Consider the following 55285-nt stretch of genomic DNA (forward strand, 5'->3'; position numbering starts at 1 on the left):
GGACGTGCTCGGGAGGCGGCTGCCGCCGCTCAAGGAGCGGCTGTACCCGGCGATGCCGCGGGACTTCGACGGCGGCTGGATCGCGACGCTGGCGATCACGCTGATGGCCGGCATCCTGCGGTTCTGGCACCTCAGCACGCCGGTGAAGTTCGTCTTCGACGAGACGTACTACGCCAAGGACGCGTTCAGCCTGCTCAAGTTCGGCTACGCGCGGCAGTTCATCGACCAGCCCGACGGGGCCGCCGACAAGGCGATCCTGAGCGGCAACCTGGACGTGTTCAAGCCGACCCCGAGCCTGACCGTGCACCCCGAGGTCGGCAAGTGGATGATCGCCGCCGGTGAGCAGCTGTTCGGGATGAACACGTTCGGCTGGCGGTTCATGCCGGCCCTGTTCGGCACGCTGACCGTGCTGCTGCTGATCCGGACGGTACGCCGGATGACCCGGTCGACCCTGATCGGCTCGATCGCCGGCATCCTGCTCGCGGTCGACGGGCTGAGCTTCGTGATGTCCCGGGTCGCGCTGCTGGACATCTTCCTGACGTTCTGGCTGGTGGCCGCGGTCTCCTGCCTGGTCGCGGACCGGGACTGGACCCGCCGCCGGCACGCCGACTCCCTCGACCAGCCGACCGCCGACGGCGAGCGTCGTACCATCGGCCGCTGGCTCCTGGTCCGGCCGTGGCGGATCGCCGCCGGCGTCTGCTTCGGTCTGGCCTGCGGCACCAAGTGGTCAGCGATCTGGACGCTCGCCGCGTTCGGCGTGCTCGCGTTCGCCTGGGACTTCGGTGCCCGCCGTGCGCTCGGCGTACGGTTCGCGTTCGTGAAGTCGGCGCTGGTCGACGGCATCCCGGCGTTCGTCAGCATCGTGCTGGTCGCGGGCGTCACGTACCTGGCGACCTGGACCGGCTGGCTGCTGCACGACAACGCCTACGACCACAACTGGGCGGCGAGCAATCCGGCACACGGCGTGATGAAGGTCGTCCCGGACGACTTCAGATCGCTGCTCGAGTACCACAAGGAAGTGCTCGCGTTCCACACCGGCGACTACATCAAGCACGCCACCCATCCGTACCAGTCGAACCCGGCCGGCTGGCCGATCATCGCCCGCCCGATCGGGTTCGACGCGGTCAACGACATCAAGCCGGGTACGCCGGGCTGCAACGTGCCGGCCGGGACCGACTGCCTGCAGGTGATCTCTGCCCTCGGTACGCCGCTGCTGTGGTGGGGTGGTGCGCTCGCGCTGATCGCGGCACTGGTGTTCTGGATAGGCAGTCGCGATTGGCGGTACGGCGTACCGATCGTCGGCTTCGTCACCTGCTGGGTGCCGTGGTTCGCGTTCGACGACAGACCGATCTTCTTCTTCTACGCCGTGACGATGATCCCGTTCACGGTGATGGCGCTGGCGCTGGTCCTCGGCAGGATCCTCGGCCCGGCGCGGGCCAAACTGGGTACGGCGACACCGCGCCGGCTGATCGGCAGCGCGGTGGTCGGCGCGTTCGTCGTACTCGTGGTGCTGAACTTCGCCTACATCTGGCCGATCCTGACCGACAAGGTCATGCCGCACGCCGACTGGCTCAGCCGAATGTGGTTCAAGTCCTGGATCTGACCGCGTAGTCGACATTCGTGAAGGGCCAGTCCGTGGCTAGCCAGCTGGAGACAGCCTCGTAGAGAGGAACGTCCAGCTCCGCGTGGTCGGCCGACACCCACGACCGAACGTCGGTGACGCCCTCGTTCTTGCGCGACGGATAGATGTACAGACAGCCGATCACGTCACCGTCGGTCTCGAGCACCGTGAAGGTGAAGCCGCGGCGCTGGACGAAGTCGTCCGCGTGACGCTTCAGGTCGCCGAGATTGGCCTCCAGCGACATCCCGTCGACCGGCGGCCAGCTGCCACCGAAGCCCGGCGTACTGCGGATGTGATCGATGCTGCTGGTCCACGCGGCGTGGTCCGGGACGTTGTGCTCAGGGCCGAGCGGCTCCAGCCGGAATCGTGGCGTGACGAGCTCGCGGGGTACGTCGAAGTCAGCTGGGACGAAGTCGCTCATGACCGCAGGCTATGAGGCCGCGCCCCAGACCGCACCCGCATTACCTCAGTGCAGCTCGTGGTGGCCCTTGCCCTTGTTCTTCTTGCCGTGGCGCTTGGCCGAGGACTGGCCGCCGACGCCGCCGAACAGCGCGAGGCCCTTCACCACGACGGTCGGCGCGTTCGGGTCCGGGTCGTCGCTGCCGCGGGCGCCGAAGCCGCCGAAGATCCCGACACCCTCGTTGCGAACCGTCACGCCCTCGGGGACGGTGATGTCGATGCCGCCGAACACGGCGAACGCCCAGATCGTCACCTCGCGGCCCTCGAAGACCGCGTCGGTCATGTCCAGGTCGTGTCCGCCGAACACCGCGAACGCGTTGGTACGCCGCTTGACCCGCCAGCGCCCCCTCCGCTCACCGCCACCGAAGATCGCGACCATCGTGTCGAAGCTCTGCTCCGGGTCGGCCGGCTCCTCGATCGGGACCAGGCTGCTGGACCCGGTCGGTTGTGCGACCGGCAGCGACGCCGGCGCAGCCTGACCCGGCACGACGAGGTCGCGGGTGATCGGCTCGAGCTCGCCGAGAGTCCTGGCCTGCAACGTCTGCTCGAGGCGGTCGGAGTGCTCGTCCTGCGTCAACCGGCCCGACATCAGGGCCTCCCGCAGTACGTCGACCACCTGGTCACGATCGGTGTCGGACGCCCGCAGGTGCGCGTGCGGGTGCGGGTTGTCGGGCAGATTCTCCATAAGACGCAACGATATATCGAGACAGGCTCGCTGAGGACTCCGGTAACACCCCGATCCTGACCCTTAGCGAAGCCCTGGTGCGATCAGGATTCTGAGGGCACAGAGGAGCGCGATGAGGGTGAGTGCGGCGAACGTGAGCGCCGTACCGGGGTAGCCGCCGAGGCCGAGGCCCAGGCCGCCGATCGCGGCGCCGAGGAACGTGCCGAGGCTCATGCCGGCCGCGTTGACACTGAGCGCCGAGCCGCGGAGGTCGCCGCTGCGGCGGACCAGGAGGGTCGTGACGCAGGCCGCGACGGTTGCGTGGCTGGCAGCCATCAGTGCAGTGAAGACCAGGGTGAGCGGCAGGGTCGGCGAGAAGTAGAAGGCAGCGACCGCGACCACGGCGACCGCGATGCCGGCCAGGAGCATCCTCTCTGGGTTGATCCGCCCGGCGGCGAGGTAGCGGCCGGCCAGGAGGTTGCCGAGGAAGAACCACGCGCCGCTCAGGGACCAGACCAGCGCGAACCAGCCCGGCGCAAGGTCGAACTTGTCGTCGTAGAAGGCGGCAAGGTAGGCGAGGTACCCCATGAAGGCTGCGGTCCGGAGCATGGCGATTGCGAGCAGTGGCAGGGCGCCGGGGACGCGGGCCAGTTCGCGGTACGTCGCGACGTAGCTCATCCGCTCTCGCTGACCAGGGGCCTTCCGTCCACGAGCCCGCCAGAAGAAGGCAGCGGACAGGGCGAGTGAGATCGCCGAGGCCGCGAGCAGATTGCCCCGCCAACCCCAGATCAGACCGGGCAAGGCCAGCACCGGCGCCGCCAACATCGCCATCGCGGACGTGGTCGCCGATACCAGAGTCGCCGCCCGTCCCGCGGCCGCCGGCGATCGGAACCTGTCAGCCGCGGCGGCCCCGATCGACGGTGCCAGGATCGAGGTCGATGCCCCGATCAACAAGCAGAACACGGCCAGCGCGAACACGTTGCCCACAGCACCCAATGCCGCCGAGATCCCCAGCAACGCAAGCCCACCCGCGGCCACCAGTTCGCGAGCGACCCGATCGATCAGGGGCGCCAACGAAACTCCGACCGCCAGCGCCGCGAGCCCACCCAGCCCTCGCAGCCCACCGATCTCCGCCACACTCCCGCCCGCGGCATCCGAAATCGGCACCAGATACATCCCGAACACGGTGAACGGGATCAACCCAACCGCCGAAGCCACGAGAAACGGCCACAGCCGCCGAGCCATCCGAAAGTCCCCGGGCACTTCCAGAGTTGTGCTCATCTCTCCGTCCGGTAGCGATAAAGGCTGCTCGGGCGGGAGCTGAATTGGGAGAAGGGAAAGGGTTCGGCAGACAGCGCCGTGACGCCGGAGCCGAGGAACGCGCGGGCCACAGCACTCCCGGTCTGAGCGTAGATCGCCAGCGGCTTCGCTTGCTCCCGGCAACGACTGAGCAGTATGTCGAAGGATCCGTTGGACAGCGTCATGCCGGTGGCGACGACAGCGTCCGCGGCGTCGACCACCTCGTTCATGTCACGCGATACCGGGAGCCCCGAGGCGGTCTCGCGGAGGTTGAAGTCGCACGGCAGGCAGATCCCGCCGCGTGCCGTGATCGCTTCCACCAGTGGGTTTACGACCCCGATCAACGCGACTTTGGTGCCGTCGGCAACATCCAGGAGACCCGCGACGGCCGCATCCCGAGCCCGGGCGCGAACATCCGGCGTACCGGCCGGAAGGACGACCTCCTCGGCTTTGGGCGAGATGTGGTGCGGCTCGACGGACGCGAGGTAGGCGTCGAGGGTGGCGATCCGCACCGGCAGCGGATCGTCGGACGAGAGTACGTCGGCCAGCGAACGGCCGGACGTGTCCGCGCAGTACGACGCATCCAGCTCGCCCGCCTCGAACGAGCACGCGCCGAAGACCTCGCCGACCCGGAGCAACACGTAGTAGTTCCGGTACGTGACGTCCGCACCAGGCAGCCGGGTCGTGTGATGAAGCCAGAAAGCGCTGGTGACGTTGAGATCCGCCGGCGACGGACCCCGTTCGCCGGCCAGAACGGATGCGGTGAGCTCAGCCACGGAATCGGTCACGATCTCACCTTAATGCGACGGGGTCGCAGATGGAAACTCCGCACGCCGAGTTTCGGCCGACTCCCGCCGGTCCCACGACATCGCCGACCACGGCACCGCGAGCTCGGCCAGCGAGTCGATCTCGCGCGGCCGCATCGACGCCATCGGCCGCGCCTCGGCATACCGGGCAAAAGCGGACTCGACGTACCGCGTCCCGGTGTCGGCCGCCAGGAACACGTGCTTGCGACCGCGGTCGCAGCTGTGCTCCCACAACGCGGACAGGTACGCCGCTCCCGCCGACAGCCCGGCGAACACCCCAGACGTCCGGAGCAGATCCACCGCCGCCGACATCGCGTAGTCGAACGAGACCCAGTGCAACCGGTCGTACAACTCGTGCCGCACGTTGCGGAACTCGATCGAGCTCCCGATCCCGGCAATGATCATGTCCGGATCCTGCGTGTGCCCGGCCCCGAACGTGACACTCCCGAACGGCTGCACCCCGACCAGATTCACGTCCCGCCCGCGTTCCCGCAGGTACGCCGCGATCGCGCCGGTCGACGCGCCTGTCCCCACCCCACCGACCAGGCAGAGCGGTCCGTCCGGCACCACCTCCGCCACGAGGTCCGCGACGGCGCGATACCCGAGGTAGTGGATGTCGTCGTGATACTGCTGCATCCAGTGGTACGTCGGGTTGTCGCGCAGGATCTCGCCGATCCGCCGTACCCGGAGGTTCTGGTCGAGCTGCAGGTTGTTCGACGACGGCACCTGCTCGACGGTCGCGCCGAGGATCTCGAGCTGGATCTTCAGGGTCCGGTCGACGGTGGTCGAACCAACGATGTGGCACTTCATCCCGTACCGGTGGCAGGCGAGCGCCAGCGCGTGCGCGTAGATCCCGCTCGAGCTGTCGATCAGCGTGTCGCCGCGCTCGACCCGCCCGGTCTCGAGCAGGTGGCGTACGGCGCCGAGAGCGGAGTACACCTTCATCGTTTCGAACCGCAGGCAGATCAGATCGTCCCCCACCCGGATCGGGTCGGGGTCCTTGATGGCCTCCGCCAGGTGGTCGTGCAGTCGCGTCATCGGCGCGGTTCGCTCCTTGGGTCAATGGTTAGCACGGGCGGAGATTCGGGGTTGCCGATTCGGGCGGCGGTGACGAGTCGGCGGGTCAGGTCGTGGTGCGGTTCGGTCGTGAGGGTCGCGGGCGGGCCTTGCTCGACCACGCGGCCGGCGTCGAGGACCATGACCTCGTCCGCGACGGCCGCGACCAGGCCGAGATCATGACCGATCCAGATCAGCGCCGTACCGCGGTTCTTCAGCTCGGTCAGGAGGTCCAGGACGAGCGCCGTACCGTGGTCGTCGAGGGCGGTGGTGATCTCGTCGCAGATGAGTACGTCGGGGTTGGCGAGGGCGGCTCGGGCCAGGGCAGCGCGTTGGAGTTCGCCGCCGGAGAGCCGGCTCGGCGGGCGGGCGGCGGTGATCGCGGCGACGCCTAGGCGGGCCAGGGTGGCGACGGCCTCGGCGTGAGCCTGGTCGGAGGTGAGTCCGCGGAGGCGTTGCGCCGTACGGGCGACTTGACGGTCGACGGAACGGCGTTCGTCGAAGGAGCCGCGGGCCTCCTGCCAGACGTACTGGACGCGGCGGGTCTGCTCGCTGGTGCGGTTGCGGAGTACTGGGAGTGGTTCGTTGTCGAGAAGGATGCGGCCGGTGTGGCGCTCGTGCAGGCCGGCGAGGCAGCGGGCCAGGGTGGTCTTGCCGCTGCCGGAGCGGCCGACGACTCCGAGGCAGGCGCCGGCGCGAACGGCGAGGACGACGTCGCGCAGGACGACGTCGCGCCCCCGCGGCCGCAGCGAGGCTGACAGGCTCATTGCCTCTAGCAACGGTTGCCCGGCCGCGGAGGTTCCCGTGCTGGGTAGGTCGGGCGACGACGGGAGTACGTCGATACCGCCGGAGTCGATCACGCGACCGGCGTCGAGTACGACGACTCGGGTTGCGAGGGCTCGGACCAGGTCGAGATCGTGACTGAGCAACAAGATTCCCAGGCCGGCTGCGGTCAGGTCGCGTAGCTCGTTCATCAACTGCCAGCGGGTGATCGAGTCCAGGCCAGTGCTCGGTTCGTCCAGGACCAGAACCTTCGGGCGGCAGGTCAGCGCCTGGGCCAACGCGACGCGTTGCCGTTGGCCGCCGGAGAACTGATGCGGGAACCTCTTCAGGGTCGCGCCGGGTAGCTGCGCGGCTCGGATGGCTTCGTCGACCACACCGCCGTGCAGCTTTGCGAGCTCGCGCAGGGTCGTTCCGATCCGGCGCGCGGGGTTGAGCGCGCTGCCCGGATGCTGCGGCATGTAGGCCACTACACGCCCCCGCACCGCGGCGGCCTCTCCAGTCACTCCGTTGCTATCAACAACTACCCGACTGTCGACCTCGACCCGTCCCCCGAGCCGCACGCCGTCGCCGTGCTCGCCCAACAACGCCAGCGCCGACGTCGTCTTCCCGGATCCCGACGCTCCGACGAGCGCGGTCACCTCCCCTTCGACGACCTCGAAGGACACTCCGTCCACGAGAATCGATGACCCGGCGGTTGCCGCCAGCTTGTCCACCCGCACCAAGGTCATGCGACCACCAGCGACCTGTGAACCAGACGGTCGGCGAGGAGGTTGAATCCGAGCGTGAACGAGACGAGGAGGATCGCCGGCGCCAGCACGGACCACGGCTGAAGCAGCAACCCTTCGCGATTGCGAGAGACGGAGACCGCCCAGTCCGGTGCGGTCGGGCTCAGCCCCAGCCCGAGGAAGTTCACTGACGCGACGAGAAACACCGCCAGCGTGATCCGGGTCCCGAGATCCGCCGCGACCGGTCCGAGCACAGACCGTCCGATGTAACCGACCTGGATCGTGAACCACGACTCTCGCTGCATCCGCAACGCCTCGACCACCGGCCCGCTCGCCGCATCGAGCGCCGCCGCTCGCACCAGCCGGGCGACAGTCGGCACGTTCACCATCGCTACGGCGACCGTGATCGCGACCGCCGACGCCTGCCATCCGACGGCGACCACGCTGATCACGAGCAAGGACGGCAACGGCAGCAGTACGTCGAGGGGCCGCATCAGCCCCTCGTCCAACCACCGATGCCGCGTCGACGCCGCCACCAGTCCGATCAACCCACCCACGACGTACGCCAACACCACCGCCCCGAACGCCATCCCCAACGCGGTCCGCCCACCAACCAGCAGCAGCCCGAACACGTCCCGCCCCAACCCATCCGTCCCCAACGAACCCTCCGGCGAGTACGGCAGCCCTGGACGCGCGTCGTACGGCACCAGCGGCCCGAGAACCGCGAGAAGCAACGGCGCCACAACCAACACCACGGACACGCCCACTGCGATCCGTCCACCAACTGCAGAACGGCGAAGGAGGCGAGGGCGAAGCCCCGACCAGCGGGCGGGACAACCCTCGTCGTCGCAGGTCATCGGAGGAGGGCCGTTCGCGGGACAAGCCGGTTGCAGACGAGGTCCGCGGCCAGGTTGATCAGCAGCGCGGCAACCGCGAGGACGAGGGTCAGGCCTTGTACTGCAGTGATATCGCGGGTCTCTACTCCGTCGACGAGAGCTGTTGCGAAGCCGGGGATGGCGAAGATGGCTTCTACTACGAGGACTCCGCCGAGGAGCGTGTCGCCCGTGCGGGCCAGCTCCTGGACTCCTGGTACGGCGGCGTTCGGGAGGACGTGACGGAGGAGAAGCTGTCTTCGAGGGATCCCGAGCCGGCGCGCCTGGACGACGTACTCCGCATGAAGAGCGTTGATGGTGCCGGCTCGGACCTGGCGGGACAGCAGGCAGACCGTCCGCCCGAACAGGACAGCAACCGGCAGGACCAACAACGCCGGGCTGGCCAGAAGGTTGCCGCCGACCCAGGTCGCGGGCAGCCAACCGAGCCGCAGCGAGAAGATCGCGACCAGCACGACCGCGATCACGAAGTCCGGGATCGCTGACAACGCCAGCGTGATCGACGTGATCACGCGATCGATCCGGCCGTTCTCACGAGTGCCCATCACGATGCCCAGGGCAACGGCCAGCGGCACCACCACAGCGAGCGTCGCCACAGTGAGCACCAACGTCGCGCCGATCGAGTTCCGCACGATGTCGACCACCGGTCCCCCGCTGATCAGCGACGTACCCAGGTCGCCCCTCAGCACGTTCCCCAGCCAGTGCACGAATCGCTCCGGCGCCGGCTGATCCAGCCCGAGCTCACCCCGCAACCGCGCGACCTGATCCGGCGTCAGCGTCTCGGTGAACCGCAACTCGGCCGCATCACCCGGCAGCAACGACGTCAGCACGAATACGAGCACTGAGAGCACAGCCAGCTGGACGACCGCGAGCAGCGCCCGCTGGACGGCGTACGACCGCATTCAGGCCAGCCACACCTTGTCGAACCGGCCCTGGTCCAACGTGTTCGGCGGCACCGCCTGCACCCCCTGCACCTTGGCCGACACCGCGACCAGGTAGTCGGGCAGTCCCCAGGCAAGGATCCCGCCCTCGTCCCGCAACGTCTTCTGCAGTACGCCGTACCGCTCGGATCGCTCGCTCTCGGACGTCACCGCCCGCGCCGCCGCGAACCCCGCGTCGAACGCCGGCCGCCGCCAATGCGTCACGTTGAACGGCGACTGCGACAGCAACCGATCGGTGATGTACTGCGGGATCGGCATCGCGCCGGACCGATGGTTGCCAATAGCACCCTTCGTCAGCAGGTCCTTCGCGTACGTCTGCGGACTCCCGGTCGTCACCTTCAACCGCACCCCCGCCTCCCCGACCTGCTCCGCGAACAACGTCGCCGCCTCGACGAACCCAGCCGACGCGTCCGCGGTGAAGATCTCGACCTCCCTTCCCACCAGCCCGGCCTTGGTCAGCAACGACTTCGCCCGATCGACATCTCGCTCACGAGCCGGCAGGTCGGTCGGATAGTACTGATATCCCTTACCAAAAAGGTCGTTCCCGACCTCACCACGTCCCGCGAGTACGACGTCCACCAACCGCTGCCGGTCTGCGAGCAGCTTGAACGCGAGCCGCACGTCGGGGTTGTCGAACGGCGCCTGATCGACCTTCATCACGAACGCCTGCATCGTGCTGGCCTTCGCCGCGACCACCCGAACACTCTGCCCGGCCGTCCGTGCAAACGTCGCGGTCATGTCATTGGCGTACTCCGCTTGCCCACCCTGTACTGCGTTCGCCCGAGCCTCGGACTCGGCCGACAGGATCTGCAACTCCTCGATCCGAGCAGGCTCATCCCAATAGTCGTCGTACCGCGACGCCACCATCGAGCGACCCGCCTCGAAGGAGACGGACCGAAACGCACCGGTGCCAACGGGTTTGTCCGGATCCTTGAACCCATTCCGGACGATCTGCGTGCCGATTCCGGCGAGCAGCGCGGGGAACTCCGCGTTCGGCGCGGTCAGCACCAGCTCGACCGTGGTCGCGTTGATCGCCCTGCTCCGCTTGAGATCCAGCGTCGCGAGCGACGACTGCGCGACCCGCTCCGGTACGGCGGGATCCACGATCCGGGCGAGGCTGAACAGCACGTCCTCCGGGACCAGCCGGGCGCCGTCATGAAAGGTTGCGTCCCGCAACGAGAACCGCCAGGTCGTCGCCGTACCGTCGTGCTCCCACTTCGACGCCAGCCGCGGCACCGGCTTCAGATCCGGCCCGAGCTCAACGAGCTTCTCGTAGATCGCCTTGTGCCGCGCGATATCCACGAACAGGCTCTGCACGTGCGGGTCGATCACTTCCTTCGCCCCACCACCGGCGTACACGGCCCGCAACCGCCCACCCTGCTTGGGCTGCGCGGCCACACCCCCATCCGTCCCACACCCAGTCGCCACGGCCAGCCCGACAGCGCCGGCCACCCCTAGGAACCCACGCCTACCCAACGCCTCGACCACGCGCCACATCCTCACCTTAGTGAAAACGATTGTCAAATCCAGCGCGCATCCGAACAAGACGCCATCATTCTTTCCGGCGTACCTGCCTATCGCTCTCCGTGACGGCGTGTCACCGCATCTAGTCGTCGCAGTCTGGGGTGGCGCAGGTGTCGGGGAGGTCTGCGGCGATGCGGTCCAAGAGGGTGGTCAGCTGAGCCTGCTCGTCAGGAGACAGGCGGTTGAAGAAGTAGGTGCGGACCGCGTCGACGTGGTCGGGGGCGGCGGATTCGATGGCTTTGCGACCGAGGGGGGTCAGGCGGACCATCGAGCCGCGGGCGTCGTCGGTGCATTCTTCGCGGCAGACCAGGCCGCGTTTCTCCATCCGGCTGACCTGGTGGGACAGGCGGCTGCGTTCCCAGCCGACGGAGCGGCCGAGATCGCGGGTGCGGAGTACGCCGTCCTCCGCCTCGGACAGCGGGTGCAGGAGGGAGTAGTCGGCGCCGGAAAGGCCCGAATTGCTGATCATTCGCGCCTCGAGCGCGCGCATCAGCTCCAGGTGCGTGTCGCGGTACGACTGCCAGAGTCGCGCCTCACGCTCGTCGAGCCACCGCGGATCCGTCATCTATCTAGTGTACGGACATCTGATGACATGTCATCGAGTCCGTCAGGGTGTGCGCGACAGGGCAACCGCGAGGCCGATCGTGCCGGCCATCACCAGCAGTTCGAGTACGGCGAGTTGCCGGAACGCGACCGGATCGCCGGTCGCCAGCCGTGGAAGCGTGCTCTGACGGTGCTGCCGGCCGATGAAGACCAAGGTCGCGAACGCCAGCGTCTTCCCGAGCACCAGAGCGCCGTACCCGGTTGTCACCCATTGCGTGATCAGACCCCAGCCGCCGTCGCGGCCGTCGAGGTGGATCTCGGCGGTGAGCAGTCCGGTGATCCCCATCGTCGCCGCGCAGACCAGGGCGAGCATGCTGAACAGTTCGACGGACTGACGCGACCGCGCATACCGCAGTACGGCGCCAAGACCGCCCACCCAAACCGTCGCCGCGACGACATGCACGACCAGTGACGTAGTCGCGAGGACGGACCAGAGATTCGTGCGATCGATGGCGCCATGACCGGTCAACAGCGGTCCGATCAGGGCAGCGATCGTGAGTACGCCTGCCACGCGGGCTCCGCGCCGAGTCTTGACCCCGCTGAGCACAACGGCGAGTACTGCGCTCAGCACGACCGCCGCCGCAAGTGCACGCACCTGGGTGAGCTGGCCGGCCGGCGTCGCGTGCTCGGCCAGGTGTGAGAGCGGGATGCCGAGGATGACGGTCGCGGTCGCGATCAGTCCGCCGATACTCGCCACCGCCCAGATCCCCGCGGCCATCGCCGCATCCTGACAGGCCCGCAGAGCCGTGGCACCGAGCTTGCCCTCAGGCGCCGGAAGGAACAGTACGACGGCGAGCACCGCCCCACCCGTCACGACTGCGGCCCCGTCGGCGACGATCCGCAGTACCGGAACCGCCCAGGACACACCGAGCCCGGCGCCGAGCAGTCCGGCCGGCGCCCGCTTCGGAGCCCCGCCGCCGGCGAACAGCGCCAGCACCATCACAACGATGCCGGCGGCAACCATTCCCGGGATGATCCAACGGGTACGAGTCATGAGGCCGGACGGCGGCGGACGATGACGATCGCGAGCGCCACCACCACCAGCATCACCAGGCACATCGCCACGATCGTGACGACGTTGGAGTTGCTGTCCTGCGCCGCCGCCGGGGTGCCGGCCGGACCGGTCGCGGGGTGGCCGGCATGGGTGACCGTGAAGGACCCGGTGATCGTGATCGGGTGACCGTCGGCCGAGACGACCCGAGCCTCGATCGTGTACTTCCCGGCCTCGATCATCGCGCCGACCGGCTGGGTGACCGTGTTGTCGACGACCTGGACGTCACCGTTCGCGACGTTCGTACCGCTCGGCGCCTTCACCTGCACCTGGGTGCCGTTGGACCCGATCGGCTCGTTGAAGGTCAGGATCACCTTCGTCGGGGGCGCGGCCATCGACGAACCGTCCACCGGCGTCATCGACTCGAGTTTGGCGTGCGCCGCCGCCACGCCGGTGGAAACCACCAGCGTGAACAGCGACGCCACCAAAATTGCGATCAATCTCCGCACGACTACTTATTCTCCACGGGAGCCATAGCGGTGCGACGCGGCCGCAGCCCGAAGGCCAGACCGATCAGGCCGACCAGCAGACCGCCACCGCCGAGCCACCGCGCCAGCGAGTCGGTGGTCCCCTCGGACGTCGTGGCCGCGACCGGTGTGATCGCGGCAGCCAGCTTCAGCGTCGGCGCCGGGTGTTCGGGCTCGGCCGCGCCGTCCTTGGCGACGTCGGCCCACTTCACCACCTCGCCGTCGCTGTACGTCTGGACCGCCGGGAAGCTCAACGAATCCACGTTGTCCGGCAGCCTGCCGACCGACAACGAGAACTCGTCGAAGTCGTTCGGTGGAATGCCGCCCGCGGTCGCGGTCCAGGTGACCGTGGTGATCGCCTTGGTCAGCGTGACGTCGCCGACCTTGACCGTCGCCGGCAGCTTCTCCTCCTTCTTCTCCAGCTTCCAACCGTCCTTCGGCTGCGCAGCTACCGACGCGAACGGGTGGTCCGTGGGCAGCGAGACGACCAGCTTGGTGGTGCTGGTGTTGTCGGACTCGGTCGGCACGCGGAACACCAGCTTGGCGTACCCGCCGGGCTTGGCGTCCGGCGACGACACCGTGACGTGGGCCGACGCCGAGCTCGCGGCGCCGATCACCACCAGCGCGGACGCCGCGACGATCGCGGCGGCGCGCAGTATGAATCTCCTGGGCATGAGAGAACCTTTCAAGGCATACGAGTAATCCGGCGCCGTGGGCGCCGGTTCAGACAGCTGGGATCACTCGTACGCCGGGAGGTCCACGGCGCGACACGTTCGAGTCGAGCCACGACCGGACCAGCCGCGGCGGGGACGACGGCGCCGGTACGACGGAGGTCCGCACCGGGACAGGACGCAGTACCGGCAGCTGGGGAAGCAGCCGGGCGAACACCTTCTGGACCCGATAGACCCACCGATGCGCGCGACTGACCGCGAGGACACCTGCCAGCAACACGCTCAGGTGCGCGGCGGTCATCATCAGGCTGCCGCCGATGCCCGGCGACATCGCCATACCGTCATGCATGCTGGCGGAGTCCAACGTCACGTGCACGAACAACTGCACCGCCGCCAGCACGAGTGCCGTCAGCAACCGCTCGCCGGCCAGGTACTCCCCCAGTAGCCAGCAGACCCCGGCCAACGCCGCCAGCGGAGGTACGACGCCAAGCGGAACGGACCCGCCCCCGACGAGCGCATGACCGACTACCGCCACCGCGACGCTCAGCGCCGCGACCACGGACGTCGTCCTGCTCTCCGTCGGCATGCCAGTCCCCTCGCTCCAGTCACTCTACGGACAAGACCGCAGACTGGTTCCCTCCGTGGTGCAACCTGTGGACGTTCCCACCACGTTTGACTCGGCATGACTGGGGAGTGCATCGGGTGAGACCTGAGACCGAGCAGGACTACGTCGAGTTCGTCACGCACCAGGCCAACGCTCTGTGCCGGACCGCTTACTTACTGTGCGGAGACTGGCGCCGAGCCGAGGACGCGACCCAGGAAGCCCTGATCCGGATGTACCGGATCTGGAGCCGGATCCAGCGCAAGGGCGCGATCGGCGCCTACGCACGGAAGGTCGTGGTCTCGACCACGCTGGACGCACTCCGCCGGAAGTCCAGCCAGGAGGTCGTCGGTGGCGACGAGTACTTCGCCAACGAGACCGACCGCTCCGACCCACTCGCCCTGCTCGAGGACCGGATCGTGATCATCAAGGCGCTCGCCACCTTGCCACCCCGGCAGCGGGCCTGCGTCGTACTGCGGTACTTCGACGAGCTGTCCGTCGAGGAGACCGCGATCGCCCTCGACTGCCGGCCCGGGACGGTGAAGAGCCAGACGCTGCGTGCTCTGGAGAAGCTACGAACTCATCCCGCCCTCGCCGAGCTGTCCGATCTGGTTGTGAGGGGCTGAGATGACTACTGAACTAAAGACCCTGATGGACCAGGCCGTCGAGCGCCCGACCACGTTCACGCCCGACGCGGCGGCACTGGTTGCCACCGGACGACACCGGACGCGGGTCCGCCGAGCCGTGATGTCCGCCGCGACTGCGGCAACTGCGGTGGTCGCGGTCCTGCTGATAGGCCACCTCAGTCCCACCCGGACCGCGCCGCAGCCGGCGACAGTCCCTCGGCCGGCCGCGATCACCGATCTGTGCGCGAAGTCCGATGACTTCTTCCGGACCGCGAACGACGACGCGTGGCGCCGGCAGGTGGTCGGTAGCTGGACCGACAAGGTCGTCGAGGTGACCGACCCCGATGGCTCGATGACGGTACGGCGCTCGCCGGACGGATCGCAGTACGCGTACTGCGTGGCCGGCGTACCGATCCGGGGCCAGGCCCTGGGTGGATTCGGTGCGACGCTGATCAACGTCGGCATCGTCACGCGCCCGTACCAGATCCAGCGGTACTGGAGCATGGCGTACGGCGACACTCCGGTCGACCGGAACTCCCAGACCGGCGGCTACGGCGTCCGGTACAGCTACGCGGGCCGGGTGCCGGAGGGAGTCACCCGGATCGCGTTCTCGGGGCTCGGCCAACACGCGGACGCCACGATCAAGGACGGCTTCTGGGTGCACCGCGTGTACACCGCCAACATCCTGACCGGGAACACCGACCCGATCTACATCACCATGTACGACGCTGCCGGGAAGCAGGTGTTCAAGGAGCGGTACTGACGTGCTGCGATGATGTGCGGATGGACGTAGCGGTGCTGGAGATCGGGGGGAGTCACGTCACGGCGGCCGTGGTGGCTCCCGGCAGTTGGGACGTGACCGAGGTGGACCGGGCGAAACTCGAGTCCCAGGAGCCGGCCGCGGCGGTGGTCGAGCAGCTCGCGGACGCGGCCCGGAAGTTGCCGCTGGCAAGCGGTCTGGCGATAGCGCTGCCCGGGCCGTTCGACTTCGCCACCGGCGTGGCCTGGTACCGCGGGCAGGGCAAGTTCGACCAGCTGTACGGCTTCAACCTCGGCGCCGCGTTGGGTGCCGAGCTCGGGATCGACCGGCTCCTGTTCATGAACGACGCGGAGGCGTTCACGGTCGGAGAGTGGACGGCGGGCGAGGTCCGCGGGGTCGAGCGCTGCGTCGGCGTCACGATCGGCACCGGCATCGGTACGGCGTTCCTCGCCGACGGACGGGTGGTCCGCGAGGGCGACACCGTGCCGCCGGGCGGTGAGCTCTACAAGACGTCGTACGCCGGGAAGCCGTTGGAGGACTCGATCTCCGCGCGGGCGATCCTCCGCCGGTACGCCGAGCAGACCGGGACTGAAGCGCCCGGAGTGAAGGAGATCGCGGACCAGGCCCGGGCCGGCGACACGGCTGCGCAGGAGGTCCTGACGGCGTCGTTCACCGACCTGGCCGCGGCCCTCGAGCCTTGGTTGGACCGCTTCGGCGTAACGAAAACAGTCCTCGGCGGCTCTATCTCCGGCGCGTTCGACCTGGTCACCACGGTCTTCGACATCCCCGTCGCCGCCACCAAGGACACCGAGCACTCCGCCCTGATCGGCGCCGCCGCCCACTACCTCCGCTCCCACTGACCTGTCGGCGGCTGCCGATACCGTGCAGCTCATGAAGATCGCCGTACCGCGTCTGCGCGCCCAGCTCGAGTCTGCGTCGCCGTCGGTGGATGACATCGACGACGAGGAGCGGTTGCTCGATCTCGCGCTGGAGGACGTGGATCTGAGCGATCTGGAGGCCGAGCACCTCGAGATCAGCGGGTGCCGGCTGACCCGGTGCAAGCTGGCCGGCTCCGATCTGGAGAAGCTGATCCTGGTCGACACCGAGCTGGCCCAGTGCGATCTCGCGAACGCCCGCTGGTCCGACGCGGCGCTGACCCGGGTCGCGATCACGGCGTCCCGGATGATCGGGTTCGCCGCCTCGGGGGCGAGTTTCCAGCACGCGACGATCCGGGACACCGTGCTCGACTTCGGATCGTTCCGGTTCGCGAAGTTCCTGAAGGTCGAGTTCGCCGACTGCCGGCTGCAGAACGCGGACTTCGTCTCCGCCGACCTGACCGGGTCGGTGTTCCGGCGCTGCGATCTGTCCGGGGTGGAGTTCTCCCAGGTGAAGGCGGCCAAGGCGGTGTTCGTGGACTGCACCTGGGACGGCGCGAAGGGACTGAGCTCGCTGGCCGGCGCGACCGTCGCCGCCTCGTCCCCGATCGACACATTGGCCTTCACCAGCGCCGTCACCGTCGCGACCGGCATCACCCTGGCCCATCCCGACGACCTCGACGGAGCGTGACCCTGCCCACGCGGCACGGGATGCGACTGGACAGCCTATTAGGGTGGGGGCTGTGACTGACTCGACGATCATCTACACCCACACCGACGAGGCTCCGGCGCTCGCCACGTACTCGTTCCTCCCTGTCGTCCAGGCGTACGCCGGCCAGGCCGGTGTCGGCGTGGAGACCCGGGACATCTCACTCGCGGGCCGGATCATCGCCCTCTTCGGTGAGTACCTGAAGGAAGAGCAGCGGATCGCGGACGCGCTGACCGAGCTCGGTGAGCTGGCCAAGACGCCCGAGGCGAACATCATCAAGCTGCCGAACGTCTCCGCCTCGATCCCGCAGCTGAAGGCCGCGATCGCCGAGCTGCAGTCCCAGGGCTACGCGCTGCCGGACTACCCGGACGAGCCGAAGACCGACGAGGAGCGGGAGATCCAGTCCCGCTACGACAAGACCAAGGGCTCCGCGGTCAACCCGGTACTGCGCGAGGGCAACTCCGACCGCCGCGCCCCCGCCTCGGTGAAGAACTACGCCAAGACGCACCCGCACCGGATGGGCGCCTGGTCGGCCGACTCCAAGACCAACGTCGCGACCATGGACACCGACGACTTCCGCGCCACCGAGAAGTCGGCCGTGCTCGAGGCCGACGACGTACTGCGGATCGAGCTGGTCGGCGACGACGGCACCACCACGGTGCTGCGCGAGTCGATCCCGGTGCTGGCCGGTGAGATCGTCGACGCGTCGGTCCTGCACGTCGCCGCGCTGCGCGAGTTCCTGACCGCGCAGATCGCCCAGGCGAAGGCCGACGACGTGCTGTTCTCGGTACACCTGAAGGCCACCATGATGAAGGTCTCCGACCCGATCATCTTCGGCCACGTCGTCCGGGCCTTCTTCCCGAACACGTTCGCGCAGTACGGCGACGTACTGGCGAAGGCCGGCCTGACCCCGAACGACGGCCTCGGCGGCATCCTGCACGGCATCGCGACCTTGCCAGAGGGCGCCGAGATCAAGGCCTCCTTCGACGCCGAGCTGGCCGACGGCCCGAAGCTCGCGATGGTCGACTCGGACAAGGGCATCACCAACCTGCACGTCCCGTCGGACGTGATCGTGGACGCGTCGATGCCGGCCATGATCCGTACGTCGGGCCACATGTGGGGACCGGACGGCGGGGAGCACGACACTCTCGCCGTACTGCCGGACCACAGCTACTCCGGGATCTACCAGGCGGTGCTCGACGACTGCCGCGCGAACGGCGCGTTCGACCCGGCCACGATGGGCTCGGTGCCGAACGTCGGCCTGATGGCGCAGAAGGCCGAGGAGTACGGCTCGCACGACAAGACGTTCGAGATCCAGACCACCGGCTCCGTCCGGCTGGTGAACCAGGCCGGCGACGTCGTCCTCGAGCAGGCGGTCTCGGCCGGCGACATCTTCCGCGCCTGCCAGACCAAGGACGCGGCGGTCCAGGACTGGGTCAAGCTGGCCGTCAACCGGGCCCGCGCCACCGGCGACCCGACGGTGTTCTGGCTGGACGAGACCCGCGCGCACGACGCGCAGATCATCGCCAAGGTGCAGAAGTACCTGTTCGACCACGACACCGAGGGCCTGGACATCCGGATCCTCGAGCCGGTGGACGCGATCAAGCTGTCGCTGGAGCGGATCCGGCGCGGCGAGAACACGATCTCGGTGACCGGCAACGTACTGCGTGACTACCTGACCGACCTGTTCCCGATCCTCGAGCTCGGCACCAGCGCGAAGATGCTGTCGATCGTCCCGCTGATGGCCGGCGGCGGTCTGTTCGAGACCGGCGCGGGTGGTTCGGCGCCGAAGCACGTGCAGCAGCTGGTCAAGGAGAACTACCTGCGCTGGGACAGCCTGGGTGAATTCTTCGCGCTGGCCGCGAGCTTCGAGCACCTGGCTCAAGCGACGGGCAACGCACGGGCGCAGATCCTGGCCGACACGCTGGACCGGGCAACCGCGACATTCCTGAACGAGGACAAGTCCCCGACCCGTCGCGTCGGCGGCATCGACAACCGCGGCAGCCACTTCTACCTGTCCCTCTACTGGGCCCAGGAGCTGGCCAAGCAAACCGACGACGCCGACCTCGCCAAGGCAATCGCCCCCCTCGCCGAAACCCTGGCCGCCAACGAACAAACCATCATCGCCGAACTGATCGCAGTCCAAGGCAGCCCAGCCGACCTAGGCGGCTACTACCAACCAGACCCAGCGAAGGCGGCCGCAATCATGCGCCCGTCAAAGACGTGGAACGACGCCCTGGCTTCCCTGTAACCAAACCACACGCCTGGCTGACCCGCACTCTCTTTCGCAGCTCCCGGTGCCCGCTAGGGCGCCGGGAGCTGCTTGTTCTGCTGAAGAAATGCGTAGCCGCCACCTCATCGCCTTCCTACACTGACGCCTATGACTACAACCCGTTCCGTGCTTGCCGCGCAAGCCACGGACTACCCCCGATGGTTCCAGGATGTGATTGCCAAAGCCGAGCTCGCCGACAACGGGCCCGTGCGCGGGACCATGGTCGTACGACCGTACGGGTACGGGATCTGGGAACTGTTGCAGGAGGCAATGAATCGCAAGATCAAAGCAACCGGTGCGGAAAACGCGTACTTCCCCCTCCTGATCCCCGAGAGCTACCTCCAGCGTGAAGCCGAGCACGTAGAAGGCTTCAGCCCCGAGCTCGCCGTCGTAACGCATGCCGGCGGCAAGCAACTCGAGGAGCCCGCCGTGATCCGCCCGACGTCGGAAACCATGATCGGCGAGTACATGGGCAAGTGGATCCAGAGCTACCGCGATCTCCCGCTCCTCCTCAACCAATGGGCCAACGCGGTCCGCTGGGAGCTGCGGCCCCGCCTCTTCCTGCGCACCACAGAATTCCTTTGGCAGGAAGGCCACACCGCGCACGCCACCTTCGACGACGCCCGCGCCTTCGCCACGAAGATCTTGTACGACGTCTATCGCGACGTGATGGTCAACGTGCTGGCGATCCCGGTCGTCGTCGGCCGCAAGACCCGGCGGGAGCGGTTCGCCGGCGCGATCAACACGATGACCCTCGAAGCGATGACGGGCGACGGCAAGGCCCTGCAAATGGGTACGGCGCACGAGCTCGGGCAGAACTTCGCCCGCGCCTTCGACATCGACTACCTGTCGAGCAACGGGCAACGTGAGCTCGCCTGGACGACCTCCTGGGGCAGCACCACCCGGATGGTCGGCGGCGTGATCATGGTGCACGGCGACGACGACGGACTCCGGGTCCCGCCCGCGGTCGCTCCGGTGCAGGTCGTCGTACTCGCCATCAAGGACGAGACGGTCGCTGCTGCCCGACGGATCGCCGACGACCTCGAGGCCGCCGGGCTGCGGGTCACAGTCGACGACCGCACCGACCAGCCGTTCGGCCGACGGGCGGTCAACTGGGAGCTCAAGGGCATCCCGGTCCGCATCGAGCTCGGTCCGCGCGACCTGGCTGCCAACGCGGCAACCGTCGTACGCCGTCTGCGCTCGACCAAGACCGCGGTCAACCTCGCGGACCTCACGTCGACCGCCGTCGCGGCGATGGACTCCGATCAGGCGCACCTGCTGGAGCAAGCGACAGCACGCCAAACGGCACGCATCACCACGGTCTCGACCGTCGACGACGCCGTCGAGGCGGCCGCCGCGGGCTGGGCCAGCCTGCCGTACGACGCCGTCGGCGAGACCGGCGAGGACCGCCTGGCAACAGCCGGCATCACAGTCCGCTGCCTACAACGCCCAGACGGCACCCTCCCCGCCTCGGAAGACGAAGACGACCTGACCGCCTTCGTCGCCCGCTCCTACTAGCGAGCCAGGTATTTCCGGACGTCGTCGGCTACCTGGGCGCGGCTGCGGAGGTCGTATTTGCGGAGGATCGCGCTCAGGTGGGTCTTGACCGTGTTCAGGCTGATGCCGAGCTCCGCGGCCAGCTGGTCGTTGTCGAGGCCGTCGGCGAGGAGTACGGCGACGGCCTGCTGAGCCTTGGTGAGACTGGTGAACCGGCGCTCCGGGCCCTCGTCGGTCTCCATCATCATCTCGATCAGCTCGGACTGGATGTGCTCGGTGGTGTCGATGATCCGCTCGAGATGCGTGTGTACGGCGGTACTCACGTCCTGCTCGCTCAGCGCCTCGGCCGCGATCTCCCGGATCGACGCGACCCGATGGGTCAGGTACTCCATCACGTGGTCGGACGTCAGCAGATTCGGCCCGACGTCCCCGGCGGGCAGCCGGCGCAACGCCTCCCGGTCCTCGCCTTCCCGGGTGAGGACCCGCTCCACGACCGAGCACAACCACTCGAACGCGCGGACCGCGTTGTCGTCGTACGACTTGGGCTCGTAGCTCTGCATCGACAACATTCCGAACAGCTGATCCGGCCCGTCCTTGGTCGGCCGGAAGATCGGCACGGTCACCGCGTCCTCGGACCGCCGCGCCAGATCACCCACAGGTACGCCGCCGTGCAAGGTGAACCCGTTGTCGTAGGCGAACCGGTAGGTCTGGCGGTGCTTGAGCAGCCAGGCGGTCTGCCCGTTCGGCCCGAAGATGTGGGTATCCGGGTTCACATACCGGCCGTCGTCGTACCCGTAGGGGTAGCGCACCCTGCTGCTGCCCTGCAGGAACCCGACGACGAACGCGTCGACCCGGGCGATCTTGCCGGCCACGACCCGGACATAGTCGTACAGGCCGTAGTGATCGGATCGGAACAACGCCTCGATCTTGTGGTACGCCTCGCGCAGGATGATCGCGGTCTCCGCGTCAACCCGCAGCGGGACCGTTCTGTCTCCCGCCATTCAGCCGGCTCCCCACACACACCCCTGCGGTATCAATCACTCGACTATGCCGCCGTACCCCGCGACTTGCCAAGTACCGTGAGTGAATCATGTGGTGAACGGCAGTCGCGGGTGGTGAGTGTGAGCTCCCGAGTCGCCCTCCCAAGCCTCGGCCGAACTCTCCTCTACCACCCGCGACCACGATCAGGACACCGGCGCTTGTGAGCCCCCCGCGTCGATCGATCCCACACCCCCTGCGAGATCGTCGACCCCCCGACGGATGGTCGGTGTCCTTTCCTCCCCCCGTTTGACTACACGGTGCCACCGATCGCCGACCGTGACCATCGCTCCCGGCATGATCTTGTTGTGCCCTCAACCTCATCCCGGGGGTGAGGGCGATCACAGCTACCAACTGGTGTCGAGCGGCTTCCCCTCGGCATAACCGGCGGCGGTCTGGAGCCCGACCACGGCCCGGTCGTGGAATTCGGCCAGGTTCGCGGCACCGACGTACGTGCAGGAACTCCGGACTCCGGACACGATCGAGTCCAGGACGTCCTCGACGCTCGGGTGCTCCGGGTCGAGGTACATCCGCGCGGTCGAGATGCCCTCCTCGAAGATGCTCTTCCGGGCTCGCTGGAACGGTGAGTCGTCGGCGGTCCGCGACCGGACCGCCCGCGCCGACGCCATCCCGAAGCTCTCCTTGTAGATCCGGCCCTGGCTGTCGCGGTGCGGATCGCCCGGCGACTCGTACGTGCCGGCGAACCAGGACCCGATCATCACGCTCGATGCGCCGGCGGCCAACGCGAGCGCGACATCGCGCGGATGCCGTACGCCGCCATCCGCCCAAACGTGCTTGCCGAGCTCACGCGCCCGGGTCGCGCACTCGAGCACGGCCGAGAACTGTGGACGACCGACGGCCGTCTGCATCCGCGTCGTACACATCGCACCTGGACCGACGCCGACCTTCACGATGTCCGCACCGGCCGCGACCAGGTCGCTGACGCCCTCGGCAGTGACGACGTTGCCGGCCACGATCGGCACCTTCGGGTTCAGGGCTCGGACCCGTTCGACGACCTCGAGCATGCGCTCCTGATGACCGTGCGCGGTGTCGATGACGAGTACGTCGATACCGACGTCGAGCAACGCCTTCGCCTTCTGCTCGGCATCACCGTTGATCCCGATCGCCGCGGCGACCCGAAGCTTGCCGTTCGCGTCGAGGGCCGGGTCGTACAGCGTCGCGCGGAGCGCACGCTGCCGGGTCATGATGCCGACGATCTGCTCATCCGCATCCACCACAGGCGCCAGCCGGTGCCGGCCGTCATGCAACTGGTTGAACGCCGTCTCCGGGTCGATCCCCTTCGGCAACGTCAGCAACTCGCGGGACATGATGCTCTCGAGCTGGGTGAACCGATCGACGCCAGAACAGTCAGCCTCGGTCACGACGCCGACCGGCCGGCCGTGGTCGACCACCACAACCGCGCCGTGGTTCCGTTTCGGCAGCAGGTTCAGGGCCTCACCCACCGTGCCCGTCGGGGGCAGCGTCAGCGCGGTGTCGTGCACCGGATCCCGCTGCTTGACCCAGGCAACTACGTCGGCGACCACGTCCACCGGAATGTCCTGCGGAATCACGGCCAGCCCACCACAGCGAGCAATCGTCTCGGCCATCCGCCGTCCCGAAACGGCCGTCATGTTCGCCGCAACCACCGGGATCGACGTACCGCTTCCGTCCGCGGTCGAAAGATCCACATCCAACCGCGACGCAACCCTCGACCGGTTCGGCACCAGGAACACGTCACTGAACGTCAGGTCCCCCAACGACTCCCGCTCATGATGAAACCGCATGACAGACCCCTTCGCCCGACCAACAAACCCACCCAGCCTGTCACGTCAACAACCCCCGAACAAGCAGATCACAGCCCGTGTCCGTCAGCCGCCGTCATCGGTCGAGGCCGCGGCCCTCGCGCGGTGGCGAGTCTCCACGGCGGCCCCCGAAATCGGACGCCGCCAACGGCCGAGACGTTGCCAACGGCACCTGACCGGGAAAGGCATGCGCGATCGCACGGTTGGCATCAAGCTCAGCCTGCCGCTGAGCCTGGTTCTGCCTGAGGCTGGGCATCCGATCACCGAACGCATTCAAACCCGGCTGCCGGTCATGAAGGTTCCGATTGAGCCGCGCACACGTGTGCTCATAGATATTGCCGGCACCTTGCCGCGGCTTAACCGCCAACAACTCCCGCCGAGGGGGCCCGCCGGGCTCTGCAGGCGGCATCTCTCGAAACACCAGCCGATGGTCCGCCTTCTCTTGCGGATCGGACTGCAGATAAGCAGTGACGCAGTCCCGCAGATCACCCTTCCCAGATTCGTATCCCAGCGCATGGCGCCCATCCGACGTCCCACCCGCGAGCCGCTCCATTTCACGAAGGACCTGTCGGCGGACGTAGTCGTCCGGTCCGCCCGGGTTTCGCGCTGCCGCCGCCGTGAGCCGCCGGAAGTCCATCGCGAACCCATCGCCGATGATTAGCTCGTAGCCGCCAGTGGGGCTCAATGCGAGCTGTCGTCTTCCTGACGGATCTCATCGAGGATCCGTTGAGTCTCCGGCCCCATCAGCTCGGCGAATTCGTCGACGGTCATCGGACGGCTGGTCGGGAGCGGTTCCGTGGCGTAGACACGACGGGTCGGATCCTCCACCGTCCCGGGCGGCGGCTCGTCGTCGCCGCGCAGTTGGCGGTACTGCGAGGTCGACATGATGACGGCCTCCGGCACGCCATCGTCACCCCAGATCACCGGCGCGAACGACCCGGCCCGGATCGCAGCCACCATCGCCACGAGCTCCGCGTCCACGGTCTCCGCCGTGACCACGCCAGGACGGCGCTCGAACTTCGACTCCCCGCCAAGATCCTCGAACTGGTCATACGTCAGCAGCACCGCCTCCGGCACCCCGCCGTCGCCGAAGCTGAACGGCATCGTCCGCCCACGCCGGAACCGGTTCAGTACCCCCGCAACATCCCGCCGTACGTCCTCAACCGACCGAACCCCAGAACCATCAGTAGCCACCCCCCGACTCTACGACGCCACTACCGCCTGGACCCCCACTTATCCACAGGCAGCAAGGCCGGCTCCCTCTGGAATCAGAAGGAGCCGGCCTCGGTTGTGTTTGCGTCAGCGGAGGTCGAAGCGGTCTAGTTCCATGACTTTGTGCCAGGCGGCTGCGAAGTCGGTGACGAACTTCTGCTGGGCGTCGTCGCTGGCGTAGACCTCGGCGACGGCGCGGAGTTCGGAGTTCGAGCCGAAGACCAGGTCGGCGCGGGTGCCGGTCCACTTGGACTCGCCGTTGACGGAGCCTTCGAACGTTTCCTGGCTGTCGTCGGTCGCGTGCCATTCGGTGCCGAGGTCGAGCAGGTTCACGAAGAAGTCGTTCGTGAGCGTGCCCGCGTTCTCGGTCAGTACGCCGTACTTCGAACCGTCGTAGTTCGCACCCAGGACCCGCAGGCCGCCGACCAGGACAGTCAGCTCCGGCGCGCTCAGGGTGAGCAGGTTCGCCCGGTCGAGCAGGAGGTACTCGGCCGGAAGCCGGTTGCCCTTGCCGTAGTAGTTACGGAACCCGTCCGCAACAGGCTCGAGCGCCGCGAACGAGTCGGCGTCCGTCTGCTCCGCCGAAGCGTCCACCCGACCAGGCGTGAACGGTACGACGACATCGTGGCCGGCGTTCTTCGCCGCGATCTCCACACCGACACCACCGGCGAGCACGATCAGGTCGGCCAGCGAGACCGGCTTCCCGAACGACTGCTGGATGCCTTCGAGAGTCCGCAGTACCTGCGCCAGCTCGTCGGGGTTGTTGACCTCCCAGCCGGCCTGCGGCTGCAGGCGGATGCGGGCACCGTTGGCGCCACCGCGCTTGTCGCTACCGCGGAACGTCGAAGCCGACGCCCACGCGGTCGAGACCAGCTGCGAGACCGACAGCCCGGAGGCCGCGATCGCCGCCTTCAGCGCGGTCACGTCGGCGTCGCCGATCAGCTCGTGGTCGACGGCCGGCAGCGGGTCCTGCCAGATCAGCACCTCGCTCGGGACCTCCGGGCCGAGGTAGCGGACGACCGGACCCATGTCGCGGTGCGTCAGCTTGTACCAGGCCCGCGCGAACGCGTCCGCGAACTCGTCCGGGTTGTCCTTGAACCGGCGCGAGATCGGCTCGTAGATCGGGTCGAACCGCAGCGCCAGGTCCGTCGTCAGCATGGTCGGCTTCTGCTTCTTGGCCGGGTCGAACGCGTTCGGAATGATCTCCTCGGCGTCCTTGGCGACCCACTGGTTCGCACCGGCCGGGCTCTTCGTCAACTCCCACTCGTAGCCGAACAGCAGGTTGAAGAAGTCGTTGCCCCACTTGGCCGGCGTGGTGGTCCAGGTGACCTCCAGACCGCTGGTGATCGCGTCCGGGCCGTGGCCGGTGTTGTACGTGTTGCGCCAGCCCAGACCCTGGTGGTCCATCGGCGCACCCTCCGGCTCGGCGCCGACGTACTGCTCCGGGTCGGCCGCACCATGCGTCTTGCCGAAGGTGTGCCCACCGGCGATCAGCGCGACGGTCTCCTCGTCGTTCATCGCCATCCGGCCGAACGTCTCGCGGATGTCGCGGGCCGAGGCGACCGGGTCCGGGTTGCCGTTCGGGCCTTCCGGGTTCACGTAGATCAGGCCCATCTGGACCGCACCGAGCGGCTGCTCCAGCTCACGGTCACCGGTGTAGCGCTCGTCGTCCAGCCACGTGGTCTCGGGGCCCCAGTAGACGTCGTCCTCCGGCTCCCACACGTCCGCGCGGCCACCGGCGTACCCGAAGGTCTTGAAGCCCATCGTCTCGAGCGCGACGTTGCCGGTCAGGATCAGCAGGTCGGCCCAGGAGATCTTCTGGCCGTACTTCTTCTTCACCGGCCAGAGCAGCCGGCGCGCCTTGTCCAGGTTCGCGTTGTCCGGCCAGCTGTTCAGCGGGGCGAACCGCTGCTGGCCCGCACCGGCGCCGCCACGACCGTCGCTGATCCGGTAGGTGCCGGCGCTGTGCCACGCCATCCGGATCATCAGCGGGCCGTAGTTCCCGAAGTCGGCCGGCCACCAGTCCTGCGAGGTGGTGAGCACCTCGGCGATGTCCGCCTTCACGGCGGCCAGGTCGAGGGTCTTGAACGCCGCGGCGTAGTCGAACGACTCGCCCAGCGGGTTCGCCACGGCCGGGTTCTTGGCCAGGATCTTCAGGTTCAGCTGGTTCGGCCACCAGCCGCGGTTCGCGTTCCCGCTGGTCGGGTGCGCACCCTGACCGTGGTCAACAGGGCAACCGCCGGACGCCTGCGCTTCCTCTTGGCCGCGGCTCTCCTCGCTGCCTTCACCGGGTAGCGGCTCATGCTTCTCGGACATCAGATTCCTTCCAGGACTGGACTTTTTCAAGACAAGATCAGGTACGGCGTGAGCAGTCGGCGCACAGCCCCCAATAGATGACCTCGGCCTCGTCGATGACGAACCCGTGGTCCTCGGACGCGGTCAGGCAAGGCGCGTGCCCGACCGCACAGTCGACGTCGGCGATGGCACCGCAGGACCGGCAGACCGCGTGATGATGGTTGTCACCCACCCGCGACTCGTACCGCGCGACCGATCCCAACGGCTGAATCCGGCGCACCAGCCCCGCCGCCGTCAGGGTGTGCAGCGAGTCGTACACGGCCTGGTGCGACACGTCCGGCAATTCGTTGCGCACGGCACCGATAATCGAGTCGGTGTCCGCGTGCGGATACCCGTACACCGCGGCCAGCACGGCCACCCGCGGTCTCGTCACGCGCAGGGAAACCTCACGCAACAACTCCTGAAGTTCACCCACCGTCGGCACGTTCCGCAGTCTTCCGCGTTTTCTGGAATGAGTCAAGATTAGTCTCAACGTGAGACGCGCGTGTCGCCGAACCACTGCGTCAGCGCGTCAACGACGGACCCTTCCCCCGACCAGCACACCAGTCCATCCGGGCGAATCAGCAACGCTTCGTGCTCCCCGTCAGGCTTGACGCGTACGACGTCCACGCGATCGGCCCAGCCATCCGGCCAGTCGCGGTCGCCGAAGTCGAGAAGCAGACCGCGTCCCGAATGCAACAGCTCCGACAACCAAGTCGGACCGTCTTCGGCGACCAGTTCGAGATCGGGGATCCGGCCGGGCGCATCCAGCCCCGACATCATGCCGGCCAGGTACCTGTTGGCGTCCGGCAATCGCACGAGGTCGGTGACGAGCTCGCGCAGGTCACCGATGTCCTCACCGGCCCCCGGCAGGGCCAGAACACGCTGCGCCGCGGTATGCCGCAGCACGCGAGCCGCCGGTGGGTGCCGCTCGGCCTGGTAGGTATCGAGCAGATCGGCCGCGCCATGCACGGCGGCCGCGAGCTTCCAGCCCAGATTGAACGCGTCCTGTACGCCGAGGTTGAGGCCCTGCCCGCCGAACGGCGGGTGGATGTGCGCCGCGTCCCCGGCGAAGAAGATCCGCCCGTATCGATAGGACTCCAGTTGCCGGGTCGCGTCGCCGAACTCGGACGAGTTGAGTACCTCCGCGAGCCGCGTCTCCTCGCCGTACAAGGAAGTGAGCGCGGTCTGCGTCTCGTCCGGGGTAGCGACCCCTTCCCGACCGAAGGTGAACCGGTACTTCCCGTCGCCGACCGGCACGAGCATGCCCCAGTACTCGTCGCCGTACTTCGTCAGCGTGCTGAAGTGACCGAGGACCGTCGGGACCTGATCGGACACCGATGACAGCCGTACGTCGGTGAGGACCGCGCGGAACGTCCCGGGTCGTCCGGGGAACGGGGCGTCGAGCAGCTTGCGGACAGTACTGTGCCCGCCGTCGCAGGCGACGAAGTACTTCGCGCGCAACGTCGTACCGCCGGCTGTCACCGTGACGCCCTCGTCGTCCTGCGCGATCGCGGTGACCTCCGCACCCCAGACGACGCGAGCGCCGCGCGCGACCGCGGCGCGTTCCAGCTCTTCTTCGACGATCCACTGCGGTACCGAGATCGGGTACGGGTGGCGGCTGTTCCACGGTGTCGCGTCGAGCGGCACCGGGAGTCCGGCGAAGTGCCCGCCGACCGGCTCGCGCGGCAGCTCCCGCGCCTCGATCGGGCCGAGCAGCCCGCGCAGCTCCAGCACCTCCGCCGTTCGCGCCTGCAGAGCGCCGCCCTTGACCTGCTCGATCCGCGCATCCAGCCGCTCGACGACTGTCACGTCGACCCCGGCGAGCGCCAGTTCGTAGGCCAGCATCAGTCCGGTCGGACCTGCACCCGCGATCACTACGTCCATGAGAGTTCCCCTCAGTGCAAAAGTAGACTAAGTGCAAGATAGCACTGAGTGCTAAGGTTGCGCCGTGTCCTTGCGTGAGCGGAAGAAGGTGCAGACCCGGGCGGCGATCTCGGCGGCGGCGATCTCGCTGTTCATCGAGCACGGGTTCGACCAGGTCTCGATCACCCAGGTCGCGGAGGCCGCGGATGTCTCGCGGCGGACGCTGTTCGCGTACTTCCCCACCAAGGAGGACCTCGTCGTCCACCGGTTCGCCGACCACGAGGACGAGCCCGCGAGGGTGGTCCGCGGTCGCCCGGCCGGCCAGTCGCCACTGGCCGCTTTACACGAGCACTACCTGGACGCCCTTCGCAGGCGCGATCCAGCCACCGGCCTGACGGACGGACCGGAACAGCTCAGCCTGTACCGCCTGCTTCGATCCACCACTCCACTGATGGCCCGGATGCTGCAGTTCAACGAGTCTGCCGAGACGCAACTGGCGGCGGCCCTGCGGGAGACAGCCGACACCGCCGAACTGCCCGCCCGCCTGGCCGCCGCCCAGATCGTCTCGGTCCAATGGACCCTCTCCATCGCCAACTACGAGCGCGCCGTCGCAGGCACCCGCTCCGACGACGCCTACCCGGCCGCCGCAGCAGCCGCCGACCAGGCGTTCGCACTCCTGGCCGGCGGCCTATCTACGCTCTGGCCGTAACCGGGGCCGGGCTTCAGAGCTGAATGTTCTCGAGGTCCTCGAGCAGACTGGGGTGTTGGGGCTTCCAGTTGAGTGTTTGCTGGGTGTGGGCGCTGGACGAGGGCTGGTCGGTCGCGAAGATCGGACCGAGCTGGCCGAAGGTCTCGTCCGGCACAGCCTCGACCGGAAGGCCCAGCCGACGGCCGATGACTGTCGCCAGGTCGCGTACGGCGTCACCATCATCGGCGACCGCATGCCAGGCAGTCCCGGCCGGCGCGTTCTCGAGTACGAGCCGGAAGAGTACGGCGGCGTCGAGCGCGTGGACCGCCGGCCAACGTTGGCTGCCGTCACCGGGGTAACCGGACACCCCGGTCTGGCGCGCGATGCTGGTCAGCAGTCCGGCGAACCCACCGTCGCCGTTGTTGTGAACGGTCCGCGGCATGCGTACGGCGGCGCTGCGGACACCGCGTGATGCAAGATCCAGGGTGGCCATGACGGAGCGACCACGGCCGCCGACGGGCCCGTCGAGCGGGAGTGGGTCGGCCTCGGTCGAGGCTCGGCCCGGCACCCACGGCGTACCGGAAACTGTGACGAGTGGTCGGTCGCTGCCTACGAACTCCTCGCCCATGGCAGCGAGCGCGGCGCCTTCTTCGGCAATCCCCTGGGCCAGAGCGGCCGGACTGCTGAAGTCGTTGCTGAAGGCAAGGTGAATCACACCGTCGGCCTTGGCGGCACCAGACCGAACGGCGTCCAGGTCGGCGAGACCTCCACGGACGGTGGCCGCACCGGCATCGCGGAGAGCAGCATCCGACGAGTCGGAGCGAGCGAGTGCGAGCACGCTATGACCGTTGTCGAGCAGTTCGCGAACGACCGCGGACCCGATCAGCCCGCTACCGCCGGTAATGAATACCTGCATGAAATGCTCCTCAACGTGATGGGACTCTTATCTCATCACCGTAACACGCGATGGGACAAAGGTCCCATCGCCTAGGATGGCGGCATGGCACGATGGCAACCGGGAGCACGCGAGCGGCTCGTCCTGGCCGCGGTGGACCTGTTCGCCGACCAGGGGTACGACGCGACGACGGTCGCCCAGATCGCCGACCGCGCCGGCGTCACGAAGAGCACCTTCTTCCGCTACTTCCCCGATAAGCGCGAACTCCTGGTCGCCGGCCAGGAAACCCTGAGCCTGCTGCTGTCCGAAGGGATTGCCGCCGCACCCGACGGCGCCAGCCCGCTCGAGGCGGTCGCGTCCGGACTCGAGCGCGCCTCGAGCACGATGGGCCCGATGAACCGCGAGCTCGGCCCCCGGCTGAAAGCAGCGATCGCCGCCAGCACCGAACTGCAGGAACGCGACGCCTTGAAGACCGTCGGCCTGGCAACCGCCATGACCGACGCCCTCATCACCCGAGGCGTCCCAGACCCCCTAGCCCACCTGGCCGCCGAACTAGGGGTCCTAGCCTTCAAACGCGGCTACGCCGAATGGACCGAGCTAGAACACGACGAGCACGGCCTGGCACCACATGCCTTGAAGGCCTTGGAAGAACTAAAAGCAGCAACAGCCGCCCTCAGTTGAGCCCTGAGCGATCGCCTCAGCGTTGAAACGCCAGCTTGCCGGCGAGGCCGATCATGGCTACGCCGCCTGCGGCCTTCACGGCCTTGATGCGGCGGGGACGGCGCAGGAACCACGACCGCATACCTGCGGCGGCGTGCACCCAGATGGTCTCGATGCCGACCTGAGCCACGCCACCAGCCAGGCCGATGATCAGCATCTGCAGCGTCGCATCACCGCGCGTGTGGTCGACGAACTGCGGCAGGATCGCCATCAGCGAGACGATGCTCTTGGGGTTGGCCACCCCAACCAGGAACCCCTGGCGTACAAGCCGTCGCCGTGACGTCGCGCTCGGCTCGGCCACTGCGGCGAACTCGTTGGTCGATCCAGCCCGCGCCGCGAGCAGGGAGCGGACACCGAGCCAGAGAAGGTACAGGGCTCCGAGGATCTTCACGATCACAAACAGGTGCGCCGAGGCCGCGACAACTGCACCGAGGCCGGCCAGCACCAGACCAAGGAGCATCATGCCGCCGATCGCGTTGCCGAGCACGATCCACAGCGCAGACGAACGTCCATGCGTGATTGCACGGCCAGTCTCCAGCACAACGGACGGTCCAGGAATGCTCGACAGCAGCGCGGACAGCATGACAAAGCCGACGAGAAGGGCAGGGCTTACGGGCACGAAGATCGAGGCTATCCGGACCTCGCCAACGCCGCCAACCAAACGCGCCAACTCAGCGCGCACGCGCCCACTGGCAACCTAACCGCCCAGGCCACCCACAGCAGCCGAGCGAAGCGAAGGCCCAGGGGGTGCGGGTGGCGAAGCCCCCGCTCGCGGCAAGCGAAGCGCAGCCGCACAAACGACGAAGGCGACCCGTTCCGCGCTTTCCGCGGACACGAGTCGCCTATCGCCTTCGTGGAGCTGAGGGGATTCGAACCCCTGGCCTCTTCGTTGCGAACGAAGCGCGCTACCAACTGCGCCACAGCCCCAAATCGGTCGCTTCGGTTTCCCTGGCGACCGCGAAACTCTAACACGGTGAGTGCCCGAGTCTAAAACTGGATATCAGTCGCCGACGGCGCGCCGTACCTCCGGCTCTTCGGCTTCCTGGGGAGCCGGAGCCTCGGCGTGCAAGGGTTTCTCGGCGGGGTCCGTCGTACGGGCGCTGGAGAAGACCTCGTCGTCGGTCAGGGAGATTGTCCGGACCGTCCGATCCGGCGCCTTCTCCTTCATGACGTACGTCGGAAGCGTGACCGGGACCGGGTCCCACAGACCTTCCGCCGGCGGCGTGGCCTGCTTCTTCTCGGCTTCAGGAGCAGGCGAAGCCGGCACCTTGACCTCGATGGTCATCTCTTCGTCCGGCGACGGCGCCGGCTTCCCGGCCGGGCCGCGGTCGTGCTGGGCCTGCGCGCGAGTCCGCCGCTGGGCGGCGACCCGTGCTCGGTGCCGCGCCTGCCGACGCAGCTGCACGCGAGTGAGTACGACGAAGCCGAGGATCGAGGCTCCCGGTAGCGCGACCGACCACCACGGCACCATCGCGAGACTGGCCAGCGCGACGACCGACAGCAGTGAAAGCGTCAGGATCGACAGCACCCGCCGACGGCGCATCGCGGCCACCCGGCGGGCTCGGTTCGGAACGTACCGCTTCGGCGGCGACGGGTCGTCCGCGGCGACCGGTCCGGCCGGGCGTACGGCGTACCGCGGCCGCGACGGGTCGCGGGACAGCACACGCGCCTCGTCCGACGACGGCACCACCGGTCGGCGCCGAGCCTCGTCACCACGCTTCAGCCACATCGGGACGAGATAGGCGGCCCAGGCGGCGACGATCGCCACGTAGATCAGCCCTGTCGTCCCCATGCGACGACGCTAAGGTGCGGCGGGGGCCAGATCGCGTACGTGGGACGGTGTGTCGCAAGAAGACTCGTGTGACTGATGTGAATAGCACCCAGCGTAGTCAGCGCAATCGCGAGACGAGACCGGGTCCGACCTCCTCGACGTTCAGCGCGAAGATGCGGTGGTCGCGCCAGTCGCCGTCGATGTGCAGGAACCGCGGCCGCTCGCCTTCGTACCGGAAGCCGAGCTTCTCCACCACCCGCAGACTTGCCTTGTTCTCCGGGCGAATCGCCACTTCGATCCGGTGCAGGCCGAGGGTGAACCAGCAGTGGTCCGCGGCCATCGCGACCGCGGTCGGGACGATCCCGCGGCCGGCGTACTGCTCGTCGACCCAGTAGCCAAGGTTCGCCCAGCGCGCCGAGCCGTACGTGATCCCGGACACCGTGAGCTGTCCGACCAGGGGCCATTTCGATCGCGAGCCGGCGCCCGCGGCACCGCCGTACGTGATGACGAACGGCAGCATCCGCCCGTACCGCGCCTGCCTGTTCCAGTCACGCGCCATCGCCCGGAAGGTTCGCGCACCGTCTTCCGCACCGGGCGGTTGGGTCGCATCCCAGGGCCGCAGCCAGCTCACGTTCCGCTGACGTGCGGCGGCCCACTCGCTCCCGTCACCGGCTCGCAGCGGCCGCAACCCGACTTGGCCGTGCTGCAGTTCCAGCGGCCAGTGCACGATCGCCATCAGTCGAGATCCGTCCGCACATGGTCCCCACCGTGTACCTGCTCGACCGCGTGTCGCAGCAGCGGTTCCAGTACGGCGAGACCGTCCTTCACACCGCCCCGCGAACCAGGCAGGTTCACGATGACCGTAGTACCTGCCACTCCGGCCAGCCCACGCGACAGTGCGGCCGTCGGTACGCCGTTCGCCACGCCGTAAGCCCGGATAGCCTCAGCGATCCCCAGCACGACCTTCGACAACACAGCTGCCGTCTGCTCGGGCGTCTCATCAGTCGGTGAGATTCCCGTACCACCTGTCGTCAGCACGACGTCGTACGACGCCTCGACCGCCGCACGCAGCGCATCCCCCACCGGCGCACCATCCGGCACCACCTGTGGGCCTGACACCTCAAAACCCCAGTCAGCCAACCGCTCTGCGATCAGCGGACCAGTCGTGTCCGTGTAGACACCGGCGGCCGCCCGGTTGGACACGCTGACGACAAGAGCCCTCACGGCCGCTCCCAGTGCCCGGTCTTGCCGCCCTCTTTCAACTCCACCCGTACGTCGGACAGGACCGCCGACGGATCGAGCGCCTTCACCATGTCGATGACTGCCAGCCCTGCGACCGCAACCGCGGTCAGTGCCTCCATCTCGACACCGGTCCGGTCGGTCGTCTTCACCTGCGCCTTGATCAGTACGGCGTCATCCGCGACCTCGAGGTCGACCTTGGCCCCGGTGATCGCGATCGGATGGCACAGCGGGACCAGGTCCGGCGTCCGCTTCGCTCCCATGATCCCGGCGATCCGGGCGACACCGAGCGCGTCACCCTTCGGTACACCGTCACCGCGCAGCGCGGTCACCACCTCGGCCGAGACGAAAACCTTGCCGCTGGCAACGGCCCGCCTGCTGCCGACGTCCTTGGCCGACACATCGACCATCCGCGCCGCCCCGGTCTCGTCGACGTGGGTCAGCCCGGCAGGCGGCTCGGTCATCCGGTCTCCTCGTCCAGCGACATCATTCGTCCAGCACAATCAGCTCGACCTGGTCGCCGGCCCGCACCGCTGTCACGTCCTCGGGCACCACGATCAGTGCGTTCGCCCGGCTCAACCCGCCGAGCAGGTGCGAGCCGTGCCCGCCGACTGTACTGGCCATCCAGCCCTCGTCGCCGGAAGTGGCCGCGGCGCGGACGAACTGCCGCCGACCGTCGGGCGAGCTGAACCCGTCCAGCGACACCCCGGGGACCAGTGCGCGCCGGTACGGCATCTGCCCCATCAGCTTGCGCAGCGCCGGCCGGACGAACACCTCGAACGACACGTAGGCCGACACCGGGTTGCCAGGCAGCGTGAAGATCGGCACCTCGTCCTCGCCGATCACTCCGAACCCCTGCGGCTTTCCCGGCTGCATCGCGACCTGCGGGAAGTCCACCGTGCCGAGCTTGGAGAGCTCCTCCTTCACCACGTCGTACGCACCCATGCTGACGCCACCTGTGGTGATGACCAGGTCGGCACGTACCAACTGGTCGGACAGGGTGTCCATGATCCGTTTGGGGTCGTCGTCGACGATGCCGACTCGATAGACCACCGCACCGGCGTCCCGCGCACACGCGGCCATGGTGTAGCTGTTCGAGTCGTAGATCTGCCCCTCGCCCAGCCGGCTGCCCGGCTCCCGCAGCTCGGCCCCGGTCGAGATCACCACGACCCGCGGCCGCGGACGGGCCTTCACCCGGGCCCGGCCGACCGCGGCGAGTACGGCGATCTGCCGCGGACCGAGGACCGTGTCACGGTCGAGCACCTGCGTCCCGGCCGTCACGTCCTCAGCGGCTCGCCGTACCGATCCACCAAGCGGAGGCTGCTGGGTGATCCGGACGTTGACCGTGCCACCGTCGGTCCACTCGACCGGCACGACGCTGTCCGCGCCGCGTGGCATCGGTGCGCCGGTCATGATCCGCACGCACGTTCCAGGCGTCACCACGATCGGCTGGCTGCGCCCGGCCCGGAACTCGCCGACCACGGGCAGCGTGATCGGGTTCTCGTCCGAGGCGCCGGCCAGGTCACCGGCCTGAACGGCGTACCCGTCCATGGCCGAGTTGTCGAACGCCGGCAGGCTCACCCCCGAGACGATGTCCTCACACAGCACCAACCCGACCGCGTCCATCAGCGGCTGGTCGAACGCGGGCAACGCCGTCACCCGCCCGAGCACAGCCTCCAGATGCTCATCAACACTCCGTCTCACGAGCCTGACCCTAATCCACCCGCGCCGGCGGCACTGGTTGCCAAGCCAGGTTGGTCAGTGAGAGCGGTCCGCCTCGGGGTGGTTTCCCCAGGTCATTCGGACGTCCGGGGCGCGTTCCTCGTTGGTCGCGCCGTCTGTACGGCGGACTTCGGTGAAGCCATGGGAGCGGTAGAAGGCCTGGGCCCGGAGGTTGGTTTGGAAGGTCCAGAGAGCCAGACCGCCGGGTCGGAGGTCCTTCGCCAGGTCGACCAGGGTCGAGCCGATGCCCTGACCAGCTGCGTCTGGGGCGACGTACAGCTGGTCCAGGTCGTCGCCGTCGAGGGTGAGGACCGCGATGACGCGGTCGTCGTCGAGTGCTACCCAGGTCTGGGCGTCCGGCAGCAGCACGTCCGCGAACCAGGTCGCCACCTCGCCGGCAGTGTGGATCGCCGGCGGCAGTTGCGAGGGGTCGGCGTGGCGCGCCTGCCACCAGACCGCGGCGGCTTCATCGGTGTCATACGGCTCCAGCGGCCGGATCAGCACGTCGAGAACCGTCAGGCCTCGAGGACAGTCTCGTCCGGGATCACCCGGCGCTGGCCGGCCGGGGCCTCCACCTCGACCTCCCCGACCACCACCACATCCTTGCCAAAGGCAACATCGCCGCGGACCTCGAGCCGGTCGGCCCGGACCAGCGACGGTGGCCCGGCCGGGAACCGGGTGTCGAAGTCGGCCAGGATCTTGAAGAACTCAGGGTCGAGATCGACGTACGGCTCGTCGCCCTGGTGGGTCGTGGTCAGGTCGCCGGCCTCGTCGAGTTCGTAGACGTCGGACCGCAGTACCAGCAGGTCGTTCGTGGTCTTGACGGGCTTGAAGCGGCTGCGGTCTACGATCACCGCCTGGGATCCCTCGAAGGTCTCGATCGCGGTCCCCATCCCGGTCTCGAGCTGGATCACCTTCGGCGACGACGGGTCGGCCGGGTCGATCGTCTTACGGTTCACGATGATCGGCAGTCCGAGGATCCCGTCGTGCCCGTCCATCAGCTCGGCGAGCCGGTCCAGATCGATCCACAGGTTGTTGGTGTTGAACGTCGTGTGCCGGGTGATGTCCTGGAAGTACTGCGTGTCCTCGTCGGCCACCTGCGCGCTGTCCCGCAGGATCAGCCGTCCGTCGGACTTGCGAACCGCGACATGCCCGCCCTTGCGGTCGGACCGGGTCCGTCTGCAGACCTCCATACCGAACGGCACGGAATGTTCCGCCATCCAGGCTGCGATCCGCGGGTCCGGGGTGGCGCCGAGGTTGTCGGCGTTCGAGATGAAGGCGTGCCGGAAACCGTGTTCCCGCAGCGCGTCAAGGGTGCCTGAGGCAACCAACGCGGTGAACAGGTCGCCGTGGCCGGGCGGGCACCACGCCAGCTCCGGGTCCGGCTCCCACTCGGCCGGGGTCAGGTCGTCGGCGAGCAGCTTGGGCTCCATGTTCTGCATGAAGTCCAGCGGCAGCCCGTCGATCGCCAGGCCGTCGTACTCGCTCAGGATCTGCAGCGACTCGGTCTTGGTGCGGAACGAGTTCATCAGCACCAGCGGCAGCGGTACGTCGTACTTGCGCCGGGTGCTCAGGATCTGGCGGGCGATGATGTCGAGGAAGCTCAGCCCGTCCTTGACCGGCAGGGCGGACTTCGGGCCGGTGACGCCCATCGACGTGCCCAGGCCGCCGTTGAGCTTGATCACCACCGTCTCGGCGAGCGCGGCCTGCATCGCCTCCGGATCGGTGTCCAGGTGGTCCAGGTGGGGCAGGTCGCCCACCGGCTCGATGTCGTCCTCGCGGATCTTCCCCAGCTGGCCTGACTCGAGCAGCTCGTAGTAGTGCGTGAAGACACGTATCGCGACGTCGGCAGCACCGGCCGCGCGCATCTTCTCCTGCGCTTGTCTGAGACCCACCTCACCCATGCACCAACCCTAGGGGACAGACGGTAATCCCAGTGTTGTCCGCGTCACCCTCATACGATCAGTTCGTGTTTCAGTCCAAAGCCGTGGCTCGGCAGCATTTCCTCAGCATCCGGGAGCAGCGGACGCATGCGGAGGGGCTGCTGACCTGCGCCCAACAGGTGCTGCCCGACGTACGGCGGGTGGCTCTGTACGTTTCCAGGGGGCCGGAGCCGCAGACTGGTGCACTGATCGACTGGCTGCTCGCAACAGACCGTGATGTGCTGCTGCCGATCCTGTACGCCGACAACGACCTCGGCTGGGGCGTCGCGCCCGGTGCGGCCGACCTGGTCCCTGGCCGGCTCGGCTTGTCCGAGCCGCCGACCGATCTGGGTTCGGACGCGATCGCCACGGCCGACCTGGTCATCTGCCCGGCCCTCGCCGTTGCCCGCGACGGCGTCCGCCTGGGCCGCGGTGGCGGCTCGTACGACCGGGCGCTGGCCCGCATCCATCCCGGTACGCCGATCTGGGCCGCCGTGTACGACGCGGAGATCGTCGACGCCCTCCCGTCCGACGCCCACGACCACCCGGTCGATGCCGCACTCACACCAACTCGTTTGATCCCACTGCGAAGATCAGGAGATGACTGAGACCGCGGTCCAAGCCGCAGCCACAGCCGCACGCACCCTCGGCCTGAAGGTCACCGACCCGACCGTCCTCTACGAGGCGTTCTCGACGGTCGTGCACCTGAAGCCGTCGCCGGTGGTCGCCCGGGTGCCGATGAACCTCCCGAACGGCTTGAAGGAACCAGAGCCCGCCGTACGCCGGCAGCAGCGCGAACTGGACGTGGTCACCTGGCTGGCTCAGCAGGGTCTGCCTGTCGTGCCACCGAGTTCGCTGGTGCCGCTGGAGCCGGTCGAGCAGGACGGGCTGTCCATGACCTTCTGGGCTTACGTGGACGTGGACCGGGACGCCGAGCCCGACTACTTCGGCGCCACGGCCCGCGTGCCGGAGCTGCATGCCCAGCTCGCGGACTACCCCGGCGAACTGCGGTGGATGAGTCCGCTGCGGCTGATCGGTCAGGGCCTGGCCGCTGTCGAGGTGGTGCCGGGTCTACTCGAGCAGGAGGACGTTGACCGGGCGCGAGCCGAGTGGAGGGTGCTGGAGCCGGTTCTGACCAGCCGGGCCGGTTTCGAGGCCGCCTTCCCGTCGGCGAACGTACAGCCTGTGCACGGCGACGCTCCGTCGTGGAACCTGATCACCACTGTCGACGGACCGCTGTGGGCCGACTTCGAGGACGTGACGCTCGGACCGATCGAGTGGGACGTCGCCGGCTTCGGACCCGAGCTGTGCAAGGCGTACGACGAGGCTGCGCGAGCTCGTGGTCTCCCGACGCTCGACCCACGGGTCCAGCAGGTGATGGACCTGGCCCGCGCGCTACAGGTCCTCGTCTGCACTCCACTGGTCCCACAGCTGCCGGCTCTGGCGGACGGGATCCGGATGTTCGCGACACAGTGGCGCGCGATGCCGTTCGCTGGTGGACTGACCTGATGTTGCAGACGTACGTCGACAACGGGGTCGTACCCGGGCTCATCAGCCTCGCGAGCCGTGGTGACGAGACCAGAGTCGAAGTGATCGGCAGGACGGCGTACGACGGACCGGAACTACAGCGGGACAGTCTGTTCCGGGTCTCGTCGTTCACGAAGCCGATCGTCGCTGCCGCGACCATGATCCTGGTCGACGAGCTCCGGCTGTCGCTGGACGCATCGGTTGCCGACGTATTGCCGGAGCTGGCGCATCCCGTCGTACTGCTGCAGCCGGATGGGCCGATCGACGACACGGTCCCAGCGGCTCGGCCGATCACGGTGCGGGACCTTCTGACCTTTCGGCTTGGGTTGGGTGAGTCCGACAACCCAGCGCTGCGGCAGCGTGAGGAAGAGCTCGACCTCCACACCTTCGGACCGCCTGCGCCGCGGACTTCGTTGGAGCCCGACGAGTGGATGCGGCGGATCGGGACGCTCCCACTGCAGTTCCAGCCGGGCGAGCGTTGGCAGTACTCGACCGGCTCGCACCTGCTCGGCGTACTGATCGCACGGGTCGCCGGTCAGCCGCTGGAGGAATTCCTCCGCGAGCGGATCTTCGAACCGCTCGGGATGCACGACACCGGTTTCACCGCAGCAGACCCCGCTCGACTGACCACGGCGTACGTCGGGGACGACGTACTGGATCCGGCGGCGGAGAGCCAATGGCTGACGCCGCCGTCGTTCCCGGACGCGAGTGGTGGACTGGTCTCGACCGTCGACGACTTCCACGCGTTCACCCGGATGCTGCTGAACGGCAGTCTCCTGTCGCCCGCGGCGGTCGCCGAGATGACGACGGACCAGCTCACACCAGCTCAGCGCGAGGCGGCAGTCGGCTTTCTCGGACCGGACACCGGCTGGGGGTACGGCGTCTCTGTCGGCGGCGGACGGTACGGGTGGGCGGGCGGTCTGGGCACGCTGTGGTCGACCACACCAGCCGACGGGACCATTTCGATCCTGATGACCCAGCGGGCGCTCTGGACCTGGCCGCAGGAGCTGTTCGCCGAGGCCAGTGCGCCCGCTTGGTAACGGCTAGCGGTCCGGTTTGGTGAACGTCAGCGAGTGCTTGCGGGTCGCCTCGACGGCGCCCTTGGTGTACGCCCACTGCAGGGTCTGGCCCTTGACCCACAGCTTCGTCTGGTCGGTGTAGTTGGACGAGAACGCGTGGCCGGACACACCGGTCAGGTTCACCCACCGGGACTGGTCGAAGTCGGACAAGTCGACCACCATCCGCATGGACGGGGTCGCAGTCACGTCGTACCCCTCGGAGGCGTCCCAGGCGGTCGCGTCGACGACCGACGTACCGCCGCCGAGCTGGTAGGGGCCGCGGTTGAAGATCTTGTCGACCAGGCCGATACCGGACTTGCCCAGTGTCTGGTTGGTCAGCGTGAGCTTGTGCAGCTTGCCCCACTGCCAGTTGACCGGCTCCCGCGCCATCTTCTGGGTGATCTCGGTCCGCGCGTTGATCAGCGCCTCACGCAGGATGTCGTCCCGGCTTTCCTTCTGCGGCGTGCCGATGTTGTCCCACCAGGTGCTGTTCTGCTGGCCGATCAGCGTGTGGATCACCTCGAACCAGCGTGAGCCGCCGTCCGGCCAGGTGCCCTCGGGCAGCTGGTCGTGGAACGTCAGCGCGAGCAGGTTGCGCCAGACCACGTTGAAGTACGCGGCCGCGGCGGAGTCCGGCGGCTCGGTGAAGTCCCAGTTCCGCAAGGTGTCCTGGCCCTGCTTCTCGAACGGGTCGTCGATGCTGATCTGGAGCAGGTACGGCACCAGCATCTCGGCGGCCTTGTTCTTGGTGTCCAGCTGGATCGACGCCATCGCGTTCGCGTCCAGCTTGCCGGCGGCCTTGATCCGCTCGAGTATCTGCTGCGATCGGTAGCCGTAGTCCCAGGAGTTGGTCAGGTAGTACGTGTACGTCCGCGGCACCACTGCCTGGTTGGCGGTGACGATGATCCCGCTCGGCGGGTCGAACTCGGTCGGCAGCGCGTCGAACGGTATGTAGCCCTTCCAGTAGTACTTCGGGTCCCAGCCCGGCACCGGCCAGTCACCCCGGCCGGTGGCGCGGATCGGGATCAGCCCGGGCGCCTGGTACCCGATATGGCCGTCGGTGTCGGCGTACACGAGGTTCTGCGAGGGGACCTGGAACTGCTGCGCGGCGGCACGGAACTGGGTCCAGTTCTGCGCGGTGTTGATCGCGAACAGCGCGTCCGCGGTGTGGCCCGGGTTGAGCGCGGTCCACTGCAGCGCGACGCCGTACGCCGTTGGGTACTTCGCCTGCGACGCGGCCTGCTCGCCGACCTTGCGTTCGTCGTCGCTGACGTCCGAGATCAACGGACCGTGCCGGGTCTCGCGGACGGTGATCTTCACCGGCTTGTCCTCGCCGGCCACCTTGAACGTCTCCTCGCGGGTGACCATCGGGCGCCACTTGTTGTTGTAGAGGACGTTGTTGCCCTCGATCCGCTCCAGGTACAGGTCCTGGACGTCCGGGTCGAGGTTGGTGAAGCCCCACGAGATCGCGTTGTTGTGGCCGATCACCACACCGGGCAGACCGGAGAAGCTGAAGCCGGAGACGTCGAACGGGCAGGCCGTACCGACGTTGTTGCAGTGCAGGCCGACCTGCGTCCAGATGCCCGGCATGGTCGCGCCCAGGTGCGGGTCGTTGGCCAGCAGCGGCTTGCCGGTGGTGGTGTGGTCACCGGAGACGACCCAGGAGTTGGAGCCGACGCCGTCGCCCTGACCGAGCAACTCGGGCAGGCCCTTGGCCACCTTCTGCACGGAGTCGAGCGACTTGAGCAGGTCCTGGGTGAGCATTCCGCGGCGTAGCTCGGGGCTGACCTGCGCGGTGGTGAACTTGCCGTCCTTGCCGACCGAGCCGGAGGACATGATCGGCTCGTTCCGGTCGTACGGGTACGGCGGGTACAGGCTCTCGATGTTGCGCGCCGGGAACGCCGCCAGCAGCTTGGTCCGGGTGATCTCCTCGTCCAGGTTGCCGCCGAGGTCCCACGCCATCGCCTTCAACCAGGACAGCGAGTCCGCCGCGGTCCACGGCTCCGGGGTGTAGTTCTTCGGCCCACCGGGCTGCAGGGACAGTACGCCGTACTCCAGGCTGAGGCCGGAGCCGCTGTGCGACGACAGGTAGGCGTTGACGCCGCGGGAGTAGTCGTCGAGGTACTGCCGGGTGGTCGGGCTGAGCAGCGGCAACTCCTTCTCGGCGACCCGCCGCCAGCCGAGCGTCCGGACGAACTTGTCGGTCTCCAGCGCGTCCTTGCCGAACAGCTCGCTGAGCCGGCCGGAGGTGACATGCCGGCGGAAGTCCATCTCGAAGAACCGGTCCTGCGCCGCCACGTACCCCTGCGAGGCGAACAGGTCGGCCGGGGTGTCGGCGTAGATCTGCGGGATGCCGTTCGCGTCGCGGACCACGCTGACGTCGCCGTCGAGACCGTTGATATCGATCGTTCCGTCGTACGTCGGGAACGAGTGGCGGACGACGTAGATCAGCGTCCCGGCGACCACCAGGAGGACGGTGGCGAGGGCGATTCCGCTGATGACGACGACACGAAGCAGGCGAGGCACGGACCAACCGTAGAGAATCCCCCCGTCCACCCCAAATGGGGTCCCTCACAACTTTGCGTTGCTCTGCGTTCCCTGGACATGAACACAGAGTTGAGCTATGAGGGCGTACCCACTTCCGAGCTGGACCGGATCCGCTGCAACAGCTACGACGACTTCGGAAACGCTGTCGTTTCGCGAACCTCCGAGGAGGGTGGCGAGCCACTGCGCTGCTGCCTGACGCTCGCCCGCGCCGGCGAGCAGATCACGCTGGTCGCCCACCGACCGATGACGGTTGGTGGTCCGTACGCCGAGGTCGGGCCGGTGTTTGTGCACGTGGCGGACTGCCCGGCGCCGGTCGCGGACGGCTTCCCGTTCGACTACCGGGACCGGCAGGCTGTACTGCGCCCGTACGACGTGGCGGGTCAGATGCTGGACGGTGTTGTCGCGGAGCCTGGGACGAGTGAGACGGAGCTCAAACGACTGTTCGAGGACCCGGCTGTCGACACCGTGCAGGTGCGGAACGTGGTGGCCGGGTGCTGGAACTTCACAGTGCGCCGACAGGGCTGAGTTGGAATACTTCGGGCCGCTGGCGCATTATTAGCAGTCGTGTAGTAGGAGTGCCAGCGGCTTGAAGGGAACCGACCGTGCCGACGTACCAGTACCAGTGCACCGACTGTGGTGAAGCGCTCGAGGTGCGCCAGAGCTTCACGGACGACGCGCTGACCGTGTGCCCGAACTGCCAGGGCAACCTGCGCAAGGTGTTCAACGCCGTGGGTGTCGTGTTCAAGGGTTCCGGCTTCTACCGGACCGACAGCCGGTCGTCCGGCAAGAGCTCGGTGCCGGCGAAGTCCGAGTCGTCGTCCGGGTCTTCGTCTTCGTCCTCTGGGTCCTCTTCGTCGTCGGACTCGTCCTCCGGGTCCTCCTCGTCGTCGTCCGGGTCCTCGTCCGGCTCTTCGTCGTCCGGCTCGTCCTCGTCGTCGAACGGTTCGTCGTCGTCCGGTACCAGCGCGGCCTGATCCAGCCCCTGTGGATAACTGAGGGGCGGGTGCCGGCGAAACTCGTATCTTCTCCGGCATGAAAATCCCTTCCCTGCTTCGTGATCTGGTCCGTGCCGCTCGTTGGCACCGTCGTCTCCTGGCCGGTTTCGTCGCCGCGATCGCGGTGTACTTCGGCCTTCTATCTCTCTCCCCCGCGCCGCCGCCGACCGTCGCGGTGTTGGCCGCGGCACGCGACCTCACCGGCGGAGCTGTGCCCGCCTCCGATGACTTGCGGACCGTCGACTTGCCGCCGGGTTCGGTGCCGGCCGGCGCGCTCAGACCAGGCACCGATCTGACCGCTCGTGTGCTGAGCGGACCCGTCAGGTCCGGCGAGCCGCTCACCGATGCCAGATTCCTGGCTCCACCTGCGGTGCCGTCAGGTTCGCTCGCCTATCCGTTCCGCATCGACGACGCGGACATCAGCGCTCTCCTACGAGTCGGCGACCACATCAATCTGTACGCCGCAACGAGCACGGCAGCCGAGGCGGCAGGTCTGCTCGCCCGAGCCGTGCCCGTGGTCGCCTTGCCTGCGCCACGTTCGTCAACGGCCGGCGCGCTGATCGTGGTCGCGACTTCGCCGGAGATCGCATCTCGACTGGCCCAGGCCAGTACGAATTCACGCATCACCGTGGCGCTGACCCCCGATACGAGCTGATCACCCAACGAACACGTCGCGGCACGATGTGTCGCCGTGCGGCGCGGTACCTCGCTCTTGGCAGCCTGCGGCCCTACTTTGTCCGGGTACATCCCACCCGCTTCGTGGAGGCACCATGCTCAAGGGCTTCAAGGAATTCGTCATGCGCGGGAACGTCGTCGACCTCGCGGTCGCCGTCGTCATCGGCGCCGCGTTCACCAAGATCATCGGCGCGGTCGTGGACGGCTTCATCAACCCGCTGATCGCCGCGATCTTCGGCAAGGCGGACATCAGCGGTGTCTGGAACTTCCACATCAACGGGGCGATCTTCTCGATCGGCCTGATCCTGCAGGCCGCGCTGAACTTCCTGTTCGTCGCCGCGGCGGTCTACTTCGCCATCGTGATGCCGCTGAACAAGCTGGCCGAGCGTCGCGCCCGCGGTCAGGAGCCGGAGCCCGACCCGCTGACCGCGGACCAGGAGCTGCTGACCGAGATCCGGGATCTGCTCCGCGCCCGCCAGCCGTAGGACCCGCCGGAGCGGGTAGGCGCAATTCCTCAGCCCCTGAGCTCGCCTAAGCCTGCCTGCTCCTGCTCCGGCTCTCCGGCATAGCGCATCCAGCGGTACGGGACCGGTTGGCCGACGTTCCACTCTTCCATCAAGGCAGCGGGGACATCGACGAAGCCGCTGCCGTGGTAGGCGCGGATCGCCGCCGCGTTCTCCGGGCGGACCCGCAGGAAGACCTCCGAGTACCCGGCGTCCAGCGCCGGCCCGAGCAACGCGCGGACGAGTTCACCGCCGACGCCGCGGCCCCGCAACTCCGGGTCCACGATGATCCGGGCGAGCTCGACCTCGTCCTCCTCGTCGTCCAGCCAGACCTCGCCGTACCCGACCGGCCGGTCGCCGTCGAACAGGAGATAGGAGTGGATGTCGGAGTCGGGCCGCCGCCAGTTCGTCCGCAGTTCCTCCGGGAACGGGTACTCCACCCGCCCGGACAGCAGTGCCACTTCCTTGGCATCCACGGCCCAGCTCGCGACCTGAATGCCGTACCCGTCGGAAAACCCCCGCAGTTCCACGCTCTCCCCCTCAGTTGACGAACTCCACGATCGTTCGCACCAACTGATCCAGGTAAGGCGGGCTGCCCCCGTTACGGAACGTGGGCGTCGGTGGTTCCGGACACCCGGCCAGCTCACGACTCCCCCGGATCGACCGCAGCAACGCGTCGACCGTCTTCCGCTGATGCGATGGATTCTCCGGTACCGACGGCAGCACCGCCACCCGAATTCGCTCCAGCGCGGTTAGTTCATCGTCCCGCACACCGCGCAGAATGCCCCCGGCCAGCAGCCCGACCGCGGCATCAGGCGGACAACCGCGATCCACCAGCGAGACCCGAGCCCGCTCGTTGGCGGCCGCGTCGTCGCCGGTCGCGGGCCAGGCCAGCAGCAGGCGATCGACCAGGTCCGGAAACCTCAACGCCAGCAGGACGGCGACGGTACACCCATTGGAGGCCCCAACGATTCTTACCGGTCCGGGCTGCTTCGCCAGTTGTTCACCCAGGACCTCGACCTCGACGTACCACCCACTCGGCTGCCGCGGCCGGTCCGGCGCGAGCACCTCCAGGCCGTACGACGTGAGTCCACCGGTGATCCCCGTCGTACCCCAGAACGCGTCGGCGTCCATGGCTTCCCAGAGGCCGCCGTGGACGAGAAGCACGGTCGCGCTCATCCGTGGTGGGGTGGTACCTCGTTCAGAATGCGATCGTCGTCGTCGTTGCTGCCGAAATCGCTCTCGCCCCAGGTCCGCGGGTCGTCGTCGCGGGTCTGCTCCGGCAGCAGCGGCTCGTCGTCTTCGTACGGGCTCGTCATACATCCAGATTACCTAGACCGGGCGACCAGCGCGTGCAGGTTACAGGTCTGCCTCGGTTGCCGAACGATCCGGCCGCGTGACCGGATAGACGCGCCGCCGTGATGTTCTGGCACGCGCGACGTGACTCCCTTCGAGCATCATGGGTGACCTTGCCAACCCGGAAGGACCGAGTCGTGAGTGCACTACGGACACGGGGCCTGATCGGTGCGACGTTCGTCGTGGCTGTCTTCGGAGTTGCCGCCGCCTGCGGCAACGAGGACGCCACCTCTCCGCCCGCCGCCCAGCCCACGGATACGCCGACCACCCCCGGCACCCCCACGCCGTCACCCACCCCCAGCGGCACACCGAGCATCGACTGCCCGAGCACCATCGCGGCTGTCCGCGCGGCCACCGACAAGGTGGTCTGGGGCCAGGGCGTGGCCACTTCGACGTTCCACCCGGTCAGCGTGACGATCTGCCAGTACGACGCGATGGCGTCCGGGCAGAACTACGCGACCGGCAGCACGAAACGCAACGGCAAGCAGGCGACCGACCTGTTCGCCCTGGTCAACGCGGCGAAGCCGGTCGCGAAGGAGCCGACCATCTGCACGAAGGAGCTCGGCCCGACCTACGTGCTGCGGTTCACCGACAACGACCGCGGCGTGCTGTCGTTCACCGCCGAGGCCTTCGGCTGCCGCCGACTGGTGGCGACCTCGCTGGAGGGCCAGGGCAAGCCCGGCACCCTGCCGGCGCCACGTCAGGTGACCGCCGAGCTGACCAAGTCGCTCGGCCTGCGCTGACCCCGGTTCGGACGCGCCCCCCGAAGCCGTCCGAAGTGGGGTCAACCCGCGCCTGCCTTGCGGGTCCCTCTCGAGGTTGACCCGCGAGGCAGGTTGCGGCGGCTGACGCATTGCCGCACCCTGACCAACCAGGGAGGGTGCATGCGAACGGTCCGGCTGCTGTGTGCGCTCGTACTCGCCTGCACAGCCTGCTCAGCGCCAACAGATGACTCCACCTGCACAGCAGGCTTCACGTGTACGACACTGCACGTGCCGCTCGACCGGCAACGCTCCGACGGCCCGTCCCTCGACCTCGCGGTCATCGCCGCCGATAACGTCGACGCACCCCGTGGTGTTCTCCTACTGCTCACTGGCGGCCCCGGTCAGCCAGGCGTCTCACTGCTCCCCAGCCTCCGCCACAACGTGCACCCGGACGTACTGCGCGACTACCGCCTCGTCATGTTCGACCAACGCGGCACAGGTCCGAACGGCATCAATTGCCCTTCTTTACAAGAGACTGTGGGCGGCTCGGACTTCCTGACCCCACCGGCAGCAGCTGTCGACGAGTGCGCCCAGCGAGTCGGTTCCGGCCTCGGTCACTACGGCACGCCCGACACAGTCGACGACATCGAGCAGCTACGCCAGTCCCTCAAGGTCGACCGGCTGACGCTCGACGGCACGTCGTACGGCAGCTTCACGGCAGCGCAGTACGGCTTGAAGTACCCGGATCATGTGCAGTCGCTCGTGCTGGACTCCGTCGTACCGCACAAGGGATTCGACCCGACGGGTGTGGATCTGATGGCCTCGACGGGCGCGATACTCACGGCCGCGTGCCACCAGGACGCCGCGTGTACGACGGACCCTGTGGCGGATCTGGCGTGGTTGGTGCAGCACGGTGTCAGCGGGACCGACCTGATGGAGTCGCTGTCGGTCGCGAGCCTCAACTCGGTCAACCCGTCCCTCAAAGGCATCCCGGCCGCCCTGCACGCAGCACGCACCGGGGACGACACCCGGCTGAAGGAACTGATCCAGCAGACCACCAGCAAAGGCCTCACCTACGACACCCTCTCCGCCGGCCTCCACATAGCCACCCTGTGCTCGGACCTGCGCTTCCCTTGGTCCGGCAAGCCAGACCGCAAGACCGCTCTCGACGACGCGGTACGCCGCCTGGACCCGAAGCGGCTGTACCCGTACGACGTGGCGACGTCACGCAGCCAGCTGATGATCCAGGGCTGCCTGCGCTGGCCGGCTGCCCGCGTGTCGACGTACCCGGCTGCACAGAAGCTGTTGCCGCGCACGCTGATCCTGCACGGGAGCAACGACCTGTTCTGTCCACTGGACTGGTCCAGATGGGAGCAGACGCACTCACGGGACGCCAAGCTGGTCGTCGTGCCGGGTAGTGGTCACAGCGTGCAACGGGATGCCCGTGGGCAGGAGGCGGTCCGGGAGTTCCTGCTGGACTAGAGATCGAACTGTGCGCGAATGGTTGCAGCACGTGGGCAGCTCGATGCGTCTAATAGGTGTGAGGAGTTGTACGCCCAGCCAGGGAGTGGCGAGTGGAGTTCGAGGAGTACGTATCCGCCCGTGGACAGGAACTGGTGCGGCTCGGGTTCACGGTCTCCGGCGACTACCAGCGAGCGGAGGACCTTGCGCAGATCGCGTTGATGCAGGCGTTCCGGTCCTGGCGGAAGGTGCGGAACACCGACGACCCGCACCACTACGTCCGGCGGATCCTGGTGAACGAGTTCCTGTCGATGACCCGGCGGCGTTCGTACGGCGAGGCGCCGACGGCCGACGTCGAGCCGCAGCGCACCGTGCCCGACCACGCCACGAACATTGCCAACTCCGATCATCTCTGGCGAGCGCTGGCGACGCTGTCCGCCCGGGAGCGGGTCGTGCTGGTCCTGCGCTACTACCAGGACCTGGACGACCAGACGATCGCCGACGTGCTCGGCATCAAACCGTCCTCCGTGCGTGCGACCGCGAGCCGAGCGCTCGCCTCGTTACGGAAAACCAGAGAGTCCCATCGTGTTGATGAGAGGTTGTCGTGAGCAACACCGATCTCGAGGATGACCTGCGGGGTACCTTCGAACGCGCCGCGGCCACTGTGCCGGAGGCCGCCGGCCTGACCGAGCGCGCGACCGCGGGTGCTCGCCGGGCCCAGCGCCGTACCTGGATCGTCTCCGGGGCAGCCGCCGTCGCGGTGGCGGCTGTCGCCGTGGTCGGCTTCGGGCTGGCCGGCTCGCACAACCAGCCGACGCAGCCTGCGCAGCCGCCCGTCGCGGGTGCACAGGCGCCTGCCGTCGAGACGCTGACGCCACAGGTGCTGTCGGCCCAGGCCGTGTCCGGCACCTGGCGGCCGGTGGAGATCGCCGGCGTCAAGTCTCTGAAGGCAGCCCGGCCGGAAGACCCCGTACTGACGCTGCGCCCGGACGGGACGTGGGTCGGTTCGGACGGCTGCAACGCACTGCAGGGGACGTACACGATCGGTCAGCGTGGTGCGTTCACTGCGACCTCCGGGCCGCAGCACATGATGGGCTGCGACAACGTCCCGCACACCGGCGTACTGAAGGCCGCCAAGCGGGTCGCGTTGGACGGCGACGCGCTGCATTTCTTCGGCGCAGACGGGCTTCAACTTGCGAGTTACGCTCGCGCACGGTAGTCGAATTTGTTCGCGGACGGTGATCGGCTCTTGACTGAACGGAGTCTCTGACCGGACCATCTAGTGGCCGGTCCACCGATCTTGGGAGCTTTGTGCGACTCTCTGTTACCGTCCCGCTGCTCACTCTCGGCTCAGCCTCACTCTTCGCAGTCGCTCTCACCGTCCCTTCCTCGGGTGCGGTGGCGGGCGCTGCGGTGTGTTCCCACGCACAGCCGAGTGCGAGCTCGACCGAGGCAAAGCGGTTGTCGCAGCCGACCTCAGCGTCCGACGCACGGCCGCTCGGTGAGTCGCTCGGCGACGGAATCTCCGCCGCCGTGAATTCCCTCGAGCCACTGGACGCAACCGGCCGTCCCACGTCCGGCCTGCCGTACGGGCTCAGCCAGGGCGTCATCGGCGTGGTCGGCTCCGCCGCGACCGGCTACAAGGTGGTCGTCGACTCCGCGAAGCTGGACGCCAAGAAGTACCAGGCCGCGATGGCCCGCAACCTGCCCGCGGCCGGCAAACAGCTGGTCGGAGTCGAACGCAGCTGCCGCACGGCCCAGTCGATCGCCGACGCCTGGACCGCCGTCGGCGACCGCTCCTGGTCCTCCGACGCCGGACGTACGACGTTCTCGGCCGACCTTGACCCGGTCAGCGAGAACGTCGTGGTCGAGTACGACAAGGCCACCACCACCCCCGCGTCGTTGGCCGGCCTTCGCGGACTGTCCGGCGTACAACTCGTGGCCGGCTCACTCGCACGGACGTCCCGCCTCAGCGACACCCCGAAGGGCGGCCACTGGGGCGGTGCCCGGATCACGTCGTCGCTGAAGAACTGCTCCGCCGGCTTCTCCGTCGTACGCCGTTCCAACGGTCAGCGCGGCTCCGTCACCGCAGGCCACTGCGGCGCGGCCGGCACGGTCTGGAAGTCAGGCGCCAACTACTACGGCACGACCACGCTGCGGACGAACTACCCGGACTACGACCAGTCGCTGGTCACCGGCAGCGCGTACGGCGCCAAGATCTGGACCGACGGCCCCGGCGACACCGCCAACACCCGCACCGTCACCGGCGGCGGCGACCCCGGCGTCGGCACCGTGGTCTGCCAGTCCGGCAGCTTCAGCACCTCCCTGTGCGGCCTCACGGTCCGCTCGACCTCGGCCAGCTACTGCGACACCGACGGCTGTACGACGTACGTCATCCGCGCTACCCGCAACGGCCTGGTCGCCATCATCGGCGGCGACTCCGGCGGCCCCGTCTACACCCGCCGCGGCACCAGCTCCGCCACCGTCCGAGGCATCGCCTTCGCCGGCGCCGGCTGCGTCTCCTCCCGCTGCACCACCCTCTACGCCGAACGCTACAAATCCATCACCGGCCACCTAGCCGTAACCGCCCTCACCGGCTGACGGCACGACTGTCTTACGCTCCGCGAGGTGGCCCCGATCGTCGGTAGCATCCGACGCGCGAAGGCCCCCAATCGCATCGAGAATTTCGGAGCTGAACATGGCTGACGAGAACACACCTGCCAACGATCGGCAGAGCCTGGCCGAGCGCTTGAGGCAACGGTTCAGCTCCCCGGCACAGCCGATGGACGTGACAGCAGAGATGCGCGCCGTCATGGCACGCGCCTTGGAGCCGAGTGCGGAGATGGCTCGCCAAGCCGCAGCGGAGATCCAAGCCGCCGGCGATGAGCGCCTCGCGCACCTCTTCGCCGACGACGTGTACCCGGGGCGAGACCGCAGCGAGTTGTCGAACCATGAATTCCTGGAGGTGTTGCGGACCGCGGAAGAACGTCAGAAGGGCGTCGACCAAGCGTTGACCGCGGCCCCGGCCGACTCGTCGACCACCGGCTCACCCGAGACACAGGCTGCAGGCACCGACGCGATGCGCCACGCAACCCTCGGCGTCAGCGACGCAAGCCGCGCCGCCGCCCAAGACGCCGGCACAACGGCCACCTCCACCAACCACTCACCCCACAAGCCCACCCCAAAGGCCCACGAGCTCTGAACACCAAGCCCCCGACCGAAGTCCGCTAGGCTGTCCCAGCGTGCGCCCCCGTAGCTCAGGGGATAGAGCGTCGGTTTCCTAAACCGTGCGTCGCAGGTTCGAATCCTGCCGGGGGCACCTTTTAGTGGCGGAAGAGTTCGCCTAGGACTTTCATTTTGTCGGGGCGGGCTTGTAGGAGCATCAGGGCCAGGGCGGCGATCGGGTCCAGGTCGGGGGCGCTGTGGGTTTCGAAGGTTCGGACCGTGGAGTCGTTTGGTGACTGCTGTCGGACCTGGAGGACGGTGCGGTCGCCGTTGGTCACGTCGAACTGCGCCTTCAATCGGAACCGGCGGTGGATGTGGTAGTCCTGGCCCCACAGGTGCACTGTGCTCTTGTGGCGGTCGCCGACCTGTTGGCCGCGGACGGAGAGCAGGTGCTGGCCTGCGTTGAAGTCGACCAGTAGGCGCGGTTCGTCGCCGACGCGATCTTCCTTGCCCAGTACGGCTTGACGGCCGCGGCCGGACTGGACCGAGAACGCCTTTGCTGCTTCGTCGTCAGTGCTGAACGTCGAACTGAGTAACCACATCATGGCCTTGCCCGGCCGCAACTCGTCAGTCGTAGTCACTGCCCCACCAGCTCAGTCCCGAGAGTCGTCGTCGTACCGGAGACTACTTGGCAGCCTGGGTCAGAGCGGCGGTGAAGAAGCGTTGTACTGCGTCGAGCGGCTGGGTACTGCGTTGTGCTCTGGCGAGGATCAGAGCGCCTTCGAGTGCAGCGAGCAGGACCGAGGCTTGCTCGTCCGCGACTGACTTCGAGCTGCCGAATCTGACCAGGGTGTCGCGGACCGACTCGTGCCACTGGGAAAGCAGCGTGCGGGCCTTCTCGCGCAGCTGATCGTTGCCGGAGGCATCGACGATGGTGGCCGCGATCGGGCAGCCGAGGGTGAAGTCGCTGTCGAGCAGAGACTTCCGCCACGGCGCGATGACAGCGTCGACGGCCTCAGTCAGAGTTCGCGCATCGAGGAGCTTCGACTGCGCTGCGATGTCCGCGGCGACCAAGTCGAGTGCCTCGCCGAGAAGCTGCGTCTTGCCACCCGGGAAGTAGCGCTGCAGGGATCCGCGCGGGCCGCCTGAGTGCGCGACGATCTCCCGCAGGCCGACGCCGTGGACGCCGCGCTCCCGCACGAGTACGGCGGCGCTGTCCACCATCCGGCTCCGCGGCGGCTGACTGTCTGACCCCATCTGATCACTTTAGCTCACCGGCGATGACGACTGTCATCGCGAGGGTGGTACGTTCGATGACAGTCGTCATCGAACGCCGAGAAGGGACCCGAAATGACTGCAGAGCTCGCCGGCCGGACCGCGCTGGTCACCGGCGCCACATCCGGCATCGGCAAGGCCGCCGCGCTCAAACTCGCGGAGTACGGCGCGACCGTCCTCGTCCACGGTCGCGACACCGCCCGCGGTACGGCGGTCGTCGACCAGATCGAGCAAGCCGGCGGCAAATCCCGCTTCGTCGGCGCCGACCTCAGCAACCCCGACGAGGTGGCCCAACTCGCCGCCGAGGTCGGCCCGGTCGACATCCTGGTCAACAACGCCGGCTCGTCGTGGTTCGGACCCAGCAGTGAGCTCACGGTTGCGACGTACGACCGGCTGTTCGACGGGAACGTGCGGTCGGCGTACCTGCTCACGGCCGCGCTCGCGCCGGAGATGGCTCGCAACGGCGGCGGCACCATCATCAACGTCGGCAGCATGGTCGGCAGAGTCGGCCTGTCTGGTGGCGCGGCCTACAGCGCGACCAAGGCCGCTCTCGAGGCGATGACCCGCTCCTGGGCCGTCGAGTACGGCGCTGACCACGTCCGCGTCAACGTCGTCGCGCCCGGCCCGGTGTACACCGACGGCTCCGTACCCGAGCGCACCACCGCACTCGGCAACACGACCCTGCTCAACCGAGCCGCCCAGCCCGAGGAGATCGCCGAGACGATCGCCTTCCTGGCCTCACCCCGTGCCGACTACATCACCGGCGCGACCATCGCGGTCGACGGCGGGCGGACCGCTGTCTGACGGCGGACAGAGCGGAGCGCCGGCTGATGGCGGGTAGAGTGGAGAGACTCCGGAACGATGACATTCCAGGTGGTTTGTCGGGACCCGTGGGTTATGAGGCGATACGCAATGTCGATCCGACCACTTCCCGTTTCCTTCGGCGCGAGTCGCCGCTCGGCTGTTGACCACGATCTTTCGTACCTGCTGGCCGAGATTGAGTCCGCCCGCGCGGCCGAGCGTCTGGCCCGCGGAAGCCGTCATCCGGGTGACACCTTCCGCAGTGACGCGGCCCGCCTCGCCTCGTCGCTCGGCGCCTACGCCAGAGCGCTGGAGGGGTACCGCCTGCCGATCCCGCCGGTGATCCGCGACGAGCTGAGGTTGCGCCAGGGACTGTCCTGATGACGGACGAGGAGTGGACTCTGAGCAAGTCCCCGCTCCCCGGTCACGTGATCGTGCTGACAGGCACCGGCCGTCAGCGAGGCTGGCTGCTCGCCCGTGACAACGGGCCGGCCGGCTGGTTCGGTCTGGTGCAGTACTACGTCGATGACGTCGAGATCACCAGGTACCTCCCCGCCGACCGGATCGCCTCACCGGACGGCAGCGCAGTACCGACGCTCTGACGTCACCCCGGCATCGGCAACACTGGGGGCCGGTGTCGAGTGGAAGGGACAGGCGTGCACGTTGTCGTCGGAGCTGGAGCCGTGGGGAGTGTCGTCGCCCGGCTACTTGCCGCAAGCGGCGAGCAGGTGCGAGTCATCACGCGGTCCGGCGGTGGACCGGACGGGGTGGAGCGGGTCGCCGCGGATGCCGGCAAGGGGCTGACGGAGTACGTCGATGGTGCGACGGCGATCTACTCGTGCGCGGGACCGCCGTACAACAAGTGGACGACCGAGTGGCCTCCTCTCAACGCAGCCTTGATTACGGCGGCTGAAGCGTCCGGAGCGGTCCTGGTGACGACGGGGAACCTCTACGGGTACGGCGCGGTCGACGGGGTGATGAGCGAAGAGCTGCCGCTGCTGCCCAACACCGTGAAGGGACAGGTGCGCGCTCAGCTCTGGACCGATGCCGTGAAGGCACATGAAGAGGGTCGGATCCGGACCGCGGAGGTACGCGGCTCGGACTACCTC

At 68.0% G+C, this 55285-nt stretch carries 62 protein-coding genes and 2 tRNA genes (1 of these 64 only partly in view); 28 read left to right on the plus strand and 36 right to left on the minus strand.

Features of this window, described 5'->3' with window-relative positions:
- Window positions 1-52: 52 nt before the first annotated feature.
- Complete coding sequence (locus EV650_RS35760; protein ID WP_369409979.1) at window positions 53-1603, plus strand: dolichyl-phosphate-mannose--protein mannosyltransferase; 1551 nt, start codon at window positions 53-55, stop codon at window positions 1601-1603.
- Here the strand turns inward: EV650_RS35760 and EV650_RS35765 are convergent.
- From EV650_RS35765 to EV650_RS40560, 14 genes are all read right to left on the minus strand, one after another.
- Complete coding sequence (locus EV650_RS35765) at window positions 1587-2042, minus strand: GNAT family N-acetyltransferase (RefSeq protein WP_134123570.1); 456 nt, start codon at window positions 2040-2042, stop codon at window positions 1587-1589. The two genes, EV650_RS35760 and EV650_RS35765, sit on opposite strands and share 17 nt — an antisense overlap.
- Window positions 2043-2087: 45 nt before the next feature.
- Window positions 2088-2765, minus strand: a complete 678-nt coding sequence (locus tag EV650_RS35770) for a DUF1707 SHOCT-like domain-containing protein (protein ID WP_134123571.1) — start codon at window positions 2763-2765, stop codon at window positions 2088-2090.
- 63 nt (window positions 2766-2828) lie between these two features.
- Entirely contained in the window at window positions 2829-3989 is a 1161-nt protein-coding gene (locus EV650_RS35775) for an MFS transporter (RefSeq protein ID WP_134123572.1), read from the minus strand.
- 32 nt (window positions 3990-4021) lie between these two features.
- Window positions 4022-4831, minus strand: coding sequence for a Rossmann-like domain-containing protein (locus EV650_RS35780; RefSeq protein WP_134123573.1), 810 nt, complete (start codon window positions 4829-4831; stop codon window positions 4022-4024).
- A gap of 9 nt (window positions 4832-4840) precedes the next feature.
- On the minus strand, window positions 4841-5887 hold the full coding sequence (locus tag EV650_RS35785; protein WP_202875216.1) for a pyridoxal-phosphate dependent enzyme: 1047 nt from the start codon (window positions 5885-5887) through the stop codon (window positions 4841-4843).
- Window positions 5884-7416 carry an ABC transporter ATP-binding protein gene (locus EV650_RS35790; RefSeq protein WP_134123574.1) on the minus strand — a complete coding sequence of 511 codons (1533 nt, stop codon included), beginning with the start codon at window positions 7414-7416 and terminating at the stop codon, window positions 5884-5886. The genes EV650_RS35785 and EV650_RS35790 overlap by 4 nt, the downstream gene beginning before the upstream one ends.
- A complete protein-coding gene (locus EV650_RS35795) occupies window positions 7413-8156 on the minus strand; it encodes an ABC transporter permease (RefSeq protein WP_238174691.1) in 744 nt (247 codons plus the stop codon). Before EV650_RS35795 ends, EV650_RS35790 begins: the two co-directional genes overlap by 4 nt.
- A 110-nt stretch (window positions 8157-8266) precedes the next feature.
- Window positions 8267-9205, minus strand: coding sequence for an ABC transporter permease (locus EV650_RS35800; RefSeq protein WP_134123576.1), 939 nt, complete (start codon window positions 9203-9205; stop codon window positions 8267-8269).
- Complete coding sequence (locus tag EV650_RS35805) at window positions 9206-10642, minus strand: ABC transporter substrate-binding protein (protein ID WP_238174692.1); 1437 nt, start codon at window positions 10640-10642, stop codon at window positions 9206-9208.
- Between the two features lie 208 nt (window positions 10643-10850).
- A complete protein-coding gene (locus tag EV650_RS35810; protein ID WP_134123578.1) occupies window positions 10851-11333 on the minus strand; it encodes a MarR family winged helix-turn-helix transcriptional regulator in 483 nt (160 codons plus the stop codon).
- A gap of 42 nt (window positions 11334-11375) precedes the next feature.
- Entirely contained in the window at window positions 11376-12365 is a 990-nt protein-coding gene (locus EV650_RS35815; RefSeq protein ID WP_238174693.1) for a CopD family protein, read from the minus strand.
- On the minus strand, window positions 12362-12871 hold the full coding sequence (locus EV650_RS35820) for a copper resistance CopC family protein (protein ID WP_238174694.1): 510 nt from the start codon (window positions 12869-12871) through the stop codon (window positions 12362-12364). Before EV650_RS35820 ends, EV650_RS35815 begins: the two co-directional genes overlap by 4 nt.
- Window positions 12872-12873: 2 nt before the next feature.
- Entirely contained in the window at window positions 12874-13563 is a 690-nt protein-coding gene (locus EV650_RS35825; protein WP_134123579.1) for a YcnI family copper-binding membrane protein, read from the minus strand.
- A gap of 49 nt (window positions 13564-13612) precedes the next feature.
- Window positions 13613-14146 carry a hypothetical protein gene (locus EV650_RS40560; RefSeq protein ID WP_166678390.1) on the minus strand — a complete coding sequence of 178 codons (534 nt, stop codon included), beginning with the start codon at window positions 14144-14146 and terminating at the stop codon, window positions 13613-13615.
- A 116-nt stretch (window positions 14147-14262) separates the two neighbouring features.
- On the opposite strand from EV650_RS40560, the gene EV650_RS40565 reads away from it, so the two are divergent.
- From EV650_RS40565 to proS, 6 genes are all read left to right on the plus strand, one after another.
- The gene (locus tag EV650_RS40565; protein WP_166678391.1) at window positions 14263-14787 is read left to right on the plus strand and encodes a SigE family RNA polymerase sigma factor; all 525 of its coding nucleotides are present in this window, start codon (window positions 14263-14265) and stop codon (window positions 14785-14787) included.
- A 1-nt stretch (window position 14788) separates the two neighbouring features.
- Complete coding sequence (locus tag EV650_RS35835) at window positions 14789-15550, plus strand: hypothetical protein (protein WP_134123581.1); 762 nt, start codon at window positions 14789-14791, stop codon at window positions 15548-15550.
- A gap of 20 nt (window positions 15551-15570) precedes the next feature.
- On the plus strand, window positions 15571-16407 hold the full coding sequence (locus EV650_RS35840) for an ROK family protein (RefSeq protein ID WP_134123582.1): 837 nt from the start codon (window positions 15571-15573) through the stop codon (window positions 16405-16407).
- A 31-nt stretch (window positions 16408-16438) separates the two neighbouring features.
- Complete coding sequence (locus EV650_RS35845) at window positions 16439-17113, plus strand: pentapeptide repeat-containing protein (RefSeq protein ID WP_134123583.1); 675 nt, start codon at window positions 16439-16441, stop codon at window positions 17111-17113.
- A gap of 52 nt (window positions 17114-17165) precedes the next feature.
- Entirely contained in the window at window positions 17166-19382 is a 2217-nt protein-coding gene (locus tag EV650_RS35850; RefSeq protein WP_134123584.1) for an NADP-dependent isocitrate dehydrogenase, read from the plus strand.
- Window positions 19383-19511: 129 nt separating this feature from the next.
- Entirely contained in the window at window positions 19512-20921 is a 1410-nt protein-coding gene (proS, locus tag EV650_RS35855; protein ID WP_134123585.1) for a proline--tRNA ligase, read from the plus strand.
- On the opposite strand, the gene EV650_RS35860 is transcribed toward proS, so the two are convergent.
- Both EV650_RS35860 and EV650_RS35865 read right to left on the minus strand, forming a co-directional pair.
- Window positions 20918-21901, minus strand: a complete 984-nt coding sequence (locus tag EV650_RS35860; RefSeq protein WP_134123586.1) for a helix-turn-helix transcriptional regulator — start codon at window positions 21899-21901, stop codon at window positions 20918-20920. The genes proS and EV650_RS35860 overlap by 4 nt on opposite strands.
- 384 nt (window positions 21902-22285) lie before the next feature.
- Window positions 22286-23722 (minus strand): GuaB1 family IMP dehydrogenase-related protein, encoded by a 1437-nt coding sequence (locus EV650_RS35865; RefSeq protein WP_134123587.1) that lies wholly within the window; start codon window positions 23720-23722, stop codon window positions 22286-22288.
- Window positions 23723-23927: 205 nt separating this feature from the next.
- Here EV650_RS35865 and EV650_RS35870 point away from each other — a divergent pair, with 205 nt between their 5' ends.
- Complete coding sequence (locus EV650_RS35870; RefSeq protein ID WP_134123588.1) at window positions 23928-24401, plus strand: hypothetical protein; 474 nt, start codon at window positions 23928-23930, stop codon at window positions 24399-24401.
- Window positions 24402-24421: 20 nt separating this feature from the next.
- Here EV650_RS35870 and EV650_RS35875 read toward each other — a convergent pair whose 3' ends face one another.
- From EV650_RS35875 to EV650_RS35890, 4 genes are all read right to left on the minus strand, one after another.
- Window positions 24422-24934, minus strand: coding sequence for a hypothetical protein (locus EV650_RS35875; RefSeq protein ID WP_134123589.1), 513 nt, complete (start codon window positions 24932-24934; stop codon window positions 24422-24424).
- Between the two features lie 105 nt (window positions 24935-25039).
- The gene (gene katG / locus EV650_RS35880; protein WP_134123590.1) at window positions 25040-27268 is read right to left on the minus strand and encodes a catalase/peroxidase HPI; all 2229 of its coding nucleotides are present in this window, start codon (window positions 27266-27268) and stop codon (window positions 25040-25042) included.
- A gap of 37 nt (window positions 27269-27305) precedes the next feature.
- Window positions 27306-27722: a Fur family transcriptional regulator gene (locus tag EV650_RS35885; protein ID WP_439648830.1), complete on the minus strand. Its 417-nt coding sequence runs from the start codon at window positions 27720-27722 to the stop codon at window positions 27306-27308.
- 53 nt (window positions 27723-27775) lie between these two features.
- Entirely contained in the window at window positions 27776-29173 is a 1398-nt protein-coding gene (locus EV650_RS35890) for an FAD-dependent monooxygenase (protein ID WP_134123592.1), read from the minus strand.
- Between the two features lie 64 nt (window positions 29174-29237).
- On the opposite strand from EV650_RS35890, the gene EV650_RS35895 reads away from it, so the two are divergent.
- Complete coding sequence (locus EV650_RS35895) at window positions 29238-29861, plus strand: TetR/AcrR family transcriptional regulator (RefSeq protein WP_134123593.1); 624 nt, start codon at window positions 29238-29240, stop codon at window positions 29859-29861.
- Window positions 29862-29874: 13 nt separating this feature from the next.
- On the opposite strand, the gene EV650_RS35900 is transcribed toward EV650_RS35895, so the two are convergent.
- Entirely contained in the window at window positions 29875-30756 is an 882-nt protein-coding gene (locus tag EV650_RS35900) for an SDR family oxidoreductase (RefSeq protein ID WP_134123594.1), read from the minus strand.
- 84 nt (window positions 30757-30840) lie between these two features.
- Here EV650_RS35900 and EV650_RS35905 point away from each other — a divergent pair, with 84 nt between their 5' ends.
- Window positions 30841-31416: a TetR/AcrR family transcriptional regulator gene (locus EV650_RS35905; protein ID WP_134123595.1), complete on the plus strand. Its 576-nt coding sequence runs from the start codon at window positions 30841-30843 to the stop codon at window positions 31414-31416.
- 16 nt (window positions 31417-31432) lie between these two features.
- On the opposite strand, the gene EV650_RS35910 is transcribed toward EV650_RS35905, so the two are convergent.
- From EV650_RS35910 to EV650_RS35950, 9 genes are all read right to left on the minus strand, one after another.
- Complete coding sequence (locus tag EV650_RS35910) at window positions 31433-32074, minus strand: LysE family translocator (protein ID WP_134123596.1); 642 nt, start codon at window positions 32072-32074, stop codon at window positions 31433-31435.
- 235 nt (window positions 32075-32309) lie between these two features.
- Window positions 32310-32382: transfer RNA gene (locus tag EV650_RS35915), tRNA-Ala, on the minus strand.
- A 73-nt stretch (window positions 32383-32455) separates the two neighbouring features.
- Entirely contained in the window at window positions 32456-33247 is a 792-nt protein-coding gene (gene sepX / locus EV650_RS35920) for a divisome protein SepX/GlpR (RefSeq protein ID WP_134123597.1), read from the minus strand.
- A gap of 97 nt (window positions 33248-33344) precedes the next feature.
- Complete coding sequence (locus tag EV650_RS35925; protein WP_134123598.1) at window positions 33345-33962, minus strand: GNAT family N-acetyltransferase; 618 nt, start codon at window positions 33960-33962, stop codon at window positions 33345-33347.
- Window positions 33962-34450, minus strand: coding sequence for a MogA/MoaB family molybdenum cofactor biosynthesis protein (locus EV650_RS35930; RefSeq protein WP_134123599.1), 489 nt, complete (start codon window positions 34448-34450; stop codon window positions 33962-33964). The genes EV650_RS35925 and EV650_RS35930 overlap by 1 nt, the downstream gene beginning before the upstream one ends.
- Window positions 34447-34929 carry a cyclic pyranopterin monophosphate synthase MoaC gene (gene moaC, locus EV650_RS35935; protein WP_134123600.1) on the minus strand — a complete coding sequence of 161 codons (483 nt, stop codon included), beginning with the start codon at window positions 34927-34929 and terminating at the stop codon, window positions 34447-34449. Before moaC ends, EV650_RS35930 begins: the two co-directional genes overlap by 4 nt.
- Window positions 34930-34951: 22 nt before the next feature.
- Window positions 34952-36169, minus strand: a complete 1218-nt coding sequence (glp, locus tag EV650_RS35940) for a molybdotransferase-like divisome protein Glp (RefSeq protein WP_134123601.1) — start codon at window positions 36167-36169, stop codon at window positions 34952-34954.
- Between the two features lie 54 nt (window positions 36170-36223).
- Complete coding sequence (locus EV650_RS35945; RefSeq protein ID WP_238174695.1) at window positions 36224-36691, minus strand: GNAT family N-acetyltransferase; 468 nt, start codon at window positions 36689-36691, stop codon at window positions 36224-36226.
- Window positions 36692-36702: 11 nt separating this feature from the next.
- Window positions 36703-38091 carry a UTP--glucose-1-phosphate uridylyltransferase gene (locus tag EV650_RS35950; RefSeq protein WP_134123603.1) on the minus strand — a complete coding sequence of 463 codons (1389 nt, stop codon included), beginning with the start codon at window positions 38089-38091 and terminating at the stop codon, window positions 36703-36705.
- A gap of 65 nt (window positions 38092-38156) precedes the next feature.
- Here EV650_RS35950 and EV650_RS35955 point away from each other — a divergent pair, with 65 nt between their 5' ends.
- The 3 genes from EV650_RS35955 to EV650_RS35965 are packed head-to-tail and all read left to right on the plus strand — an operon-like array spanning window position 38157 to window position 40676.
- Window positions 38157-38717, plus strand: a complete 561-nt coding sequence (locus EV650_RS35955; RefSeq protein WP_134123604.1) for a 5-formyltetrahydrofolate cyclo-ligase — start codon at window positions 38157-38159, stop codon at window positions 38715-38717.
- Entirely contained in the window at window positions 38710-39618 is a 909-nt protein-coding gene (locus tag EV650_RS35960) for a phosphotransferase (RefSeq protein WP_134123605.1), read from the plus strand. The genes EV650_RS35955 and EV650_RS35960 overlap by 8 nt, the downstream gene beginning before the upstream one ends.
- Window positions 39618-40676 (plus strand): serine hydrolase domain-containing protein, encoded by a 1059-nt coding sequence (locus tag EV650_RS35965; RefSeq protein WP_134123606.1) that lies wholly within the window; start codon window positions 39618-39620, stop codon window positions 40674-40676. Before EV650_RS35960 ends, EV650_RS35965 begins: the two co-directional genes overlap by 1 nt.
- A 3-nt stretch (window positions 40677-40679) precedes the next feature.
- Here EV650_RS35965 and EV650_RS35970 read toward each other — a convergent pair whose 3' ends face one another.
- Entirely contained in the window at window positions 40680-43220 is a 2541-nt protein-coding gene (locus EV650_RS35970; protein WP_134123607.1) for a penicillin acylase family protein, read from the minus strand.
- A gap of 78 nt (window positions 43221-43298) precedes the next feature.
- On the opposite strand from EV650_RS35970, the gene EV650_RS35975 reads away from it, so the two are divergent.
- From EV650_RS35975 to mscL, 4 genes are all read left to right on the plus strand, one after another.
- On the plus strand, window positions 43299-43766 hold the full coding sequence (locus tag EV650_RS35975; protein ID WP_134123608.1) for a DUF1203 domain-containing protein: 468 nt from the start codon (window positions 43299-43301) through the stop codon (window positions 43764-43766).
- A gap of 77 nt (window positions 43767-43843) precedes the next feature.
- The gene (locus EV650_RS35980) at window positions 43844-44215 is read left to right on the plus strand and encodes an FmdB family zinc ribbon protein (RefSeq protein WP_134123609.1); all 372 of its coding nucleotides are present in this window, start codon (window positions 43844-43846) and stop codon (window positions 44213-44215) included.
- 58 nt (window positions 44216-44273) lie between these two features.
- On the plus strand, window positions 44274-44891 hold the full coding sequence (locus EV650_RS35985; RefSeq protein ID WP_166678392.1) for an SAF domain-containing protein: 618 nt from the start codon (window positions 44274-44276) through the stop codon (window positions 44889-44891).
- A 115-nt stretch (window positions 44892-45006) separates the two neighbouring features.
- Window positions 45007-45396 (plus strand): large conductance mechanosensitive channel protein MscL, encoded by a 390-nt coding sequence (gene mscL / locus EV650_RS35990; RefSeq protein ID WP_134123610.1) that lies wholly within the window; start codon window positions 45007-45009, stop codon window positions 45394-45396.
- A 29-nt stretch (window positions 45397-45425) separates the two neighbouring features.
- Here mscL and EV650_RS35995 read toward each other — a convergent pair whose 3' ends face one another.
- Genes EV650_RS35995 through EV650_RS40570 form a run of 3 tightly spaced genes read right to left on the minus strand, consistent with a single transcriptional unit; the run spans window position 45426 to window position 46733 of the window.
- A complete protein-coding gene (locus tag EV650_RS35995; protein WP_134123611.1) occupies window positions 45426-45944 on the minus strand; it encodes a GNAT family N-acetyltransferase in 519 nt (172 codons plus the stop codon).
- 10 nt (window positions 45945-45954) lie between these two features.
- Window positions 45955-46593 carry an alpha/beta fold hydrolase gene (locus EV650_RS36000; RefSeq protein ID WP_134123612.1) on the minus strand — a complete coding sequence of 213 codons (639 nt, stop codon included), beginning with the start codon at window positions 46591-46593 and terminating at the stop codon, window positions 45955-45957.
- Entirely contained in the window at window positions 46590-46733 is a 144-nt protein-coding gene (locus tag EV650_RS40570) for a hypothetical protein (protein WP_166678393.1), read from the minus strand. The genes EV650_RS36000 and EV650_RS40570 overlap by 4 nt, the downstream gene beginning before the upstream one ends.
- A gap of 174 nt (window positions 46734-46907) precedes the next feature.
- Here EV650_RS40570 and EV650_RS36005 point away from each other — a divergent pair, with 174 nt between their 5' ends.
- The 7 genes from EV650_RS36005 (at window position 46908) to EV650_RS36035 (ending at window position 52254) form a co-directional block, all read left to right on the plus strand.
- Entirely contained in the window at window positions 46908-47513 is a 606-nt protein-coding gene (locus tag EV650_RS36005) for a hypothetical protein (protein WP_238174696.1), read from the plus strand.
- Between the two features lie 141 nt (window positions 47514-47654).
- Entirely contained in the window at window positions 47655-48956 is a 1302-nt protein-coding gene (locus EV650_RS36010) for an alpha/beta hydrolase (RefSeq protein ID WP_134123613.1), read from the plus strand.
- A 92-nt stretch (window positions 48957-49048) separates the two neighbouring features.
- Window positions 49049-49543, plus strand: coding sequence for a SigE family RNA polymerase sigma factor (locus EV650_RS36015; protein WP_134123614.1), 495 nt, complete (start codon window positions 49049-49051; stop codon window positions 49541-49543).
- Window positions 49540-50154, plus strand: a complete 615-nt coding sequence (locus tag EV650_RS36020; RefSeq protein WP_134123615.1) for an META domain-containing protein — start codon at window positions 49540-49542, stop codon at window positions 50152-50154. The genes EV650_RS36015 and EV650_RS36020 overlap by 4 nt, the downstream gene beginning before the upstream one ends.
- Before the next feature lie 92 nt (window positions 50155-50246).
- A complete protein-coding gene (locus EV650_RS36025; protein ID WP_238174697.1) occupies window positions 50247-51536 on the plus strand; it encodes a chymotrypsin family serine protease in 1290 nt (429 codons plus the stop codon).
- A 97-nt stretch (window positions 51537-51633) separates the two neighbouring features.
- Window positions 51634-52137: a hypothetical protein gene (locus EV650_RS36030; protein ID WP_134123616.1), complete on the plus strand. Its 504-nt coding sequence runs from the start codon at window positions 51634-51636 to the stop codon at window positions 52135-52137.
- Window positions 52138-52181: 44 nt separating this feature from the next.
- Window positions 52182-52254: transfer RNA gene (locus EV650_RS36035), tRNA-Arg, on the plus strand.
- A gap of 4 nt (window positions 52255-52258) precedes the next feature.
- Here the strand turns inward: EV650_RS36035 and EV650_RS36040 are convergent.
- Together EV650_RS36040 and EV650_RS36045 are read right to left on the minus strand one after the other, a co-directional pair.
- Window positions 52259-52741 (minus strand): hypothetical protein, encoded by a 483-nt coding sequence (locus EV650_RS36040; protein WP_134123617.1) that lies wholly within the window; start codon window positions 52739-52741, stop codon window positions 52259-52261.
- 43 nt (window positions 52742-52784) lie between these two features.
- Window positions 52785-53357: a TetR/AcrR family transcriptional regulator gene (locus tag EV650_RS36045; RefSeq protein ID WP_134123618.1), complete on the minus strand. Its 573-nt coding sequence runs from the start codon at window positions 53355-53357 to the stop codon at window positions 52785-52787.
- Window positions 53358-53450: 93 nt separating this feature from the next.
- Between EV650_RS36045 and EV650_RS36050 the strand changes: the two genes are divergently transcribed.
- The 4 genes from EV650_RS36050 to EV650_RS36065 all read left to right on the plus strand — a co-directional run.
- Window positions 53451-54179, plus strand: a complete 729-nt coding sequence (locus tag EV650_RS36050; RefSeq protein WP_134123619.1) for an SDR family NAD(P)-dependent oxidoreductase — start codon at window positions 53451-53453, stop codon at window positions 54177-54179.
- A 108-nt stretch (window positions 54180-54287) separates the two neighbouring features.
- Window positions 54288-54557, plus strand: coding sequence for a hypothetical protein (locus tag EV650_RS36055; protein WP_134123620.1), 270 nt, complete (start codon window positions 54288-54290; stop codon window positions 54555-54557).
- Window positions 54557-54778: a hypothetical protein gene (locus EV650_RS36060; RefSeq protein ID WP_134123621.1), complete on the plus strand. Its 222-nt coding sequence runs from the start codon at window positions 54557-54559 to the stop codon at window positions 54776-54778. Before EV650_RS36055 ends, EV650_RS36060 begins: the two co-directional genes overlap by 1 nt.
- 54 nt (window positions 54779-54832) lie before the next feature.
- A protein-coding gene (locus tag EV650_RS36065; protein ID WP_134123622.1) for an NAD-dependent epimerase/dehydratase family protein crosses the window boundary here: on the plus strand, window positions 54833-55285 show its 5' portion. It continues 450 nt past the right edge of the window; the window shows 453 of its 903 coding nt (coding positions 1-453); the start codon lies at window positions 54833-54835; its stop codon lies beyond the right edge, outside the window.

Origin of the sequence: Kribbella kalugense (genome assembly GCF_004365875.1) — a bacterium.
Lineage (GTDB): Bacteria > Actinomycetota > Actinomycetes > Propionibacteriales > Kribbellaceae > Kribbella > Kribbella kalugense.

Bases quoted from the DNA above. Each gene is read 5' to 3' on its own strand.
- EV650_RS35760 (WP_369409979.1), top strand. From the start codon at position 53: ATGCCGCGGGACTTCGACGGCGGCTGGATCGCGACGCTGGCGATCACG.
- EV650_RS35765 (WP_134123570.1), bottom strand. From the start codon at position 2,042: ATGAGCGACTTCGTCCCAGCTGACTTCGACGTACCCCGCGAGCTCGTC.
- EV650_RS35770 (WP_134123571.1), bottom strand. From the start codon at position 2,765: ATGGAGAATCTGCCCGACAACCCGCACCCGCACGCGCACCTGCGGGCG.
- EV650_RS35775 (WP_134123572.1), bottom strand. From the start codon at position 3,989: ATGGCTCGGCGGCTGTGGCCGTTTCTCGTGGCTTCGGCGGTTGGGTTG.
- EV650_RS35785 (WP_202875216.1), bottom strand. From the start codon at position 5,887: ATGACGCGACTGCACGACCACCTGGCGGAGGCCATCAAGGACCCCGAC.
- EV650_RS35790 (WP_134123574.1), bottom strand. From the start codon at position 7,416: ATGACCTTGGTGCGGGTGGACAAGCTGGCGGCAACCGCCGGGTCATCG.
- EV650_RS35800 (WP_134123576.1), bottom strand. From the start codon at position 9,205: ATGCGGTCGTACGCCGTCCAGCGGGCGCTGCTCGCGGTCGTCCAGCTG.
- EV650_RS35810 (WP_134123578.1), bottom strand. From the start codon at position 11,333: ATGACGGATCCGCGGTGGCTCGACGAGCGTGAGGCGCGACTCTGGCAG.
- EV650_RS35815 (WP_238174693.1), bottom strand. From the start codon at position 12,365: ATGACTCGTACCCGTTGGATCATCCCGGGAATGGTTGCCGCCGGCATC.
- EV650_RS35825 (WP_134123579.1), bottom strand. From the start codon at position 13,563: ATGCCCAGGAGATTCATACTGCGCGCCGCCGCGATCGTCGCGGCGTCC.
- EV650_RS40560 (WP_166678390.1), bottom strand. From the start codon at position 14,146: ATGCCGACGGAGAGCAGGACGACGTCCGTGGTCGCGGCGCTGAGCGTC.
- EV650_RS35835 (WP_134123581.1), top strand. From the start codon at position 14,789: ATGACTACTGAACTAAAGACCCTGATGGACCAGGCCGTCGAGCGCCCG.
- EV650_RS35840 (WP_134123582.1), top strand. From the start codon at position 15,571: ATGGACGTAGCGGTGCTGGAGATCGGGGGGAGTCACGTCACGGCGGCC.
- EV650_RS35845 (WP_134123583.1), top strand. From the start codon at position 16,439: ATGAAGATCGCCGTACCGCGTCTGCGCGCCCAGCTCGAGTCTGCGTCG.
- proS (WP_134123585.1), top strand. From the start codon at position 19,512: ATGACTACAACCCGTTCCGTGCTTGCCGCGCAAGCCACGGACTACCCC.
- EV650_RS35860 (WP_134123586.1), bottom strand. From the start codon at position 21,901: ATGGCGGGAGACAGAACGGTCCCGCTGCGGGTTGACGCGGAGACCGCG.
- EV650_RS35865 (WP_134123587.1), bottom strand. From the start codon at position 23,722: ATGCGGTTTCATCATGAGCGGGAGTCGTTGGGGGACCTGACGTTCAGT.
- EV650_RS35870 (WP_134123588.1), top strand. From the start codon at position 23,928: ATGCGCGATCGCACGGTTGGCATCAAGCTCAGCCTGCCGCTGAGCCTG.
- katG (WP_134123590.1), bottom strand. From the start codon at position 27,268: ATGTCCGAGAAGCATGAGCCGCTACCCGGTGAAGGCAGCGAGGAGAGC.
- EV650_RS35890 (WP_134123592.1), bottom strand. From the start codon at position 29,173: ATGGACGTAGTGATCGCGGGTGCAGGTCCGACCGGACTGATGCTGGCC.
- EV650_RS35900 (WP_134123594.1), bottom strand. From the start codon at position 30,756: ATGCAGGTATTCATTACCGGCGGTAGCGGGCTGATCGGGTCCGCGGTC.
- EV650_RS35905 (WP_134123595.1), top strand. From the start codon at position 30,841: ATGGCACGATGGCAACCGGGAGCACGCGAGCGGCTCGTCCTGGCCGCG.
- sepX (WP_134123597.1), bottom strand. From the start codon at position 33,247: ATGGGGACGACAGGGCTGATCTACGTGGCGATCGTCGCCGCCTGGGCC.
- EV650_RS35925 (WP_134123598.1), bottom strand. From the start codon at position 33,962: ATGGCGATCGTGCACTGGCCGCTGGAACTGCAGCACGGCCAAGTCGGG.
- moaC (WP_134123600.1), bottom strand. From the start codon at position 34,929: ATGACCGAGCCGCCTGCCGGGCTGACCCACGTCGACGAGACCGGGGCG.
- EV650_RS35950 (WP_134123603.1), bottom strand. From the start codon at position 38,091: ATGGGTGAGGTGGGTCTCAGACAAGCGCAGGAGAAGATGCGCGCGGCC.
- EV650_RS35960 (WP_134123605.1), top strand. From the start codon at position 38,710: ATGACTGAGACCGCGGTCCAAGCCGCAGCCACAGCCGCACGCACCCTC.
- EV650_RS35965 (WP_134123606.1), top strand. From the start codon at position 39,618: ATGTTGCAGACGTACGTCGACAACGGGGTCGTACCCGGGCTCATCAGC.
- EV650_RS35975 (WP_134123608.1), top strand. From the start codon at position 43,299: ATGAACACAGAGTTGAGCTATGAGGGCGTACCCACTTCCGAGCTGGAC.
- EV650_RS35985 (WP_166678392.1), top strand. From the start codon at position 44,274: ATGAAAATCCCTTCCCTGCTTCGTGATCTGGTCCGTGCCGCTCGTTGG.
- mscL (WP_134123610.1), top strand. From the start codon at position 45,007: ATGCTCAAGGGCTTCAAGGAATTCGTCATGCGCGGGAACGTCGTCGAC.
- EV650_RS36000 (WP_134123612.1), bottom strand. From the start codon at position 46,593: ATGAGCGCGACCGTGCTTCTCGTCCACGGCGGCCTCTGGGAAGCCATG.
- EV650_RS40570 (WP_166678393.1), bottom strand. From the start codon at position 46,733: ATGACGAGCCCGTACGAAGACGACGAGCCGCTGCTGCCGGAGCAGACC.
- EV650_RS36010 (WP_134123613.1), top strand. From the start codon at position 47,655: ATGCGAACGGTCCGGCTGCTGTGTGCGCTCGTACTCGCCTGCACAGCC.
- EV650_RS36030 (WP_134123616.1), top strand. From the start codon at position 51,634: ATGGCTGACGAGAACACACCTGCCAACGATCGGCAGAGCCTGGCCGAG.
- EV650_RS36045 (WP_134123618.1), bottom strand. From the start codon at position 53,357: ATGGGGTCAGACAGTCAGCCGCCGCGGAGCCGGATGGTGGACAGCGCC.
- EV650_RS36050 (WP_134123619.1), top strand. From the start codon at position 53,451: ATGACTGCAGAGCTCGCCGGCCGGACCGCGCTGGTCACCGGCGCCACA.
- EV650_RS36055 (WP_134123620.1), top strand. From the start codon at position 54,288: ATGTCGATCCGACCACTTCCCGTTTCCTTCGGCGCGAGTCGCCGCTCG.
- EV650_RS36060 (WP_134123621.1), top strand. From the start codon at position 54,557: ATGACGGACGAGGAGTGGACTCTGAGCAAGTCCCCGCTCCCCGGTCAC.